The sequence below is a fragment of the Alteromonas sp. W12 genome (assembly GCF_001924945.1).
Classification (GTDB): Bacteria; Pseudomonadota; Gammaproteobacteria; order Enterobacterales; family Alteromonadaceae; genus Alteromonas; species Alteromonas macleodii.
This window is the reverse complement of sequence record NZ_LQXH01000007.1, coordinates 519,041-576,711: the sequence shown is the minus strand read 5'-3', so window position 1 is coordinate 576,711 and position 57,671 is coordinate 519,041. Positions and strand designations below refer to the sequence as shown.

Below are 57,671 nucleotides of genomic sequence, written 5' to 3'. Positions count from 1 at the left end.
CAAAGTAAAAGTGTTTCTTACTCCCAAAGAACTCACGGGTAGCTTGCTCTAGGGTGTCGTCTAAGGTTTCTGCATAAAACGGCGTTTGCGGTAGCCTTGGGCAATCTTTTACCATGCAGTTAAGCGCAAAGTGGGCTCTGGGCTCGTTAAGCGGTCTAATTACATCGTTTTCAAAATCATATAAATTTGTGACTTTACCGCCAATCACCACATCGCGAAACTTGAAAAAAGCTGCTCGTGAAAAGAAACTGGTAAAGCCATCGGGAATACCTTTTTCAATGACACCGTACATGGCTAACGCATTATAGCTATTGATGTAATAAGCCATTACGGATTGTGGTGAGTCAAACAATTCAGGGGTCATTTCAGGGCTAGCAAAACTAATAAAATTAATGACGTTTTCAAGGGGCGCTATATCTTTAGATAACCCTTTGAAATCGGTTCGCCCCTGCTCATCTACATAGTGTTGGAGTACATATTCCCAGTCTTGCGATGCTTTTCGATAGGCTAGCTTAAGCTCTTTTATCGCTGCGGTTTCAACACTGTAGTCAATTATCTGCTTATCAGACGCCTGGCTACTGTTGGCAGCTGGTAAAATATACAACAGCAGCATGGACAAGATAATGGCTAACACACTCCCGAATTGAGGAAATCGGCGAGGCTTCATGATTTTCTCCTTACACGCTTTTGGCTGGATGGTGACGCTTGCCATTTGTACTAAGCGCATTTGCTGACAGCGAACTAGGTGTTGCTGTATCTGGGATTTCGCGAATGGGTATTACATTATTTTGTTTGTAGCGTTCTCCCAATGGCTGGTACTGCTTTTTCTGCCCATGGCGGTCGGTATATGTCAGAGGTTTCAATATATGTTCATCGCGCTCGGCGTTGTGCTTGCACATAGAGATGGGGCCATCTGCGGTCATAACCATGAATGAACACGCATCAATTCTGTCTTGCTGAAGGGCGTTGGCATCCATAAAGTTCTGAACAAAAAACGACAATTTGTGCACACGTCCTTTGCTCTTGAAAAGGCTGCTACGCATTTCAAACAGCTTCAATGAGGTCGCTTTAGCCAGTGTCCAAATCCACTTTGGCCTAGCAAGCAGTGCTTTACTGTAATCCCATAAAATCTTTGCCATGCCGTGCTGTCGAGTTGTTTGTATGTGCTTAAAATCCTCAATGAACTGCGCAAATAAGTGTGCATCATCAACGACGGAATAAACCTGTTTATTAGCCACTAACGTTGGCATGTAGCTATGACAGTCGTTATGCCCAATACGTACTTTTTCCCACCGCAGCGCTTTGCTAATTGTTTTTTCTATAGCGGCTTTCACCGTTACGGGGTCAATTACATCAGCTCTTGCTCCCCATTCCCCTCGGCCTGTTTCTGCCTGTAGCTGAAATGAGGCGAAACTTACGGCGTCTGCATGCTGCACAAAAAAATCCACCAGCATGGGCAATTCTTTGAAATTATCGGTGTGCACGGTGGTGTTAAAAATAATCATAAGCCCCAAGCCTTTGGCCCGTTCTATGTATTCTTCGCGGATAGCATTTAGCGATGCTTCATCAGGGAAACCTTTACGTTCTTGGGTGGTATCAACGTGAAAAGCGACATCGTTTAAGCCAACTTTAGCTAAAGCCGTTAGCAGGTCACGGGAAGCCGCAATACCGTTGGTGAAAAGTGCGGTGTGCAAACCGAGCTTATTGGCATATTCGACAATTTCAATTAGCTCGCTGCGCTTTCTTAACGTAGGGTCACCACCGGTTATTTGTACACTGGTACCAGGGCCATAGTGACGAAGGACATTGTCTAATCGCTTAAACACTTCTTGAATGGGAATGTCGCGAACCGCTTGCGAATGCTCAGATAAATAGCATAAGGTGCAATCAAGATTACACTTTTGCGTGATTTCAACAGCAACACAACCTATGGTGTGCGTGCGGCCCAGCAACTGATTTGGGGTGAAATGTTCACCCATGCGTTTTTGGGTATGACGAAGTTGTTGATTTCTAGTGATACCAGGGGAGCACGCCATGTCAATGCGCCTTTTTCGAACTACACAGTATCAACAAAGACCTATTACATATAAAAATACTTTCACGGCGTGCCGTTTTTTTGCACTAGTTTTATTGTCATGCAACGCACTCGCTTCTTCTGATACAACTAAAAACCAATCGCTATTCACAACAACGTCGACTTCGTTCGAAGAAGTAAAAAGCCGTGTTTTTTCAGATCCCTATTCGGCGCTACCGCAATATGAAGTGTCGCGGAAACACTTCGATGCTGACGGTGAAAACCTGCTGCTAAGTCACGCTAAAAGAACCCTTTCTTCCAACGCAAATTTTATAGAATTAGGTACCAAGCATAAGCTACTTCAAGCTAATGGTATTTGCTTCGCTGGCACATGGAAAATTAATCACAGCAGCCCTTACTCCGGGCTTTTTCAAGCACGCACAAACGTGCAGGTTATCGTAAGAGCGTCAGTCAGCTTAAGCGGTACAAAGCAGCGAGATAAGCGTGCTTTTGGTATGGCAATCAAGCTTTTCCCCAATACCCAAAGTACGGTTACTGAAAACATATTTTTAATGCACTCGCTGGGTGGCACTAAAACCCAGCACGTGGCCAACTTACCTATGACCAACGAGCCCGCTCTGGGCGAATTGCCGCCTTTCAGTCAATTACTCACCGCTTATCGCTTGGAAAGCGATCTTGAAGAAGCAGATCAAGCGTTTAGCGGAAAAAATGCGAATGCGCGTTTCAGACCTGTTTCACATTTGGCAGAAGTATTGCTCCCCAACGACGAAATAGCGAATAACGTGAGGCAAGGTCCTTACTGGCTAAAAGCGTCGTTAAAACCTGATACACCGCTAGTGAATAAAGATGACTTTAGGGATGAATTGTCGTTGCAGCATTACCCAAATAAGACGCTATCTTGGGTTTTATCTGCTGCCAATTTTAACGATGCAGGGATAGATAAAGCCCAATGGCAAGAGATAGGTGAAATGACATTGACTGAATCTGTGACCTCCCTTACCTGCGACACGAAACTTCACTTTAATCACCCTGCAATCAAATGACGCTAAGCAATTCCGTTTAAACGGGTAAACCTCGCGTTAGAGTGTTTTTACTGCCTATTGAGATTACCGTATAGTGAGCAATGTTCTCATTGTTTTAGTATTAGTGTTGTTTCATGTCCGGTTCCTTTCGCAAGAACAGTCGCAAATACAGCCGCAGTATTCACTTGTGGCTGTCGCTGGTTATTTTTATTCCTGTGATCATTGTTATTGCGAGCGGTTTATTATTGCAGGTTAAAAAAGAATTCGACTGGATCCAACCACCAACACAAAAAGTGCAGAATACCCAAACCAACGGGCCTACGATTTCCTTCGACGAAGTGCTACACGCTGTAAAACAAGTGCCTGAGGTTAGTTTAAACAGCTGGGACGATATAGACCGATTAGACGTGCGCCCCACAAAAGGCATCATTAAAGTGCGAGGGAAGAACCATTGGGAAGTTCAACTGAATGCACAAAATGGTGATGTACTTCAGGTTGCGTACCGACGCACAGACACCATTGAAGCTATTCATGACGGTAGCTGGTTCTTTGAGGGCGCTAAGCTATGGCTGTTTTTGCCCGCTGCCCTATTGCTTTTTGTGCTGTGGGTAACTGGCCTTTTCATGCTGTACACCACCATGAAAAGTAAGTATCGAAAGAACAAATTTCGTCAGCCGTCAAACAACTCATAACAGATAAGTTATTGCCAGTTGAACACTTTCGCCCTGCGCAAATGCCGCTTTGTCATCAGCACTGGTGTAATACTGTTGATTGGTTAAGTTGCGCCAGCTAGCTTGAAGCTGAACCCGCTCGTTTAACTGCCAATCAGCGCCCATGTCCAGCGTAAATACCTCATCAAGAGCTCGCTCTCCGTCAGCAATATCCGTCTTACTTGCACGATAGGCAAATACCGTAAAAAACCGCACAGCTTGCCATTGAACGCCTAAATCAAGCCTCTGACTGTTTGCAGGTATATCTGCGATGCTATTACCCAAATCGTCTTCACCGCTAATCCACATTCCGCTAAGTCGAGCGTCTAATGCGTCATTGTGCGATTGCCAACTAAGTTGATAGCTCACCCCCTCTATCGTTGCACTGTCTAAATTAGAATATTGAAGCACATCTTCAGCAACCATAATGCGTTCAATATAGTTATCAATTTTCTGATTAAACACCTCTATCGAGCCTTGCAGTTGCTCACTGCTGTAAGCAACACTGGCTTGCATATTTAACGCTTGCTCTGTTTCAAGTTTGAGGCTGCCCAACACAGTACCGCGAGGCGTTTCGCCAGCGAAGAAACGTTCAGTTAAAGACGGATTTCGAAACGCGCTAGACACATACATACCGGCGGCCCAATGCTGAGAAAGCTGATAATTTGCGCCTAAATACCCGCTTAGATTAGTGTTAGTCTGAGCGGTGCTAGATTGGAATGTATTGGCATCTGAATCATCAGACTGGCGCTGCCAGTCAACCCGTGCGCCAAGGGCGAGCGACAAGCTTTGCCACTGACGTGAGGCATCAGCAACCGCTGCGGTAGTAATCTCCCTTGCATCCAGAGTACGCACTTCATAGGCAAGCTCTGCTTCAAATGCGTTTGTTATGAAACTGGGCGATGTGGTGTCAGATGAAGCGCTTTCCGCTGGTGTTAATGTGAATTCTCTCTCATCTGCCACTACGCCGTCTCGACCAGTAACTTGCAGCTGCCAGTTCAAATCCCAGTCTTTCAGCTGCGTATCTGTGCTTATGTTAAACCCATAGTCAAACGCCTTGTTTTCGCTGTCGTTGATGCGGCTTTCTGGTCGCAACACCGAGGTTTCTAGGCTAGATTTATGCCACCAGACATTTCCAGTAAATAGATGACTTTCAAACGCTATTTTGCCAAGCCAGTGCGTGTTGTCCGGGTAGGTGGTTATTCTGCTTTCTGGGAAGTCACTGCTCGACTTACCAATGTCGTTATTATCAGAATAAAGCGTCCACGCCTCTTTTATGACGCTATCTACCGGCCTGTGTCTAACAAATAGCCCTGATTGTTCGAATTGATCAAACAGCGAGCCCCCATTCGCATCTTCTCCATTGTCGGCGCTTCTGTATGAAATGTTCCAGTCTGTCTCGCTCTCTTCAGTTAGGCTGTTGCTATTGTCTGCACGGCGTGTGCTGCCAGCATAGCTCAGCGCCTTCATTTGTTGATTGCTGCTGTAGCCAACGCGTAGGTGAGGCTTTTGAATTTCCCCAAAATGCAAGTTCACCGCGCCACCTATCGCTCCCGAGCCTAGGTAAGTGGAAGCGGCGCCCGGTAAAACAGATACTGTTGAAATAAAGTCAGATGGAATAAAGCCTATGCTAGACCCTGCCCGCCTGTCGCTCACAATCGGTACGCCGTCTAGCAGGGTTTGAATTCGCCACCGCGAATACCCTCGGATACTGATGCTTTGTATTTGCCCGCCCTGCCCATTTAACGACACAGAAGGAGATTGAAGTAAGACATCATTGGTATGTAACGGCGCTACTAGGCCACTTTTATCAAACTCATATTGCGGAAAAATGCGCGAAAGCGTCTCGTCGTAATAGGGTCGTGCAGCCGTTACTGTGTAGCGCTCTACCTCTTTAAGCGGTGCACCTTGGGCAACGCTAAAAGATGATGTAAGCAGTAAAGGTAGTGCAGCAATAGATACCGATAAACCAGACGAGGATTTAGAAGACACTGAAAAACTTGAATCTAGCAAAAAAGAAAACAATGATGATCTCACTACGCGATACATACCTGTGAAAATAAGTGTGCACCGAAAAAGTTGGCAAAGAAAATGAAAAACGCGGCAGTAAAACTACCACCGCGTACTTAGCAAGATGATGCTCAATTACCGCTATTTGGCGATTACAGGAAGACCCGTAGTCCACGGTCCACCAGCATCAACCACCGCTTGTTGAAGTGATGGTACAGCACGCTGCTGCAATGTACCGATTCGTTTCACTACATCATCTAGACCATCGTTGGCGTAACCGAGCTGGTCTTTATGCTGCTGCGTTGGTCCGTAAGAAGACCCTAATGCAGAACGGGCATAGCCCAATCGGCTCAACACATTTGCAGGCTTAATACCCATCTTATCGCGAGATGAAAGGCCAAACAGAACTTTGTTTACCCCGTTAATTTCATCTTGAATAGCAGCGTATTGCGCTTCAAGACTTTTCACATCACTTGGCGTGCGATCAATCGCGGTACGCAAAAGGTCCATGGTTTCTTTTAATTGCTTCAGTACAGTCGTCGATGATAATGCACGTTTTTGCGCATCGTTCACCGCATTACCATATGCTTCAATTTCAGCATGCGTAGCACCTTTCAGCGCGCCGTCGTAGATAGATTCCAATACAAACGACGCTGGCTCAGAAAGCGCTGTTACCGTGGCACCTTCTCGCTTAAATAACGTCGCCGTATAGCTGCCTGGTAGCGCCATGAGTCCATTGTTCTTGCTGTCTTTGTCAGTAAGCGGAATAGTGAGTGAATATTTCATATCCCAGGTAATACGGTGTAAGCCTTTCTTTGTGTTACCTTCTACACGCTTCACTAAGTCACCATCACTGTCGCGTACTTCGACATACACAGCGGGGGCAGCTTCTTGGTTTTCAGCTTCAACCGCTTCCCAGCTTGGATACTTAGGGTACTTTTTGTCTTCTATAAGTTTCTTTTCTGCTTCTTGGCGCTTTTCTTTTGCCGTTAGCAAACTGTCTTTCAAGTAGTAGGTGAAAGTTGCACCGTGCTCGGGATTCTCGGCAACAAAGCGATCGTCACCATCAGAGTCTGTGTGATTATCATCTAACTGGAACCACTTAACCGGTCGACTTGGCGCAAACAAAATGGCGTCTTTTTGCATCGACTTCTCGGTTAATGAACGCAGCGGCGCATAATCATCAAGTATGTAAATACCGCGACCAAACGTACCTGCGACTAAGTCATTCTCGCGACGTTGAATTTTCACATCGCGGGTTGAGATGGTCGGCATACCACCGTCTAACTCAACCCAGTCTTTACCGCCATCTACCGAGAAAAACACACCGAATTCAGTACCGATAAACAATAAGTCCTTATTTACGTGGTCTTGTACAATACGCCACACTAAGTGCTTTTCAGGTAAATCATCAGCTAATGAAGTCCAGCTTTTCCCTAAATTAGTCGACTTGATTAAGTAAGGTTTGTAATCACCATATTTATGATTATCAAGGGCAACGTACACCGTATTGGGATCAAACAAATCTGCGCGAATATCGTTCACGTAAGAGTTGGCTGGAATGCCCTTAATGTCATCTAGCTCAATCTTTTTCCAAGATTTACCACCATTAGTGGTCACTTGGATAATACCGTCGTCGGTACCTGCCCACAGAATATTTTCATCTACCGGGCTCTCAGCAAAGTTGGCAATGGTATGAAACTCTGTCATGGCATACAGGTCCCAGCCGGCTTCTACTGACCACGTGCGCCCCATAAGTGGCGAATGCATGCGATTGCCGTTTTTAGTGAGATCACCCGACACTGCCGTCCAGCTGTCACCGCGATCATCACTTCGCCAAACCCGCTGTGAGGCAAAATAGATACGCGCAGGATCATGTGCAGACACATTAATCGGCGCATCCCAGTTAAACCGCTCTGCAGGGTCGCCTGGTAGTGGCTGAGGCTTAACATACACTCCTTCTCGGGTAGTCGTATCGACACGCACCAAATTTCCTTGCTGCCACTGCGAATACATAATGTCAGGGTTACCAGGCTCTACCGCTGGGCCGTGCCCATCACCGCCCAAGGTTAAGAACCAATCTTTGTTTTTTATCCCCTCTTCACGCATAGTGCGCGAAGGACCGCCTTGGGTGGAATTATCCTGTGCGCCAGCGTAGATCTTATAAAATGGTTTAGAGTCATCTGGCGCTACTTTATAGAACTGGGTTAATGGAAGGTTCGCCATAAAGCGCCAATTTGCCATTCTGTCGTGAGACATATAAATACCACCATCGGATCCCATCAATACGAAATCTGGGTCGGTAGGATGGAACGCCATGGCGTGGTCGTCTACGTGCTTGCGTTTAGTGTTGATGGGCGTCCACGTTTTGCCGCCGTCATCCGACACTTTGCTGTAGTTACTGGCAATATAAACACGGTCAAATTGATGTTGGTCAGCGAATATTTCCTGATAGTAGTGAGGACCTGTGCCACCGCCTACTTCATCTGACATTTTAGTCCAGCTAGCACCTTGGTCGGCTGAACGGTAGAAGCCACCACCGCGATTATCAGTTTCAATGGTGGCATAAATCACATCTGGGTTCATGGGTGATATAGCCATACCAATTTTACCCATATTGCCTTGTGGTAAACCTGTTTTAAGTTCAGTCCAGGTTTCGCCTCCGTCGCTGGAAGTATGGATACCTGCGCCTTCGTTCGTTCCCACATAGGCGCCAATAGAACGCTGACGCGCCCACGTTGCAGCATAAAGTTTGTCTGGGTTACGCGGGTCAATAAGTAGTGATGTTACCCCGGTCCATTCGTCAGCTGGCTTAAGCACTTGCTTCCACGTTTCACCGCCATCTGTCGTCTTATAAAGCCCTCGCTCGCCGCCGCCACTCCACAATGGTCCTTGGGCAGATACCCATACAATATCTGGATTTGTAGGGTGAATAATAATGTCAGAAACGTGCTCTGACTTCTTCAGACCCATATTCTTCCAGGTTTGACCGCCATCTAGCGATTTATATACACCGTCGCCAAAGCTAATGTGACGGCCACCATTATTTTCGCCCGTTCCCACCCAAATAATATTTGAGTTGCTTGGCGCAATGGTCACGTCACCAATGGAGTAAACTGGCTGGTCGTCGAAAATTGGCGTCCAGGTCGTACCCGCGTTGGTAGTTTTCCACACGCCACCCGAGCCCACCGCGGTGTACCATGTTGAGGGATTGTTCTGATCGACTGCGATATCAGCGATACGCCCAGACATGTACGCAGGCCCAATGTTTCTCAGCTCCATGGCTTTGAATGTTGAACTGCTGAAGACTTCATTCTTGTCGTTTTTGTCTGCAAAGGCGGGGGTGCACGCAAGTGCAACTGATACAGCAACTGCCGCTTTAAGAAGCTTTTTCATTATTGTTATCCAGTGTGTTTGATAGGGCTCAAAACCCTTTTTTAATTTGTAGTACTATCACTCTATAGCATTACTAATAAATGCTTAAAGTTACAATGTAACATACGACCAACTGCCCATTACAAAAGTTGAAAATATTGTGCACCGACTTAACATTACTTAATATCTTGATGGTCATTAGCCAGTGCATTTTTTCAAAAAGTAGTTTAGCCCTACCGACTCAATCTGTACATTTATTCAACAAATCGTATATTATCCAATCTGGATCTTTGTTTTACTATTCAGGGCGTCAGCCTAAGAATACTGATACTGATTCACAGGATTCAAATAGACACGAAAAAGCTTAAAGGCTCGAAGGGAATACATAAAAATAATATGCGGATTAGACATCTAACAATTTTACTCGTCGTTGCCAGCGTTCTACTTAGTGCCTGCACACCTTCACAACCTACAAACAAAATTCTGATCAGTGGTCCCTTTGAACCAGTCAATAACGATCCGGCAAGTACCGGCTACATGTTTACACGAATGCAAATTCTGGAAACTCTCATAGACGTGGATAACCAAGGTCAGCTTATCCCAGGACTTGCTAGCTCATGGTCAAATGATGAGGACTTTACTGTTTGGACATTTAATTTACGTCCTGATGTGTATTTTCATGACGGCACGTTAATGACCGCCGACGCCGTCTACAAAAGTCTTTCGGTCGCGTTTGGTAAACCAACGCCATTTTCAAAAGATATGATCGCCAACATGGAGGTGGTATCAGAATATTCTATCAAGTTCACCTTGAACCAAAGTTACCGTCCTTTCCCTTCCCTGTTAAGTAATTATGCAACTGCGATCGTGGCACCTGTTACCTTCGGTAAGTTCAATCGAATTAAAACCTTAATAGGTACAGGCCCCTATCAGATTACGCACTTTGAACCACCCCACAATATTACAACCACGCGCTTTGACAATTATTGGGGCGAGCCCGCTGTTATTGAAAACGTTGAGTACGTAACGGGTCACCGCTCTGAAACGCGGGCGCTTATGGTACGAACGGGGCAAGCAGATATTGTGTACAACCTCGACCCTGCCGCGGTTAGCATGTTGCGCACTGACTCTAACGTAAACGTGTTTAGCGACAGGATCCCTCGCACCACTCTAGTTAAGTTAAATAGCGGCCATCCTATCCTCTCAGATGTAAAAGTAAGGCGAGCATTGAGTTTAGCGATTGACAGAAAAGGCATTGCATCTGGCGTAATGCGTATATCGAATATCTCTGCTGATCAGCTATTTGGCCCAAATATTCGAGACTGGCATATTCGTTCTACTGCCACAGATAATGCTACCAATACTATTTCAATGGGTGACGCTGACAATAATCCAACAATTAAAAATAGCGTTGAAAATGGTGACTTATTATTAAATAGGAAAAAAGCGGCACAGCTGCTAACCGACGCGGGATGGTTAGTAGGTGAGAATGGCGTGCGCTACAAAAATGGCTCACCTTTAACGCTTGATATGATTACCTATGCCAATCGGCCAGAACTCATTACCATTGCCACGGCAATTCAAGATCAGTGGGCTAGCATTGGAGTGAAGCTCTCTGTCCATATGGAAAATGTAAGTGCCATTCCTTCAGGGCATGCTGATGGTACATTGCAAACTGCACTTATGGCGCGTAACTTTGCTAACATCCCAGACCCTCTCGGTATAATGCTGGCTGACTTTTCTTCAAAAGAAGGCGGCGATTGGGGGCCAATGAACTGGCAAAATGAAAAAGTGTTTAGCGATTTAAAGACCTTGAGTCACACCACGGATGAACACGCTTACAAATCATTGATATCATCAATTATGCAAGAAGTTCAGCAAGACGTTCCTCTTATCCCCGTTATGTACTATGTGCAGCAAACGGCGACATCTAGCCGACTAAGAAACTTCAGCTTCGACCCTTACGAGCGTTCTTTTCGCGTATCTCAAATGAGAATAGCCCCATAATAATGAGAAAAATCCTACTTCAACGGCTGCTTCAAGCTGTACTGATGGCGTGGAGTGTAGGCACACTCACATTTATTATAACCCGTTCACTACCTGGAGATATGGCTTACAAAATAGCGGCTGGCCGCTACGGTGACGATGCGGTAAGCACAAGTGCCGCTAACGCCGTAGCAGAAGAACTTGGTCTGCACAGAAGCGCTTTCGAACAGTACGTAAGCTGGATGACTGATTTAGCCTCACTGGATTTAGGCAATAGCTTGGTCACGGGGGCCCCCATTGTTGTTGAGCTACAAAATCAGCTTTCTTACACCCTTGTTCTCGCTGGACTCGCTATTCTGGTATCCGCATTAATTGCGTTTCCTCTGGGAATTTATAGCGGCATCAGAAGCGCTCGAAAAAGTGAAAATACTCCTAAAAGCCGTGCTTCTCTTTTTGATAAAGCAGTATTAGTGTTTTCCACGTTCGTGCGCTCTCAACCGGTCTTTTGCTTGGGGCTAATTCTCATCTTTATTTTTGCTCTAGAGCTCAACTGGCTTCCGGTTGCGGGCTCTTCAGGCTTTGTCTATACCATATTACCTGTAATGACCTTAGGGTTAAGCCTGGCGGCTATATCAAACCGCGTAATTCGCAATAGTACTGTTAATGCGGTTCAATCGGGTTACTTCCATTTCGCCAAGATAAAAGGGTTAAGCGCTCTAGAAGCGTTCAGGTGCCATGCGCTACCTAACATTGTAATACCTGCTCTAGCCTTCATGGGCATACAGCTTATCGGGTTAATTGAAGGCGTAATTATGATTGAAAGCCTTTTTGCTTGGCCCGGCATAGGACACGGACTTTCCCATGCTGTCTTTGCCCGCGACATCACTATGTTACAAGGCACAGCGTTGCTGATGGGCACGTTATTCGTATTGGTCAACACACTAGTCGATTTAAGTCAGTATGCACTCGACCCAAGGGTGAGAGAGAATCGAGGGTATAGCCAATGAAGACACCCGCCTTATCTGTTGAAAAATTGATTGGCTTTTCACTTTTGATGCTGCTCTTATTACTTGCGTTGGGCGAGCCTGTTCTATTGGGAACAAACGGTAATCAACAAAATTTAAAGCAAGTGCTCGAAGCCCCAAGTGCGCAACATTGGTTAGGTACAGATCAGTTCGGACGCGACATGTTAGCCAGAATCTCAGAGGGTCTGCGCATATCACTTTCTCTCGCTGCACTTTGTGTACTAAGTTCATCAATAATTGGTGTGCTAACGGGCGTAATTGCAGCGTGGTGTAGAGGTTGGGTAGATACGACGTTGAATTTCATTGCCAATACGATATTGGCGCTCCCCGGACTGGTACTTATTCTTCTTTTCGCGGCGCTAGTGCCAGGCTCTTTCATTATGCTGTATTTAGCCATTTCCTTAGTACTTGCCGTCGAGTACTTCAGGCTGGTACGTGCTATCACTCTACCAGTAGTGACAGGCCCTGCACTGGAAAACTCGGCGCTAATGGGTTTTCCAAAACGCTATTTATTTAGTAAGCATATATGGCCCGCCATTCGACAAGACGTGTTATCACTTGCTGCTTTTGGTGCCTCCTCCTCAATTATCGCCATGGCATCGGTGGGCTTCGTTTATGTTGGTTTAAAACCTCCCAGCCCTGAGCTCGGGCTGATGATAGTTGAGCTTTTTCCATACTATCACGAAGCACCTTGGCTGCTCGCACAACCTATTTTCACCCTATTCGTTCTCGTACTGGGCTTTCACTTACTTTCTGCGAAGAGTGACAATACACCTCGTTTAAATAAGTTCATTTTTGACAGCAGCAGTAGACTATCAAAGAGTGATGTATTGGAGCGCAAACTGTGAGCCAATACATTGCTATTGAACGCTTATCAATTTACGCGCAAGACACCATTATTGTAGAGGATCTATCCCTTAACCTCGAACAAGGCGAGACGCTTACTATATTGGGTGAAACCGGGGCAGGTAAAAGTCTGCTAGCGCAAGCAATTATGGGCGACTTACCACCTGCACTGAGGGTTACGGGAAATGTTCTGGTAAACGGTGTAGATATGCTTCGTGCGAACCGACGTGAATGTGAACAATTGTGGGGGCGAGACCTTGTTATGCTGCCGCAAGAGCCATGGCATTCTCTAAGCCCAATGATGAAAATTCGCCAGCAAGTCGCCGAAGTTTTTCGGTTTACATTGGGTAACGGTGCTCGCGAAGCACAAAAGAGTGCGAAGACACAGCTAGACAACCTGGCTCTTAAAGACGACAGTGATAAGGTCCCTTCTCAACTTTCCGGTGGAATGGCACAGCGTGTCGCTTTTGCCTGTGCATCAGCGACTAATGCACCTTTATTTCTAGCCGACGAACCCACAAAAGGGCTAGATGCCGGACGCAAACATCATATTATTGAGCAACTAAAGCAAAAAGCTAACGACGGTACGCTACTTACTATTACGCACGATGTTTCAGTGGCAGAGGCACTAGGTGGTAAATGTATGGTGCTTAAAAACGGGAAACTGGTAGAAACAGGTGATACCCGCAAGATACTGTCCTCCCCGTCTTCAAACTATACCAAAACCCTTATTGCGTCGGCTCCGCAACACTGGACGGCTACAACAAAAAAAACGCATAGGTTTGCACCGCTGGTATCGGTGAATGACCTCACAATTATGAGAGGTAACCGTACACTATTTACTGGCCTTAGTTTTTCTTTAGGGAAAGGCGAAATTGTCGGGCTTTGTGGTGATAGCGGCAGTGGAAAAACGTCTCTAGGTGATGCTCTACTTGGGCTTCTACCCTATCAAGGCAATATTGCGTTTCATACGCTTTTACACCGTTATCAAACCCTAAAGCTATATCAAGATCCCCCCAGTTCATTTGCCGATCACACTACGCTTAAATCATTGATTGATGACGTAATAAAGCTTCACAAGGTGTCTAAAAAGCGTGCTGATTTACTTTCATCTCAACTAGGCCTTAACCAGCGATTGTTTGAGCGCAGCGCCTCTGAGGTAAGTGGAGGTGAGCTTCAACGCATTGCATTGCTGCGCGCGCTGCTACTAAGACCCAAGCTACTTATAGCTGACGAGCCAACATCTAGGCTCGACCCCATTACAAGTAAGGCAATTACTCACTTACTTGTCGATCAATGCAGAGAAGAAAATTGTACGGTGCTCTTTATCAGTCACGATAGAACACAGCTAGAAAAAGTCTGTGACCGCGTCATTGACCTTCAGAGTCTCACAACATCAAAAGCCGTTATATAACGGCTTTTGGAAGACAAGATTCAGGGCACTTTCGTGTGTTTATACGCAAACCGTAGCCGCGAATGAACTAAAAAGTCACGATTTCATCATCAATAAGATGACCAACAACCTGACTCTGCTCAGCATCTACAAAGGCGCTATCAATAGCGCTAAAACGCGCCGTAGTAACTTTTCGATAATTCGGGTGTGTATAAATATAAGTTTGCTCTGACTGAAGCGCCTCTATCACGCGTTCAGCTAGCACAGAGGCATCGATTCCCGACTCTACTGCTTTAGTGGCTGCTTGGGCTCCGACTTTAAGCTTCTCTTTATCAATGCGTTTTTCAGCGGCTACTGCGTATTTTTGCTGCCTATTTCTATACGACTCGTGAATGCGGGTTTTCACGAATGCTGGACACAATACAGAAGTATGGATTCCAAAAGGTTTCAGTTCTGGTACCCAGCTTTCTGTCATAGAAACAACCGCAGCTTTTGATGCGCAATAGGCCGCCGCATATGGCATGCCCATCATTCCGGCCATCGACGCCACGTTTAGCACCCAACCTCCTTCGCCGTGCTCTTTAATAGCTGGCACGCAGGCTTGTGCGCCATAGAGTACGCCCATAACGTTGACGTCCATTACCCAGCGCCAAGTCTCATGCTCCGAATCTTCGACTTTCCCCGGCGTACCGCCAACGCCAGCATTATTGATGACCATATGAACCTTGCCAAACTTCTCTTTGGCGTTAGCTACAATATCTTCCCACTGAGCGTAATCGGTAACATCAAGGGCGCAAGTCAATACATCGAAACCTTTCTCTCGTAAATCATTGCCCGACTCGTCTAATGCAGTATTATCAATATCTCCCATGACGATATTCATACCCTGCCTTGCCAATGCCTCTGCCAGCGCTAGCCCTATGCCGCCAGCGGCGCCAGAAATAATAGCGGTCTTACCCGTAAATTCGTTAGACATCTTACTCTCCTGTTATTGTTCTTGCGCCGCGGGCCCTTTGGGAAAGCCATTTCAATGAGGAGTTTGCAATCGCCTATCTCACTCAACTAGCGCTTATCTACACACCTAGATTAGGGGTAACAGGATGGGGAAAATACTTTATTTGGCTAATTTGAATAGCTTCATGAAATTAATAAGTCAGGTTAAACGTACAGGCGGGGCAAATAAAAAAGGGCAGTGACTAACCCTGCCCTTTGCATTACCCCGCTACTATATTTCTATGTTGAAAACTGTCTCATCCGTTCTACATCAACCTAACCGACTGTTCGATTAAACCTGGTGCTACTAATCTAATTCTCAACAATGGCTTTTGACAGAGCGTACTTACAGGAGTCGATATCTTCACGCCTCAGTAAATACTTCCGCTTGTTTGTTAAGCCGCGAAATCAGTATATTTGATGATGTCAGCCATTTCGAAAGCTCCAGCGGGTTGACTGCCCTGTACTTTTAGTTCTGGATACCATGAAGGGTTAGATCCTAAGAACGAGTGAGGGTCACTTTCAATCAAACCTATAAGCACTTCAGCTACAATATAACCTCCAACAGGCCCCAAATGATTGCCTCCTGAGAGGCTACCCTCGCAAAGAATGTACAACCACAGCGGAGTCGCTTGAGCTAAGTTGCCCGGCAGTTCGAACATCGACATATCGGGAGAATCCAGGCTTACGCCTAAAACAGACTCCATGTATTTGTGCACAGACTGGCCTGATGGCAGTGAAAAGCTCTGACCACGTTGCAAATTTCTTACGGCAAGCGATGCCTCGGCATTTTTGATAAACGGCAACTCCAGTAATTCTGAAGGCAATTTTTCATCGACCGCCCCCGCTTTCTGAGCATCTTCTCCAAAAAACCAACTCCAGTTAATCGCTCCTGCCGTATTCTTCTGGAACCCTATACCTAACTCGCTGCCAAACATCGTTACACCTTTATGACTTTCGTTAAAGTCTAATGGGTTGGTAACCATTGTATGACCAAAGCGATAGGCGGCGACGGAAAATTCAACTGGAATAAATGGAGAGTTATCTTCAGTAAAAAATCGTCGACCGTTACACATAATATCATCGACGACCGTTTGACCTACTAGCTTGGGTAAAAAGTCATAAATAATGACCCATTGGTAGTGCCAGGTCACGATCTCTCGCGCCTTTTCGAAAAGAGCAGTTTTCGTCGTATAAGAGCCCTTCGTTAGTAACTCATTGACAACCGTGTTATGAAAATAGTGCATCAGTAATTGAAACTGAGAGACTATTCGGTTTTCATCGTTACGTGGATCGCCAATCAACGCCACTTGGTTTAAATGCCCCTGAGGAGTACTCTCTGCTCTAAGTAAATCATCACCGTTCGTCAGCAGGTGCAACTTGTCTATTTGTTTAGGTTTGCCGGAGGCGTTTGGTGGTGCGTGATAGTAGAGATGCGGTGTCCCTTCAACACCCGACCCATAGATACAATCCAAATCCAGGGTAGGCGTTCGGATATTATTGATGTCATCAGGGGTATTTCGTGAACTTAAACTCGATGTAACATCAAGGGTAATATCATGATCGATGAATTGGCCTAAGAATACGTAACCCAGGTCAATATCTGACAACTTGGCTTCTGCTCCGGAATCCATGGGTCCGTTCTTTTTACCGCATTCACGAAGATCATGCGAGTTACTGATAAGTCGAGGGAGTTGAGGAAATAGACGCCTGAATCGGCCTTGTAATTGATGATGGGTGCATTTAGGGGTCATACCGCTAGGTGTATTGATGCCATGATGTATCATATTCAGTCTCCATTTTAGTTATCACCTTTTCACTGATAAACACTAAAAATGGGGAAGTTATTGAAAATCTATTGCTCGGAAACATCGTGAGCATCCATACTCTGCTTTCCCTTTTTGAACAACAAGACCAGCTCAAGGCTTATATTAGACTATCTCAATGTGTTTATTTTTTCAACAATCAAGATAACCTTAAGCTGTTATAAAAAATGATCGTTGAGTAAACTCACCAGCGAATACCCCTTCGTTTGTCTCCGTTTCCTTGGCTCCAAACTCAAAAAAATATGGACGGTTTAAACTCAACCGTCCTCTGCATGAGGTTTTACATAGGCCAAAAGCTACATAAAATTCAGTTCTGACTTATTTGTTAACGCGCTAACGCCAATTAAGAACTGTAAAAACACGGTACATCATTATACTCAACTAGCCTTTTGCTTTACTTCGCCGGCATAACATAAACCTCGCGAACGCAGGCTGACTCTTCTGCGCTTAGGGCAAATAATACCGATTTTGCAATATCAGCTGGCTGAAGTTTGTCTTCCTTAGGTTCATCGAAAAATGGCGTATTCACCATACCAGGGCAAATAGTGGTACAGCGGCCGCCCCACTCGCGCATTTCTTCGGCGAGGTTCTGACCGAAACCATAAGCAAACCACTTGCTTGCCCCATATACAGAACCCTTGAGAGCTATTCGACCGGCGACCGAAGACGTAATAATGAAGTGGCCTTGCGTATCGCGCAGGTACGGCAATCCGGCTTTTGCAGTATAAAGCAGTCCATTTACGTTTGCGCCCAGCATGCCATCCCAGTCATCTACGTCCCCCTTTTCAATGCCGGCGGCTTTCGCGCCGCGCCCCGCATTGGCGAAAATGCCGTCAATGCGACCGAAATGTTTGCTCACCTTTTTAAATGCCGTATCGACATTTTTAAAGTCACTAACGTCAGCTTTTACAGCGAACGCAACATCATTGCCAAGCTCTTCGACTAAGGCACGCAATTTGTCCTCACTTCTTGCTAAAAGGGCAACATTAAAACCGTTATTTACCAGTTGCCTTGCCGTTTCTTTGCCAATGCCGCTGGAAGCTCCCGTTATAGCGATAACCTTTTTATTTGTAGCTGCGGTGGACATACACTTCCTCCTTTTTACTGGGCAACCATTTCACTAATTTTGTTTACGAAAGCTGGAATATCATCTGGGTTTCTACTGGTCACCAGTTTTGAATGGGTCACCACTTCCTCATCAACCCACGTCGCACCAGCATTTTTGAGATCTGTTTGGATACTAGGAAACGAAGTGAGTGTTGCACCTTTCGCTAACCCAGACTCCACCAGCAACCATGGACCATGACAGATAGCACCTATAGCTTTAATACTTGCCGCGCTGTTTGCACTTTCGATGAAGGCAACAGCATCTTCGTTGGTACGCAGCACATCGGGATTGATTTGACCGCCGGGTAGCACAAGGGCATCGTAATCTTCAGGGTTTACAGACGTAACTTGTTTATCAACGTTAATTTCTTTTCCCCAGTTGTCTTCGTCCCATGCTTTGATCGTCGATTGAGCATCAATAGATAGCACATCAACGTCAGCACCTTGCTCAATAAACTTGTCTCTTGGTTGAATCAACTCGCTTTGCTCAAAACCATTGGTTGCCAAAATAGCGATTTTTTTGCCTTTAAGGTTTTGGGTGTTGCTCATAATGTTCACTCCTTTTGAAAGACGAAATGTAAAGCTAGTAAAAACAGGGGTCACTGCACGACAGAAATAACTGTCCGCCTACCACCTTTAGCAAATCCCATCAGGTGAAAGCGTTAGTTTGTGCATGGCATAACCTAGCTCTTACTATCTAGCTACGATGCTATTGAAGGTGCAAATTACAAACCATCCAAACCAAGAAGCGCAAGCCATTGATTCAATTAAAATAAATGAAACACCAACAACTTCACCACCATTGATAGCCACGCACATATTCAGATCTTGTGAACGATTTACAGAGCTTGTTTCTCGCTTCTTTTTTCAAGGTGATGTAAGCCGACAGCGAAATTTTCATGTATCAAGCTTTAAGAGTTTTATTGTTTAGGCAAGGCATGAGGACACATGAGCAAGGAACGTTTTAACCACGCTAAATCTGCATTTGAGCTTTCTTTGAAAAGTTGGTGGAGTATTTCAAAGCGTATTTTCACTAGCCTGCAAAAAGACAACATTCCTCTTATCTCCGCTGGCGTTGCCTTTTACTGCTTGCTGGCTATCTTCCCCTTACTAGGGGCAACCATTGCCTTGTATGGCCTTGTTGTATCACCCGACGAACTACAAAGTCATATGGCATTGCTGGTAAATGTAGTACCAAATGACAGTCGCTACATCATTGAAGAACAGCTTAAAAATTTAACCGAGAAGTCGAATACTGCATTAGGCTGGAGTTTTTTATTTACTCTGCTCTTGTCACTGTGGAGCAGTAGCAAAGGCGCCAACGCACTGATAAAAGCATGCAACATTACCTATAGCGAGGCGGAAGGAAGAGGCTTTTTCAAAGGTATTCTAGCGCGCATTACGTGCACCATATTTATGATCCTTACTGTAATTGTATCCCTCGCCTGCATCACCATTTTACCCGAAGCAATAAGCTGGATGACGTCAAATGCCCTTAGTACCGAGCAAGCCATGTGGGTGACTTGGCCGGTGATGCTGGCCCTATTTAATATTGCGCTCTCTGCCTTATATCGTTATGCGCCTCACCGACGAGAAGCTCAGTGGCGCTGGGTGACGCCGGGGTCAGTTTTTGCCACGTTATTATGGGTAGTAGCCTCGTATGGCTTTTCGATATACCTCAATGAATTTGGAAGCTACAACAAAACCTACGGCTCCGTTGGGGGAATTATTATCCTGCTCATGTGGTTGTATTTAACCGCGTACATCATTCTAATTGGTGCAGAGGTGAACTCGTCGATAGAGCTCCAAACTACTGCAGACAGTACGGTGGGTGAAGACAGACCCATGGGCGAAAGAAACGCATTTGTGGCAGATCATACACCGGATGATTTAAGGCGCTAATGCTTAAGCTATCTGAGGCGCATGCACTATCTAGCAGCGCCTTCCTCACCATCAATTTTTAGCATCTTTACGAGCATTTCTTTTCATTTTACCTATATCAGAATTTGCCTCATAGTCGCGCCGCGAAATTATCTTCTCTTTCCTTTGATGTAAGGCATTACCTTGGACAACACCCTTATCCCGCCAGCCAAAGCGCGGGTTTCTGTTCCCGTTATTGCGCTGGGTATGTACGCAGTTGCGTCTGGCTATTTGATGAGTCTGATCCCACTAATGCTCAGCCATTACAACCTAGACACGGCTATCGCCAGTTGGCTTGCCAGTAGCTTTTATGCAGGATTACTTGTAGGTGCCCTTAGCATTGAACCGCTGGTCACCCGCATAGGGTACAAGCACGGTTTTGCACTGTGTTTAGGCATATTATTGCTAACTATTGTAGTAATGCCTTTGTTTGCTCACACCGCAGTTTGGCTTGTGGCTCGGTTAGTGGCTGGCGTTGCTGTAGCGGGTGTATTTGTTATCGTAGAGTCGTGGCTTTTACACGGCGACGAAGCTGATAGAGCCAAACGTTTAGGCTTATACATGGGCGCACTGTACGGGGGAAGCTCTTTAGGTCAGTTAGGTATTGGCGCTATTGGCGTAGGCGGCATGCTTCCTTTTGCTGCCATTTTCACCATGTTGATTTTAGCCATTGGCGTACTTTTGTTTGCAAAGAGCGAACAGCCTGAATCTTCCCAGAGTACGCCACTGTCGCTAAAGCAAATATCGAAACTAAATCATGCCGCAATTATTGGTTGCATAGTGTCAGGTTTAACCCTAGGTGCCATTTACGGCTTAATGCCCCTTGAACTATTAAACCGCGGCATTGCTCATGACGATTTGGGTAGCTTAATGGCCTTAATTATTTTAGGCGCTATGGCAGTTCAACCTCTAATTCCTGCGTTATCCAAGTACTTAGGCCGCACGTTACTCATGGCACTATTTTGTTTACTGGGTGTCGCCGCCATAACATTAACCGCAGCGGTTAGCGGTATATACGCTTTGGGAGCAGGTCTGTTTCTATTAGGGATGGCAATATTTGCCCTATACCCAGTGGCAATAAATCTCGCCTGTGACAAACTCGATGCTAGCTTCATTGTATGCGCCACACAGGTCATGCTTTTCAGCTACAGCGTGGGTTCAGTAGTAGGCCCACTCATTGCCGATAACTTTTTAGTAGGCCCTCAAGGATTGATGGGCTACTTATTTGCGTGCTTACTTGCTACCAGTATTTATATGTTGATAGCCAGTGTTAAAACGAAAGGTCGTGCTATGGCAGGCGAGTAACACACTCGCCTTGTCCATCTTACTGCCCCTATTGTGGGGCAGATTCAAAATACGACACCTTATCGCTTCCCTTTCGCGACACTTTCAGCCGCTTTTTACCGCTTACTGTTTCAAGAGAAAGTCGGTTTGGATAACCTTCCACACCAAATTCTCCGTCACCAAGGTAAACAAGTTCCCCACTTTCGATATGACTCCACAGCAACAGTCTTCCTTGGTAGAAAAGCTGGTTATTCTGCTTGCTGATTTCGATGGTTTCTCCAAAGCCTGCAAGATATTTACCTTCAAAGTCATTTAACAGTTCAAGGGGAACCTGTTGCTTTACCACGGGCAAGCTTTTCTTCCAGTCGAGCTTTTCCACAACCGTTGCAATAACTGTTTCAATAACCGGAATTCGAGCAGGGTTGCCGCCGTTACCGAATATAGCGATACCTCTACCATCGCGCATTGTGCCCATGATTTTCCCTCCTGTTCCCGTGTTTGAACCACCATGAGAGAACCACTCTAGGTTGCCTTTAGCCTCAAGACGCATCCAGCCAAGCCCCCAACCACCTACAACATCAAGGGTTTCAATTTGAGTAGTATTGCGCGCCACTGCTTGCGAGATTACCTTTGTATCATCGCCATTTAGTGCTCTTTGCATTTCGATAATCAATGTTGCCATATCAAGAGCATTACTCCACATTCCCGAAGGCGCGATTTGCGGGCAAATTGGATATCCAGATTGGATCACGCTCAAATCGTCGTGATGAACGCTTGCCACATTTTGCAAAAATAGCGGGCTGTCAGGTTGATACATTGTGGTGTTAACCATGTTAAGCGGCTTAAATAGCATTTCTTCTGCTAATTCAGGCAATGTCTTTCCAGTTAGATCTTCCAGCGCAATTTGCACAATAACGTAGCCTCCGCCGCTATACGACCAAGTTTCACCAGGCTTAAATGCTAAGCTAATGGGCGAGTCATAACGAGGTACGTTTACTCCGTTTAGGCTATCGATAGCCGTTGGCACAGCGTCTCCTTTATAAAAGTCAGCAAACCCACTTTGTGTGGTGCCCGCAGTGTGGCTGAGCAACCGACGAAAAGTAATTTCCTCTGGGTTGGGAAACTGCTCTTTTTGCAGTGTCCAACGGATGAGATACTTAGCTACAGAGTCGTCTAAACTAAGCTTGCCTTGCTCTTCGAGCATAGCCGCTAGTAGCGCGGTAACCGGCTTGGAAATAGAAGCGGTAGAAAAGGCCGTTGACTGGTTAATAGAATCGCCTGAACCGAACACCTTTTCCCCAGCTGTGGCGGAATAGACAACATTGAAGTCGTCGATTACCGCGACGCTTACGCCACTTAATTTGTATTCTTTTAAGAGCTCGTTGAGTTCTGCTTGAGACAACAGTTGGTTGTCATTTGCGTGGGCTATTTCAAGTGGCGCATACCACAATAGTAAAAGGGTAAAAGCTACTAGTTTATTAATGGGTGTCATAAATTACTCTCCGTATAAATTTCAGCCAAATGTAGCGTCAATTATTCGGTTTACGGCGACCTATTTCCTGAACTGCATCAGGCATTCCCCAAGTGCATTACTTCGACTTCATTAACAGTTAAAAACTGTGTACTGTGTTAACAATAACAACAAACAACACGCCCTAACTTCCCGTGCAAAAACTCAATTGGTTCTACTTAATGCTTATGACAATGCTCATTTGGGGCGTTGTACTTTTGCACGAACAGCCCACCCATTCACTGACGTTTCCTTCTCAGGTCAGCATCCTTTATTCTGGGCAAGAGGAAGTACCAGCGGAGAACGACCCTCGATGGCGGGCTCATTCCCAGTCGGATATCGAACTGTCTAATGAAGTAAGGTGGCTCAAGTTCACACTTGCGTTCAACGCAACATCAAATGGGTCACAAGGTGTACAACAAACCGAGAGTGCGCTTAAAGGCTTGTTTGTTTCTATACTTGGCGCGTTTTCTGTTTATTTGAACGGCTATCACATTGGTGATAACGGCATGCCTGCAACAGCCGAGAGCAAAGAATTGCCAGGTGAGATAGACAGTATATTCATACTACCTTCACAGTACCTGAATACTGGTGATAACACGGTGATGGTAAGGCTGAGCAGCGAATTTCGTCCAGATACCGCGCAAAGTAGTGGATTTTGGGTATTTGCAGACGTCTTCGAAACTCTTGCCGCCATTAATGAGTGGCGTATCCGATTGCCCTTAATGATGCTAAGTGGCTTGGTTCTTGTCGCCATGTATTCATTTGTGGTGTACTTTTCATCGCTCAAAGAGCCTGCATACCTGTGGTTTAGCTGCCTATGCACCATGTTAATTCTATTAATCTTGGCCGAGTCATGGCGAGGTCTATTCGGTTACAGCTACCAGTGGCATATCCTTAGAATGGAAATCGTCCTTGGATTAACCCTTGTTATCAGCCTGGTGCTACCGCTCTTTTTCCTGTCTTTCTTCCGCTATTCAAAAACATGGTTTATCAGTACCTTGCTTGTGTTGGTTATGGCTAGTTGTGGGGTGCTGTTATATTTCGATGGTTACGATTACCGCAGCTTTTTGTTGTTCAGTGTGTCTTTGCTCATTAGCTTTATTATTGGTGTGGCCAGTATTTATAAACGGAAGAAATACGCGTGGTTAATGACCATGGGAATAGTGGTATTTGTTTCACCCGTTCTCATTAACCGGTTTTCGTTTATGGACCAATATTTCTTTGTTTCGTTTAGTGGCTTAGCGCTTTTATTACTACTCGTGCTAAGCCAAACCCATGCTGAGAGACAGCGTGCATTTACGCAGTCAACGCTTACCACCCAGCGTCTGCAGCTTGAGCTTATAAAGAAACAGCTACAGCCTCACTTTATTCTCAATACCCTAACGGCAATTGAAGAGTGGATTGAAATAGCCCCTAAAGAAGCCATTGGGTTTATTCAGGCGTTAGCATCGGAGTTTCGCCAAATGGCCAGCCTAAGCGATAGAGCCTTAATTGCTTTACAGCAGGAAGTCGCCCTTTGTGAAAGTCACCTTAAAATTATGGGATACCGCTTCGACGCCCACTTTTCACTGCAAAAGCCGGTGATGTCAGAAAACAAAGGGCAGCAGCTTATTCCTCCCGGAGTATTACTCACCCTCATAGAAAATGCGTTTAGCCACAACAGATACGGCTCGGGAGAGTATCTATTTAGTCTCAGCTTTTCTGAACAACAAGAGGATGAAGCACAGGGTGTGTCCGTAGAGAATGCCAAGCATGATAAGAATAAAAGACATTCAACTACCTTGCTGTTTAAAGCTCAGCTTACTCAACACTATTCTTACCAGACATCAGCATTAGAGAATAAAGAAGGAACCGGTGTTGGCACCAAGTATATTAAAGCCCGGCTCACAGAAGCGTTTGGTAATAACTGGAAGCTAGTGGAATTTATTGAAGATAAGTATTGGGTAACTAAGCTCACATTTCCAACAACGTTCGTTTCGGGTGAGCAAAGTAACGCGCACGCCGAGCAGACCGAACAAATCACCTTACAAACGCTATGATGAATATTACCCTAGTAGAAGATGAACCCATGGTCGCCAAACGACTTGCTCGTTTTATCGACCAGTGTACCGACGATAAAACCACTATTCATCGCTTTTCCAACCTCGATGATGCAGAAGAACATTTGTCTAACCGCGACACAGACTTGCTTTTTCTAGATTTGAATTTGCATGGAAAAGACGGTTTTTCATTAATTCATCAACAGCTTGCCGCCCCTTATCACACCGTGGTGGTGTCAGCGAATACCGACAGGGCTTTAGAAGCGTTTGAGCTTGGCGTACTCGATTTTATTGGTAAGCCATTTACTCAAGAAAGAATAAGTAAAGCGATAGAACGCTTTTCTCTGCATCAATTTAAGGGCCAATGTCAGCGGTTGTCATATCGCAAAAACAATGTGCTCTGCTTTCTTCAAGTTGATGACATTCAATTCATTCAAGCCGCTGGGCACTACAGTGAAATAACCACTAAAGACAATCAAACCATATTGCATGACAAGCATTTAGACAGGTTAATGCAAATTCTACCTCAAGGATTTATGCGAGTTCATCGCTCTTATGCGATACCTCTTGATGAAGTTAAGCATATTGAACAACACTCAGGCGCGAAGTACATAGCACACCTGCACTCGGGCGCGAGTGTTCCAGTAGGAAGAACTAAATTCAGTACGCTGGTTGATGCTCTGGGCAGCTAAGACTTCTAAGCTGTGCGTAAACGTTGAATATCTTTTTGAGGCGGCATGCCAAACAATCTGCTGTATTCTCGGCTAAATTGAGATGCACTTTCATAGCCAACCAATGAGCTTGCTTGTGTTGCGTCCAAACCGTTCATCAGCATTTGATCCCTTGCTTCTTGTAATCTTAGTGTCTTTTGATATTGCAGAGGGCTGGTACCAGTAAGTGCTCGAAAGCGCTGCCTGAAAGTAGAGGCACTCATGTGGGCTTGGTCCGCCAATGCATCCACTCCCACTGACTGAGTAAAATTCTGTTTTAACCACGTCACCACTTTTAAAATATGTGCGTTTGGCGCGCCTGACGACACAAGGTGGCGAAGGTGCAATCCGTGTGGTCCATCAAGTAAGCGAATAACAATTTCTTTTTCAACCAATGGGTAAAGGCTATCCAAAAACTTTCCCTGGGCACACATTTTAATAAGGCGACCTAGAGCGTCGTACAAGCCCTCATCCACATCTTGTGTCGATATTGGTTGATATCGAATATCTCTTGGCGGTTTTGACAGGTTAAGCTCGGCGCAAACTTGCAGAATGAGGGTATAGTCTAACTTCAGAACCAGCGCTACAAAGGGGTTGTGCCTCGTCGCCTCTGACACATGAGAAATTACCGGCAAATCAAAGGTAGTTAGCATAGATTGGCCAGCAGTTGACTGATGGAGCTGGTCTTCATAAGAAAGGAGCTTTGCCCCTTGCAAAACGACCGCTAGGCTAAGCGTATAAATACAGTGTAAAGGCTCTGTCGGCGCATTTCTTACGTGAAGGGTAAGGCCTGATATCGGCGTTTCGTGGTCTCCCTCTTTTCGACTGTAGTCCAGCACCATTTCACTTAACGCTTTTTTCGCATCACTGATTGGAAAAAACACCGTTCGATCTCCCACAAGTATTACTTCGAAAAGAAAAGGATTAAACAATAATTACGCCCTTCGGCTGTATGCCTTGGGCGCAAGTTGTCATTACTTATTCTTAGTTAGTTACTAACCTACATGTTCTTTGAAGAAAGGTACAATTTGCGCCATGGCCAGCCCAACAGGTTCACTTTTATCATAAAGGTCGTAATGCGACCAATCTTCTAATTCAACCAATTGGCGATCTTTAGATGCCGCTGCGCGCCCGTAAATTTCCATGCCGTCACGGTAGGCACCAAATGCCCCAACCTTCTGACCAATAACTGCCATTACGGGTTGCGTCATAAGGGTCTCTGCAAAAGAAAATGCGTCCCACGCCAGTGTCTTTTGCGCATGAGAAAACAACATTCTTGTAGCGCCACCCGGCTGTTGGCCTCGCGGGGTTTTGTAGTATTCAGTTGCTTCATAAACATCGCGTTCCGTCATTCCATTGTCTTTGGCTTCAGCGAGACTTGCAGGGAGCAGTTCATTTACCAGTCGCTCACCGCCTCGGGCTTCTGCCGTTCGCTGTGCAGCCATACCCTCTAACGCACCAATGGGGTTATACATGCTAAAGCCTTCTCGAAAGAGTCGACCAATGTTGACAGGTGTGATCCCCACTACGGCTTTGATTCGCTTTTCAGTTAAAGCAGCATTTAAAACATAGCCACCACCGCCGCACACACCGATGCCTGCAATTTTTTCCGCGTCAACGTAAGGCAAGGTAACCGCATAATCAATGACTCGACTCACATCCTCTACCCGTTGGGTGGGATCTTCCACAAAGCGAGGTTCACCTCCAGACTCCCCTTGAAAACTTGCGTCAAACGCAATGACCACATAGCCTGCTTCTGCAAGTGCCTTCCCATAGGTAGCGCTTGATGTCTGCTCTTTACAACTACCAAATGGATGTACACTAATGACTGTCGGGTATTGTTTAGCCTCGTCAAAATCGGGTGGCGTTAGAATAAGGGCTGAAATATCCCATGCCATGTCTGAGTTTCTAAAACTGACCTTTTTCATTTTATGCTCCTTATCTCAAGCATTGTTTGCGCCGTCATCGCAAATGCAATGTCGGCAACAGAAGTTGTTTAGGAATAACTGCTTATAGCGTGCGATTAAAGAAGGTTTCTAACGCACTCATTGCGTTTGTAATTTCTGCTTCGCCGTCGTACAAATCCATGTGGTTTGCACCTTCGATGACATGCATGGTTTTATCCGATGTTGCAGCACGCGCCATCAAGTCGTCACTCATCCATTTGCTTCCCGCATTGCTTCCAACCACCGTCAACAAAGGTTGGGTAAGGAAAGCTTCTGCCTTAAAAAAGGCGTCATAACTAATAAGCTGCGTTAAACTTCTCGCAGTACCAAATCCTGGCGCTGTGCAGTATGCTGCGCGATCGGTATGGTAGTATTCCCACGCTTGGCGAAGTTCTTCATTCGGAGCATCTTCTTCTTTTAAAGGCGCCATTGGCATAGTCGCTGTATCGTTACCGCTGGCATCAGAGGTTCTAGATGCAGAGCCCGCTTCTAAGTAAGGTAATGCCTCACTGTCTTTTACATTGTTGTCCCAACCATTTCGGAACATTTGGCCAATGTTGACCATGCTTACCGTACCCACCGCTTTAATACGTCTATCGTTGATGGCAGCGTTTGCGGTATAGCCAGCGCCCGCACAAATACCCATTGCACCAATACGTTCATTGTCGACGTAATCTAAGGTTGTCAGGTAATCAATTGCTGCACTTACATCCTCAGTTCTAACATGAGGGTTTTCCAGTTGGCGTGGTTCACCACCACTCTCGCCCTGATACGATGCGTCATACGCAAGAGCGATATAGCCTTTTTCTGCTAGTTTTTTTGCGTAGGTTCCAGCAGTTTGCTCTTTAACGCCACCGCCTGGATGTGAAACCACAATGGCTGCGTAAGTTTTGGTTGAATCAAAATTCTCTGGAAAATTTATCAGACCAGACATAGTAATGTTTAAACCGTTGGTATTTGGAAATGATACTTTGTTCATAATGTCTACTCGTCGTTAGGTGAAAATGATGTTCTTGCCTGCTTAACGATTACCTCGTCAAACCATGAATTAAGTATAGGTGTTGGGAGATAGCGAACCTTGCCTAAAACGACGCATTAGTTGCCTGAACCGGTTACTTTGGAATTTAGCAATACAAGGCGTGTTACCTTCCACCTTTAAAAGCGCCGCCAATTCAACGAATAGCCTGATTAAATTAACAACGACACAATTCATCACAAACTTGCCCCATTGTTTCGCCTATGAACGCCCTATTTGTTTTTTTAAATAGAAGTTACCGTTCGTTAACTCAGTGCCACTACCATGCTATTTTCCAAAACACCCAAACGGGATTATTTAACGCCTGCCAATACTCACAAACCTTGGTTTAGGGAGCAGCAACGTGCAGCCAAGCCGCGTAATCACAGGTTGCTGATCCTTACTTCCTTCCTCTGCTTTTTGCTTGGTGTAGTAGTTAGCCCGCTAAGTCGCGCTGAGTCTGGCGAATTGATGCTGCAAAGCGTAGACGGTGAGTCTTCCCCCGCCCTATTGCATTCAACTGACGTGGATTTACAGGTGAATGGCATGATTGCGCACGTTACCTATTCTCAAAAATTCACTAACACCAGTAATGAATGGAAGCATGCCGTTTACACCTTTCCGCTTAATGAAAACGCGGCGATTAACAGTATGGAAATGCTTATAGGAGACAGAGTAATCCGGGGGCAAATTAAGCCGAAGGCAGAAGCGAAAGAAGCATTTAAAGCGGCCAAAAAAGCGGGAAAGAAAGCCAGTTTAACAGAGCAACAACGCCCAAATTTATTCACCCAGCAGGTCGCGAATATAGCGCCGGGTGAGGAAATAACGGTGACACTTCAGTATGTACAACAAGTAGACTACCGCGATGGTAAGTTTACTTTTCACTTGCCTACTACGCTCACTCCTCGCTATTCGCCCGGCATTCCGCTAAATCAGCTTAACGAGAATATAGAGGCTGAAATATCAGGTACAGGTTGGGGAGAACCCACAGATCAGGTACCCGATGCCAGAGCTATCACGCCTTATATGAGAGAAGGCAATGAAGGCCCGCAACTTACGTTCAACGCAACACTAAATACTGGTTTAACGCTTAATAGCGTCACTAGCAGAAATCATCGTGTGAATTGGTCAGAATCCACAGGTAATTATCTTGTCACCTTTAATCAAAGCAATATCATAATGGACCGAGACATTTGGCTAGAGTGGCAGCCCTCGCCCTCTAGTGCACCACAAGCAGCTATTTTCACTGAATCGAAAGGTCAACATGACTACGCCCTTGTTATGCTAATGCCGCCACAAGTTAAGAGCCAAGATTTACAGGATTTTGATCGCGATATCACCTTCGTTATCGACACGTCAGGCTCTATGGGAGGTCGCCCGATTGTCGACGCAAAAGAGAGTTTACAATTAGCGATAGACCGCTTGAGTGAGAAAGACCGATTTAATGTTGTTGCATTTAACAATGATACCACGCGTTTGTTTGAAACCTCTGTAGAGGGAACAACACGAAACAAGCAGTATGCGAGGGACTTTGTAAAGCACCTCAATGCAGGGGGCGGCACTGAAATGGCTCCAGCGCTTAATGCCGCACTTAAACGCACGACAGCTGAAAACTATATAAAACAAGTCGTCTTTATTACCGATGGTGCGGTAGGCAATGAAGCTGCATTGTTCTCGCAAATAAAGAACGAACTGGGTGATGCGCGCCTTTTTACAGTAGGCATAGGCAGCGCGCCTAATAGCTATTTTATGACCCGAGCCGCTCAGTTTGGTCGCGGAAGCTATGTATTTGTTAGCAATACGGCAGATATTAAACAGCAAATGGATAGCTTGCTTTATAAATTAGAAAGCCCTGTGTTGAGTGATTTAAGCCTCACTCTACCAGCTGGCTATGCACAGTCAGCAGAGATTTACCCTTCTAAGATCCCTGATTTATACGCGGGAGTTCCTTTACTTTTGAATGTAAAACTGCCTCATAACGCCGGTACAAGCGGAAAAATAGCCCTTCAAGGCGCACTTGTAGACAAGCAGGGCACTACTCGCGAGTGGACCCGTTCGGTAGCGATATCGCCAACGTCGACAGGTTCTACTCAAAACCTTGGCGTAGCGACTGCTTGGGCAAGAAAGAAAGTGGCGGCGTTAATGGATGAAAAAGCGTTGGGGCGAAATGTAGATGAAGTAAAACAGGACATTCTTGCTGTAGCCCTGCCCCATAAACTGATAACAGAGTTCACCAGCTTCGTTGCTATTGAAGAAAAAATAGCAAATACACAGCGCATACCGTCTTCCACCGAAAATGTAAGAAACCTAATGCCACAGGGAACGCAATTCAGACAAATCAGTTACCCCCAAACCGCAGCGGGTGTATCTGAACATGTCGTATTAGGCATGATTGCCATACTTTTATTGTCGCTTTTTCACAGCATCGCCTTTTTGCGAAACAAGGGGGGGACGAGGTTAGCACCTTAAATTCATTTCTTTATTTTTTGACTTAATATGGCTTGGACAAACAATGATTAAATACTCTTTTACCATCATCTTAGTCTTGATCGCCACAGCCAGTTTTGGCAAAGCTGGCTGGATATTATTGAAAGCTGAACTGGCGCAATATTTAATTCAATCTTCGTGGGAAGAAACGCTAGCCACTGGCGCTAACCAGAAGCCTTGGCGTTGGTCTGATACTTGGCCTGTGGGCAAGCTGGTTCATGCAAAAAGCGAGACGCAGCTGTATGTACTAGAAGGCGCACAGGGGAACGCCCTTGCATTTGGCCCTGGACACCACACCGACTCGCCCCCACTCGGACAGGGTGGTAGTGTGATTGGCGGGCATAGAGATACTCACTTCACGTTCTTAAAGAAGGTGAGAGCCAGAGATATTATGCAATTACAGTTGCCGAACTCACAGTGGGTAACCTATCGGGTTGTATCGAAGACGATAGTCGATGCTGCCTCGGCAATGAAAGTAGATGTAAATGGGCAGCAGCTCTATTTAGTTACCTGCTACCCATTTAATGCGGTATCAACACAAAGTAATTTACGCCTTGTTGTTGAGCTGGTCGAAACTGAAACCCAGCGAACCTGAATAGGTTCGCCTACAATTAATTAGCCGCTTGTTTCGGCGAAAATACGCTGTACAAGGCAGGTAACACAAAGAGTGTTAAAAGCGTTGCAGTAACCAGCCCACCCACGATAACACTTGCGAGCGGCCGCTGAATTTCAGCGCCGACGCCATTAGACATCAACATGGGCACCAACCCTAATGCAGACGTTACCGCCGTCATCAGAACCGGCCTTAGCCTGGATGTAGCACCAGTGAAAACAGCGCTTTCAACAGTCATCCCCCTTTTCATCCGTTGGTTAATACTTTCCACCATCACTACGCCATTCAATACGGCAACACCGAATAGTGTTATGAAACCGACTGAACTTGGTACTGACAGATATTGGCCGGATAAATACAAAGAGAACACGCCTCCGATGATGGCAAGTGGCACATTAATCAGTATGAGCATCGCTTGACCCAGGGAATTAAACGCGAGGTAAAGCAGCACCGCAATCAATACCAAAGAAAGCGGCACGATGAGCGACAATTTATTCTGAGCACGATGTTGGCTCTCAAACTGCCCGCCTATTTGAACCGTGTACCCCGCGGGCAAATCCACCCTTGAAGATATGGCGCTTTGTATCTCTTGAACCACGCTGCCCATATCTCTTCCTTGGACGTTAGCTTGCACCACTACGCGACGCTGAACGTCATCTCGGCGTATTTGCGGAGGCCCGGATTCATAAGATACCGATGCCACATCGCCAATACGAAGCCAGGCACCACTGGGCGATTGAAGTCGAATATCTGCTATGGTGTCGCTGCTTTTTCGAGCGCTTTCTTTTAACCTAACGTAAATATCGTAGCGTTCATTTCCGTTAATGATTTGACCTGCGGCGACACCTCCTACCCCGTCTTGTACCACTTCCATTATGTCACTCACCGATAAGCCATAGCGTGATAACGCTTGTCTGTCAGGAGCAATAACCAGCTGAGCTTCCCCCACAATTTGTTCCATCGCCACGTCTCTGGTTCCTTTTACGTTTTGAATAACGCTCTCTATTTCTCGTCCCTTAGCACTTAGAACAGCCAAGTCTGGCCCAAATAATTTAACGGCTAGCTGTGCTTTCACACCGGAAAGCAGTTCGTCTACACGGGTGGCAATAGGCTGAGAAAAGTTAAGTAGAAGGCCGGGGAACTGCGACAATTCAGCCTGCATTTTTTGCTGTAGCTCATCACGATTTCTCGCGCTTTCCCACTTTGAAACAGGTTTCAACCCGATGTAAATTTCGATGTTGTTGACCGGTTCTGGGTCGCCGCCTATTTCAGCGCGGCCTATACGACTTAGCGCATAAGTTACTTCGGGAAACGCCAACAGCTTTTCTTCTAACGTTGAGGCTACCGCTAATGAAGTCTCTAGGCTTGAAGACGGTGCCAAGGTAACACGCAAGTTTATTGTTCCTTCTTCTAGCTCAGGAACAAACTCGGTGCCAATTTTTGGCACAAGGGCAACAGCGGAAACCAGAAGCAAACCAACCACTAACACTAGCCACTTGGTATGCAGTAACGTAAAAGAAAGTGACCGTTGATAAGCGCGCTCAACAGGTATCAACATAGCGCTCGGCTTCACATTCCTAGTTCGCTTAAATAGAAATGTAGCTAAGGCAGGAACGAAGAACAACGCAACGACAGTGGCACAAAGTACAGCAAGCATAATACTGATAGCCATAGGCTGAAAAAGCTTGGCTTCTACTCCCTCAAAACTAAACAAAGGAGCAAAGACCACTAGAATTATCGATGCCGCGAAAAAGATAGGTCTGGCGACTTCCTTCCCCGCTAGTTTTACAGATGATTTGAAAGATTGGGCATCTTCATGCGAGCTCGAAGTGTTGGCATTTAATCGCTTAAAGATGTTTTCAACCATCACAACGGAACCGTCTACTAACATACCAATAGCCACAGCTATTCCGCCAAGCGACATCAAATTTGCAGACAGCCCCATGAAAGCCATGATGGCCAACGCCATTGCTATCGCGATTGGAATAGTGATGAGCACAAGAAACGTAGCGCCCACGTTCATTAAGAAAAGGGCGAGAACGATGGTGATAAAAACGAAGGCGATGGTCAATGCCTTCACTACGGTAGAAATTGCTTTTTCAATCAGGTTTGCCTGATCATAAAAAGGTGTGAAGCGTACCCCTTCAGGTAACGCCTGATTAATAAGCGCAACTCTTGAATTTATGCCATCAATGGTAGCTTTGGTGTTAGCCCCCATCCGTTTTAATACTATGCCTGTTACCACTTCACCAAACTGTTCTACCTTGCCATCAGACGCCCTTTGAGACAGTGTGACCGCGCCCTGTCGTATTTCAGGCCCGGTTTTAACATCAGCAAGATCAGACACAGTTACCACCACGCCATCTACCGTTTTTACCGGCACCTGCTCAATATCGTGAATTCCCTGCTCACCACTTGCGAACCACCCCGTTCCACGCACAACAAGTTGTTCTTGCCCTCGTTCAAGATACCACCCGCCAACATTAGTGTTATTGCGTTGCAACGCTGCAACAAGGTCCTGTTGAGATAACCCATAAGCAAGTAACTTTGACGGGTCTACGTTCACTTGGTACTGGCGAACTTCCCCACCAAACGACAGCACATCCGTTACGCCATCTACGGGCATAAGCAGTAGCTTTACTACCCAGTCGTTAAGGCTTCTCAGCGCCATTGCATCATATTTCGCACCGTCATCTGCAATGAGGGAGTATTGATAAATTTGACCTAGCCCAGACGTATTTGGCCCCATTTCTGGCGTTCCTACGTTTTCAGGAATGAAGGCTTTTGCTGTTTGCAACCGCTCGAAAACAAGCTGACGGGCAAAGTAAATATCGGTCCCCTCTTTAAACACAACGGTAACCGCTGAAAGCCCGGTTTTAGAGATGGAGCGCACTTCTTCAACATCAGGCAACGCATACATTACAGCTTCAATTGGGTAGGTAATAAGTTGCTCAATCTCTTCTGCGGCAAGCCCCGGCGCTTCGGTATTCACGCTTACCTGAACATTGGTTACATCAGGGAAAGCGTCCAAATTCAGCGATGGCAAAAGCATCGCCGACCCCGCAATTATGCCTAACAGCAGCCCAACCACTAAAATACTATTGTCTACCGACCAACCTATTATTCGATTAAACATAATTGGCCTCCTAATGGTTGTGCGGATCAAATCCGCTTTTCGCTAGTTCAGAGGCGACAAAGAATGCACCTTGGGTAACAATCCGCGTTCCAGTTTCTACGCCCTCTATACGTCGGTATTCGCCTAGCGCTTCCCCTCGCTCTACCTCAACAGGGGTAAATGCCCCCGACGCTTCGTTTTCAACATAGATAACCCAGTCTTCGTCGGTACTTCTCACCATTGCAGTTTCAGGTACTGCCATTACAGGAGATGGAGTGGGCACACTAAACAGTACGTCGACGAACATACCGGCATGAAGGCTATGGGTGGTATTGCGTATAGCTAAGCGGACAGTGCGAGTGCGGGTAAGTGGATCGATAATGTGCGACTGTTGAATAACCTGCGCGGTAAAATGTTCACCGTTAAATATGACTTGCGCCGTATCGCCTACCTGAACAGGAAACGCGCTGGTGGCTGGCAAGCTGGCCTCTATCCAAATATCGCTCTCGTCTGCCAGCAACATGACTGTTTCGCCAGCTAACACCCTTTGCCCTTGCATGAAGTTGTCTTGCAACACCACGCCATCACGCACGGCGACAAGCTCATACTGACCGAAAGCGTCAACGTCTAAAGCAGTGATGCTTGAAATCGCGTTAGGAGTAAGTCCAAATGCAATTAGCTCTCCGTAGCTCGCTTTGTAACGATTCTCAGCTTCAACTAACGCGCTTTCGCTTATGGTGTTTTTGTCTAGCTTTTTTGCCCGACTGTAATTGGATGAAGCAATAAGAAATTCGGCTTGAGACTGGGCAATGGTTTCACTGAACAAGGTGACAAGCACCTGCCCTTTTGCCACTTCATCCCCAAGAGCCGCGTGTCGACTAATCACTACCGAATCAGTCCGAGGAGACACCAATGAGCTTGAGTATCCATTTACTTTTACTTCACCCGGCGCGTAAACGAGTTGGTTATAAATACGAGGTTCTATTACGGAGGTTTGAACGCCTGCAAGTTGCCTTTGCTGCTCAGTAAGGACTACCTCCTCAGGCTGGTGATTTTCCTCAGGGTGCTGATTCACCTCAGATTGATGACTTACCTCAGGCTTATGATTTTCCTCAGGCTCGTGCGCTTTCTCATGCTGATGCGAGCCATTTTCATGTGCTAGGAAGTACTGAATAGGTGCATCAATATTCTTGTCGTTTTCTATCGCTGTAGTTGCGCGGCTGACAGGCACGCACAACAATGTCGTTAGGACTGCGCCTACGACCGTTTTAGAGTTATTCATAATGATCTCAACGTTTGTTTTAACTAAATTTTTTCCACGGCGCCATAGGGCCGATTAGTTCAAACGTTAAGCAATGGGAGGGCGGTAAATGAAACCACTTATTCGAAAGGGAGAAGCCCCTTCTTTGAGAATTTTTCCCGAGTTAACAAAAGCTATGTTTGGAGAATAGGCTTTTACTAAAACCCAAGAAAAATGACTGCCGCTGCAATGTCCACAGTGATGGCAATCGTTTATGTTGTGATCATCATCACCCACGTCAGTAACTTGATTTTCAGCAACACTTTTCGTGTCAGAGGCATGATCGTGAACCGTCTCAAGATGCTGTGCATCGACTTGGTGAGCGTCTAACAAAGCTGACACTGCATTAAACGATTGCAACACAATCGCTAGTATTAGCAGTATTTTGACAGCAAAGTTTCGGTTCACAATCTATATCTCTTAAGGGAGTCGTCAGTAAATTATCAAAAATACACAACCAATGCGAACAACCTATCGTGTTTAACCTGTTTTCTAGCGAGTAACAGATTCAATGTGCAGCGAAGAAAACGTGCCGTTCCAGATTTGCTCACCTATGGTGACATTTTCAAAGCTAATATCGTCGGCATTTTCTAGGATAAGAATTTCTTCTGCTTCCTTGATTTTAATGTCTTTAAACTTAACGTTATGCACAGGAGCTGCGTCTGGAGCGTGAATTTCCAAAACCGTTCCTACATTTTCTACCGTTAAATCTTCAATAATAATGTCGGTATAGGTAGCCGGAAAATTACCGTGTAAATTACTTGGGTAGTTTAGCTGGAACCAGAATAAGTGCTTAAACGAAGCCACTTTACTGCCTCTAATTCGAACCATTTCTACGCGCCCGCCTCTGTCTAAGTTGCTTTTAAAACGATATGCTGAGTCTCCCTCATGCAAGACATTGTTCTCGAAAAATACGCGCTTAATGCCGCCAGACATTTCCGAACCAAGACCAATGCCGTCTTCCCCGCCTAAATCATTGTTTCGTGCAACAATGTCTGTGCTAGGTATACCTATATTTCGACCGTCTGCGTCTCTGCCAGACTTAATAACGATACCGTCATCACCGGTTCTAAAGTGATTATCTTCAGCAAGCACAAACTGGCTCGACTCAATATCTAACCCGTCGTTGTTGTACAGGTGACTTTCTACCTTCACTCGTCTTACAGTAGCATGAGACGTATAAACCAGATGATTAACCCAAAACGGGGAATTCAGGGCAGTATAATCTTCAAGCAGCACTCGCTTGGCGTGGAAAAACTGAATAAGCGGAGGGCGCAAGTAATGCCCTTCTCCGAACTGACGCTTCTCTACTGGAACGCCATCAAACCCCATTTTACGAAGCGCATGCATATCTGTATTTTGTTTCTCATACCAGCCAATGAACGCCGATTGGGCATTTCCGTCGATAGTACCTTTACCTGTAATGGCCACATCTTCCACATTTAGCGCATAAATTAGCGGTGAATAGGTAAATACCTCAGTACCCTCCCAACGGGTTTTAACCACCGGTAGGTAGTGCGAAGGGTCGCCGGAAAACAGCAGAGTAGCGCCCTCCTCTAGGTGCAAATTCACTTTGCTTTTAAGACGAATAGGACCGTCTACTTGCCATGTTCCTTTGGGCACAACAACAATACCGCCGCCGCTGGCAGAAGCCATGTCAATTACACGTTGAATTGGCGCTCGCGCTGCGCTTTGTGAAGTATCACTCACATCAACCACAAATTTTTCATTTGGAATATTCGGCAGCTGAATCTGATTTACAATCTGTTCAGCAATTTTCCAGTCTTCGTCAGTAGATGCCGACACATAGGAACAAGTTAGAAGGGTCACAATAAACGCCACCCATCCCAAAGCCCGGCGGTGTGTGAAACGGCTGGGGTAGCTACTCATAGAACGGTCAACATCAGGTATAAAGCGCAGCATAAAAGCTCCATTATTTATGGTCGTAACTGATTACGTTTAAGAAACAAAATATTCACATCACGACAATAATGCCACCGGTGGCATTATTAATCAAAATAATGTTACTGCCCGTTTAACCACGGCACGATTTTTATCTTTCGGATTAATTTACTTTGCGCTTAAGTGCGGCTTTTTCGCTTTCACTTAAAAAAGCAATTGCAAGCGCATTCTCTTGCGCTTGTTTAATATGAGAAGGCATAAGGCCAGCTTGCTTAGCTGCAACGGAAAATTCGTGATCTAGCTCTACACCTTGAACTGCCGGATCGTCGGTATTCAGACAGGCGAGTATGCCGTGATCCAAAAAGGTTGTTAACGGGTGCTCAGTTAATGATGTGACCGTGTTCGTCAATACGTTGCTGGTTAAACAGCTTTCAATACCAATACGGTTGTCGCGCAAATAGTCCATTAGCTTAGCATCATTAATAGCATTAACGCCGTGCCCTATTCGCACAGCACCTAAGTCGTTAATGGCTTGCCAAATACTCTGCGGGCCTACTGCTTCACCTGCATGAATTGTGATAGGCAGCCCTTCGCGGCGCACTTTTGTAAAGTGCTCTATGAACATGTTGCCAGGAAAGCCTTTTTCATCACCCGCCAAATCAATTGCAGTTATATGCGCTTTACAGGCCAAGATTGAATCTAGCTCATGCTGACATACTTTTGCGCCATAAGAACGCGACAAAATACCGATGAGATTAACTTTAACATCGTGATTTTTAACTGCGCTTTTTACACCGTCTATCACGGCCTCAACCACACCTTGAGTTGGTAGCCCGTGACTTTCACCCATAAAATAAGGACTAAAACGCAGCTCTGTGTAGTCAATACCCTGCTTAGCCGCATCTTCTACATTCTCTATCGCCACCCGTTTGCAGGCGTCGAGACTGCCTAACACCTTAACGCCCCAAGTAAGCTTATCTAAAAATGACACCAAATCGGGGGCGATCTCCATTACTTGAACATGCGGTCGCAAGCCCTCTAACGAATAAGCTGGCAAACAAATGTTAAATTGCTGACCAAGCTCCAGAATCGTCTGCAGACGCACATTGCCATCTAAATGACGATGTAAATCAAGTAATGGAAAGTTTTTATTTATCATGGAAATACGATGAGTTAAGGCGTAAGCCCTACTATACCACTTGGCGCTGTAAACCTCGCACTCTTGCAGAAAATAACTTTTTTATAGCGGGACAAAACAGTGCTTTTTTTGAAGCAAAATTTGTTTTAAGTTCGATCTTGGCATCTAACTTTACTCTATCGATGCTTTTCTTGATTACTTTTCATAATTTTTAGTAGCAACGAGCCAGTTGCTCGTTGGCGTGCGCCTTGTCAACAGGCTAAAAACCACCAAAGAGCAACAGGCCTCTTCATTATCACCAAAAAACACTAACAGGAGCACAGTCATGTGCGGAAAATGTATAGAAGGCTGCTATTTAGCAGGCTGGCGTAATGGCGTGTATTCATTCGAACATATGCAAGAAGAACCCGATTTTATGGGGAAAGATGTAAAGGCAGCCCATGGCTTGGTGGAAGCGGTATGCTCATTAGGTTCTTCGCTCAATGAGCTCCACGCACTCGGATTAGCGGACTCGCCAATGATAGCTTGGGCAGGATGGATTTATTCGAGAAACGAATTGCACACCCAAATCGATTTAACACGGCATGACGACGTTCTCAAATATCAGAGGGCCTTACGTCATTCAAAACAAAGTAAATGGGCTGAAATTAATGCCCTCTACCCGAACATTGAGAAGTTTTTAGATAACTTAACGCTTCAAGACATTGCTAATACCCTCGATGAAACGCTTCTCGATGAAATTGAGACATGCCTTCTTGCTCTTCATGGTAACGGGTATTACACCTTTGAATTCGTAGAGTCTATGTTCGCCGCCGAAGGGCTATTCCCCATTATTGAGCTTACTGATACTGCAAAGCCGTCACTGTTTGTTGACCATGCACTTGAAATATTCTTACTAACCGAACATCTTTTACACTTTCGCCCATTGTCTTGGGCGCTTCATGTGGCGTTAACTGTTGACTTAACGTGCGATTTCGACAGCTTTCATATGGCGTGGCGTCGATACACCGCTAACCGCGTTTTAAACGCGCTTCTAATAAATCGCAATTTGAAAGATGTGTACGCGTTAGCAAGTACACTTGAACTCAATACCGTTCACGCTATATGTCAGCGGAACGTAGCGAATAAACACTTACTTACTCAGCTATTAAGCGTCGTGAACAACTGTAAAGGCGACACTTATATTGAACCTAAACGTCTAGCCGCGCACATCACTTCATTGATCTCAGTGTAAATGCTTACACCTTACACTTTGATATTTTGAGATAGGGTGACTTGGTGAATGGTTAAGTACAGCTCGTTATGACAGTCAAATACGTGCGAATCTAACTTAATCAATATTAGACACGATGAAATGTAGTGCTCGATATCATAAAGTTCTTTTGGCATGCCTTACCAAGAACAACGCCTTGGTAAGGCTATTCGCATTACATTTCTTTTTTAAGGGTTTTCGCAACCGCTAACACTAAGTCTGCCGACGGGCGAACTTTGAAGTCTGGGTTAACATAACTAAACAAAACCTGCCCTTTTTTATTGAGCATGAAGATGCTGGGTGCTGGTAAAACACTATTACCACTTTCATCTTTTGTTAAGTTAATGCCATAGGTTTTGTACTTTAACTCAGTCACAGTATCTAGGTAGAATCCAACGCCGAACTCACGAATAGTGTCTAGTTTGTCGTCGGATAAAAGCGTAACCAAGAATTCTGTTTCAAGCTTTTGCTCTTGCAAGCGATCTGGTGATTCAGGTGAAATGGCCAAAATCTGATAGCCCATATCCACCAAGTCTTTTTCAATATCTTTAAGCTGGGCAAGCTGCTCATTACAATACGGGCACCACCCGCCGCGATAAAAAAGTACAATGCTGGGCTTTTGCATGGTAAGCGCTTGTAAGCTTACTGGCGAACCATCTGCCATTTTAAGCGTTGTTTTAGGCGCCACTTGACCATTAAGCAACGGCGTTACTGAATCTGCATCTTCTGCAATAGTGCCGCGCTCCAAAGCATACGCATTTGATGCGCCTGCTATACAGCCGAACATTAACATCGCCATAGCCACTAGTCTCTTCATCAACCCTCTCCGTTATCATTTTTGTTTGTTTAGTTTTTGGTTATCCGCGCTTTGCGCGATGTCCAATATGACCGAGAAGCTTCACTAGAAATTTCGCACTCCAATAAATAAACCGACAAATACTTGTAATGGGCGCTACTCACCTACAGCGAAATTTGCTTTTTACTGCTACTATAGCGCCAAAACTTGCTATGCCACTTTTTTACATAGCACACGGGGTTAACTTCAAGCCTCCTAAGAACAAAGCAGGAACACCATGGCTCTTAAAGCGACCATTTTTAAAGCTGACATATCCATAACGGATATGGATCGCAATTACTATAACGACCACAACCTTACTATTGCCCGTCACCCTTCTGAAAATGACGAGCGAATGATGCTGCGCGTGGTTGCGTTTATTGTTAATGCTCATGAACGCCTACAGTTTACCAAAGGACTGTCTGACGACGACGTTCCAGATTTATGGCAAAAGAGTTTTAGCGATGAAATAGAACTGTGGATTGAGTTAGGCCAACCCTCTGAACAGCGCATCAAAAAAGGCTGCAATCAAAGCCAACAAATGATGATTTATTCCTACGCCGACAACAGCTTCGACGCGTGGTGGAAGAAAGAACATAACAAGCTACAAACCAAAAAGAACTTATCAGTTTTTACTTTGCCAGAGTCGCTTGCCGCTACTTTGGCCAATGCTGTTCATCGCTCTATGCAAATACAGGTTACTATTCAAGATGGGCAAATGTGGCTAACCATTGAAGGTGCAGATGTCACCGAGAGCGTTGAAGTGTCTATAGAGAAGCAGTTGTAATGAAAAAACTCTCTGCCGTTCAACTCAAACAGCAAGCACTGGTTTTTAGTGTAGCCGATAGCCTTGAAGCACAAGCGCTTGAAGAGTTAAATGGTATGCAACAGTGTTGGTTTGACGTTCAGTATCACCAATTCCCCGGCTCGTTACTGCTTCGCTTTCAATTCGAAAATGAAGAAGCGGTGTCAAACGCGGAGCCCGAGCTAAAGAAGTGGCAGCGAAAATTAAGCGCAGCGCTGCTTAAAAAAGGCGTTGTGTTAAAAGATATGCGTCGACATCTTATATTCACCACACAAGGCCCAGAAGAGTAACCCACATCACGCTTTGCAGAACAGGATATCCAACTTCTTTGTTCAATCTTAGCTAGGTTTGTTTTTGGTTATAAACCTTTCATTTTTCCTCATAAAGTCTACTTACACTTTACCTGGTAAGTAGGCTAGACTGGATTCGTCGAATATGCAGCTTGCCGAATATGGCCAAAAAAATGGCACGTAGCAAGTGGTTTCACAATGCCTATTCGGCCACACCATGTTGACTGGCTTAGAAATAAGCCACTATCCCAGCAAAAGGAGCTTCACAATGAAAACTAAAGCAATGGCGTTAGCACTGTTACTGTCTTTAATGGGCTGTACTGAGTCTAGCGAAGAGACAAAAAGCGAAGTAAAAAAAGAGATGGAAAAAGCGGGCGAAGCAACAGCTGATGCCTATGACAGTGCAAAAGAAAGTGCTGCAGATTCTTGGGATAAAACCAAAGACGCGACCTCTGAGGCGTATGAAGACGGTAAAGAAATGGCTTCTGATGCCTTTGATGACGGCAAAGAGATGGCTTCAGACGCATATGAAGATGGCAAGAAAATGGCCTCTGACGCGTATGACGCAACGGCTGAGAAAGCAGGCGAATTTAAAGACGCCGCAGCGAAGAAAGCTTATGAAGCTTGCGTAAAAATGAAAGAGCAAATGGGCGGCGACGTTAGCGAGTGCGACGATTAATTTAATCTTCCAGCGAAAAGCAAATTTGAAAGCGAACCTTCGGGTTCGCTTTTTTGTTGGTGTTTAATCAAACAAAAGTGAGTCATACACGCTATTCACACCCGGCTAAAATCACAGCGTCTGGTGTTATAGTTAAAGGTGCGACCCTAAGCAACGTATTAATACCTAAAATATTGTTCCCTTTGGGAAGCACAGCCACTTCCACTGGCCCCACTTCGCACGTATTTCCTATACGAACCGAGTTTAATTGATACTGAGATATTTTAACGATCTTTCCATTTGCCATTCTGGCAGCAGAGGTTCTGGTGGTAAGAAGCTTTTGATTTTTTGTTAGCGCGTCGAACGTAGCTTGATTGAGGGTTAATAAGCTTGACCCCGTATCTAATAGAAACGAAGCCTTTATGTTCGATTCTAGGGTCGCTTCTAGGTACAGTGTTCCGCCTTTGCTTTGTGAAAGAGGAATATTTTGCTCTATCGCTGACACGGCAGATGTGCACGCTAACCAAAAAGTTAGCAGAAAAAATAAGGGGATTTTAAATTTTACACTCACCGCACATACACCCTTTGTCGACACTTTACATAGGTGTTGATTAACAGCAAGATAAAGACCAAAGGGTAAATGATTGATTTTACCGAAACTCTACAACACCAGACGGTGCCACAGCACCATAATAGTGCACAAAACCATTTACTCCGCACCAACGTTAAACACTCCGTTTTCAACGCAGTAGCTTCTCTTTCAACTGCTCTCCATTCTCTTGATTACTCAAATTCTTTATATCCAATCAGGTGATAGGAATCACCTATCACCAATCGTCATTGTTTAGAACTTTTTCGCTCATACAATGTAGAAAGGTAAGTATGTCAACGAGAGGACACGACATGAAATTACGCTATGTATTGGGTTCATTAATTACGGCTGTTTCACTTGGTTTTTCTGCAAACGCAGCGCAAGCTATGACATCATCAACTGATGAAACGGTTGATGTACAAGTAGTTGATTATTCAGGAAAGCCGCCATTTAAACGCAAGATCGTAAGCTTATCGGTTAACGATGTAGCGCAATTGGAATCAGTAGGGCAAGAAGCTATTGAATACGTAGAAGTGAAAGAAGTCATCATGCGCGGTAAGCCACCGTATCGCAGAGTGACAACAATGATGCCTGTGTATGACGTTGCCCAACTTGAAATGCTAGAAGAGCAAACTGACACGCAAAAACGCGGCACTCGTCCGCCGTTCAAACGCCACTAACAGCATTTTCTACTACCAACAAATTGCACCAAAGCGATTCACTTTTGCCTGAGTGAGTCGCTTTTTTATTGTGCATACTTGTTTACGCTATTTTTTATTTCGATGTAAATAACACGCTCTAGTTAGCGCGTTTTTATTTTTAATAACCCGTCACTAACGATAGAGTAGTAAAAAAGCAGAAAAACGAGATTATAAATGCAGCCTCACGACCATTCTCCGCTCAGTGATTTCATTGAGTACCCTGAAGAGCAAATGCTTTCCCGAAGCGAAGATTTTTTGAAAACCATGCAGCGCCGCCACAGTATTCGTCACTTTAGTGACAAGCACGTTGATAAAGCGGTAATCGAAAACTGTATTTTGACTGCTGGCACGGCACCCAGTGGAGCGAATCATCAGCCTTGGCATTTCGCCGCCATTCAGTCGCCCGAAGTAAAACAACAAATACGCGAACAGGCTGAAGCGCATGAGCGCGGTTTTTATAATGGGCGTGCGGGGCAACAGTGGCTAGATGACCTAAAGCCGTTAGGCACTGACGCAAGTAAACCCTATCTGGAAACCGCGCCTTGGCTTATTGCCGTATTCAGTCAAAAGTTTGGAGAGACAGAAACGGGCGAAAAAAGCCAAAACTACTATGTGCACGAATCGGTGGGTATCGCAGTGGGTATGCTTATTACTTCACTCCACAACGCAGGTTTGGCAACCTTGACCCACACACCAAAGCCAATGAACTTTTTAACCGAAGTCTGTCAACGGCCTGATAACGAGCGTGCTTATATGCTTATTATTGCGGGCTATCCGGCGAATAACGCCACAATTCCTGCACACGCCATGCAAAAAAAGTCGCTTAGCGAAATTGCGAGCTTTCTTTAAATCTATAACGCGCTATGGGCCTAGGCGCATGAAGTAAACTAAGTATTTAAAACGGCATAACTAATAAAAGCTTTGTCATAGACATGAGATACGCAGCACTTATAATGCGCCCTCGTTATTAAGGGCTGCGACCTTTTCTTTACGAATTTCGGTCAACCACGTTTAACAGTCCCTCGGAGCTCGTATCCTCATGTCATCGCGTCACGCATTTTCTCCACAACTTCCTTTTTTACTGTTAAGTCTATTAACTGGCCTAACATCGTCGTTTGTTACGCCACTGATGAGCTATTTCCTCATTGATGAGATCAACGTTGAGCCTATTTATATAAGTATTTATATGGTGTCCGTTACGCTATCAGGGTTGGTGATCAGTCAGTACCTCGGGCACTTGGCAGACAAAGGTTTTAACGCAAATCGTCTTTACGGGCTAACCATGATTTGCGTGGGCATTGCCATGGTCGCCTTTATCTTTAGCAAACAGTTTTGGCATGTATTTCTTGCAGGCGTCTTATTTATGTCGGTGGGCGCTGGAGCCGTGTCTCAAATGTTGACCGTTTCGGGATTATGGGCAAAAAACCAAGACATCGACTTAGCCGCATTTAACTCAAAAGTTCGCGCTGCCATTTCTCTCGCTTGGGTAGTAGGTCCGCCGCTGGCATTTACGCTGGTTGCCAATTTTGGCTTCGCAGCGTCCTTCTCGGTGGCCATCGCATGCGTGATTGTTGCAACGCTGTTTGTGGTGAACGTTGTGCCGCCTCAAAAAGCCAATCAACAGTCTCTCAATACAACGCTTAAAGGCTCGCTATCACTGCCGTTTTGGCTTGTGGGGTTAGCCATACTTGCCGGAATGGCAGGCAATGTCATGTATTTATCATCCATGCCTTTGTACGTAATGAATGAACTGGGGTTGCCGGAAAATTTGCCTGGGCTAATGATGGGGGTTGTGGCCGCACTTGAAATACCTACTATGCTGCTAGCAGCAAAATTAGCCCGACGCTTCCCACCTGCGGGTATCATGGCTGTAGCATTTATTTTCGGCTGTTGCTTTTACGTTGGCGTGTACTTTTCTCAGTCAAGTTGGGAGTTATTGACCCTTCAAATATTAAACGCGCTGTTCTACGGTTTATATGCCGGTATTGGATTGACTTTGCTGCAACAACAAGCGCCTGATTTGACAGGTTTTACTTCAGCGTTTTATTCAAACGCCACTCGGGTGGGTATGATGCTAGGCACCATTGGCGCAGGCACCGTGGCTCAATTTTTTAGCTTCAGAGATGCCACTATTGGGTCGTTGTGCATTGCCATATTTGGTTTAAACGTAATGTTAGTGTTCATGTTTATAAAACGAGAAGCACGTTAAGTTTTATTCAAAGAAAACTAGCAGATCGCTAGTTAAGGCGTACCCCAGCAGCACTTCTATCGCTTCCTTTAATTTCTTCGCACTTTCTCACAATTGACAATTGTTACAATATAACATTACACTCACAAACAGTTAATTACCCTAAAAATTTAGGAACCGTATGAAAAAGCTCCTTATTTCAGCCACGATATCTTCTATACTTTTGACAACAGGCTGCACCGAACAGGCGTCAACAATGAATAAGACTGCTACAACGCAGACTGACTCAGTAAAAGCAGAGCAGACGAACCCTTTATTTATGACAAGTTCACTGACTTACGGCGCGCCGCAATTTGATTTGATAAAGGACGAGCATTTCATTCCTGCATTTAAAAAAGGAATGGAACAGCACTTACAAGAAGTAGAAAAAATAGCGTCTAACCCTGACGCCCCCACCTTTGATAATACGCTGCTAGCGCTTGAAAAAAGCGGAAGTTTACTCACCAGAACTAGCCGAGTATTTTTCAACTTAGTAGGAACAGATAGCTCGCCTGAACGCAGAGAAATCCAAAAAATTCTAGCGCCAAAGCTGGCGGCTCACAGCGATACCATTAATTTAAATAGTGCGCTTTTTAAGCGTATTGAAACGCTATACAACCAGCGCGACGCGTTGGAGTTAGATACTGAATCAACCAGACTACTCGAAGAGTATTACTCTGATTTTGTTCGCGCTGGCGCTAAACTCAATGAATCAGATAAACAGAAGATACGTGAAATAAACGAAGAACATTCAACGTTAACCACGCAGTTTTCTCAAAACCTATTGGCAGAGTCATCTGAAATTGCGGTGGTAGTAGATGACGTAGAGCAGCTGTCAGGGATGTCAGAGCGCCAAATAAAGGCCGCATCAGATGCTGCTAAAGCTGCTGATAAAGAAGGCAAGTATCTTCTAAGTATCACGAACACTACTCGTCAACCTATCCTTACTTCACTAGAAAATAGAGCACTTCGCCAGCAAGTGTGGGAAGCATCAGCATACCGAAACCAATCTGGGGAATACGACAACACCAAAATTATTAGCCGATTGGCAGGACTGCGCGCACAAAAAGCAGCATTGCTTGGATTTGATAGCTGGGCGGCCTACAGCCTAGACAAACAAATGGCCGGTTCGCCAAGTGCTGTATACGACATGCTAGGCAGTATGGTGCCCGCTGTGCTTAAAAACGTTGAAAAAGAAGCCGCTGACATTAAAGCAATGATTGAAGCGGAAGGTAATAACTTCGAACTAAAACCTTGGGATTGGGCTTTCTACGCAGAAAAGGTAAGACAAGCTAAATACGAGCTAGATGAAAACGAAGTAAAACAATACTTCGAATTTAATCGCGTGCTTGAAGATGGCGTATTTTTCACTATGAATAAATTGTACGGAGTGCGCTTCAAGCCCCGTCCAGATTTGCCGGTTTACCACCCTGATGTAAAGGCTTACGAGCTGTTTGATGTAAATGGTGACAGTTTAGCGATTTTTTATGCCGACTACTTTTCTCGCAAAGGTAAACGCGGTGGAGCTTGGATGAGTTCGTTCGTAGGACAGTCGAAATTGCTCTCGCAAAAGCCTGTTGTGGTTAATGTAATGAACATAAACAAAGCGCCTGATGGCGAGCCTACATTAGTCAGTTACGATCATGTTACTACCATGTTCCATGAAATGGGCCACGGACTTCACGGCATGCTGTCAGACGTAAATTACCCAACGTTGGCCGGCACATCTGTCTCGCGAGACTATGTAGAGTTCCCCTCTACCTTCGAAGAAGACTGGGCAGCCCACCCTGACGTTATTGCAAACTATGCCAAACATTACGAAACTGGCGAGCCTATTCCAGAGGCTCTGCTGGAAAAGGTGATTCGTTCACGTACATTCAATATGGGTTATGACACATTGGAATATATGTCTGCGGCACTGCTTGATATGGAGTGGCATTCTATCTCTGCCGAGCAGACGCCTGAAGATGTCCAAGACTTTGAAGCCCAAGCTCTCGATAAACATAATGTTGGCTTGTCTTATGTACCACCTCGTTATAAATCAGCATTCTTTGCACATTCAATGGGTGGCGGCTATTCCGCTGGCTACTATGCCTATATGTGGAGTGAAATTTTAGCCGCTGATGCCTTTGCTTATATGCAAGAACTCGGCGGATTAAAGTTAGAAAACGGTATGAAATATAGAAAGGAAATCTTATCTACCGGCAATTCTCGTCCCCCGATGGAGTCTTATAAAGCATTCCGAGGAAAAGCGCCAACAACAGATGCTCTGCTTATTCGCAGAGGGCTTAAAACCAAACTCGACTAACAGGAGGCCTCATGAATTCACCGGTAATACCGTCTAACTTCGTTGAATGGCAAAACTGTATTGTCCGCGATTGTGGCATAACGTTAGACAAAGCGTTTTTAGAATCACGGATAGCGGCGCTTTCGAACATGAAGGATCAGCATACAAAGCAATTTCTACGTTTGTATGGCGAGGCACACTATAAGCATGTTTTAGGCTGGTTTCATCAAGCCTTAGTGGAGCTGAAATGAGTAAAACGTTGACTAAAGAATCGCTTCTTGCCGCCAGTGAAGACGACTACATGAACGATGAGCAGCTTGAATTTTTTCAGGCATTGCTCAACGATTTAAAACAGCAAACCATGGCTCATATTGAAGAGATGAAGGCATCGTTAAGCCAACCTCCTGAGATAAACGATGAAGTTGATCGGGCGCAGTATGAAGAAGAATCCAGGCTTTCTCTTCGAATTTTGGACAGGGAGCGAAAGCTACTTCCTAAAATCGATAAGTCGTTGCGACGAATAAAAGACAAGTCTTTTGGATACTGCTTGGAGACCGGAGAACCCATTGGCATTCCTAGGTTACTGATAAGGCCGGTCTCTGAATACTGCGCCGATGTGAAAATGGTAAACGAAGGCAGAGAGCAGCATTATTACTCACAAAGAAAGTAATGATACTTTCTGTGCCTGAGAGTTTTTGAGTGAATATTTAAGTGAAAATTTGAGTGTGCGGTTAACAAGGCGCACACTCGTCTATTGGCAAGAATGGACTGAATGCGTCTCAGCTTTTTATCATTTTATATTGAAAGCTGAGAGTTATCCGTTTTGGCAACGGTGGTATTGAACCTTCAGTTAAACCAAAACAGCGACCGCTGATTTGCGTGGCTTTACTTATAGCTGCGCTTCACGATAACTATTATTTATTTGAATAAAAGCTCCATCTGCACATCACATCTCGCGTAAGGCGATGACGCCCCCTTAATATGCTTAAACCCTATCTTTTCGTACAAACGTATTGCGGGCTTAAGTACCGAATTGCTCTCTAAATAAAGCCGCTTCAACCCCATCAGTTTCGCTCTTTCGACAATACTTTTACCTAACAGCAGCCCTACCCCTTTGCCTTGAGCTTTGGGAGACACCGCCATTTTGGCAAGTTCAAACGTATCGTCAGTTTGTTTGATAAGTGCACAGCAGCCTATGGGTTCGCCCTTATCTAACGCGATCAATATCACACCCGACTGATTCAAAATGTAGCCTTCAGGGTCGTCGAGCGCTTTAAAGTCGGGCTCTTCCAATTCCCAATATTTGCTTATCCATTCTACATTGAGCGATTTAAATGCCTCGCGATACTTTGGCGCATAATCGACTACCTTAATATCAGGCGAGTCACCGTTCACTCTTGCACTAATTGGGCGATATCGAAGGTGCCGTTCAACTACGCTCACCGCTTCCCATAAATCGATACCCGTTTCATCTTTTAGCTCGCGCATGGCAGCGTCTATGGCATCGCATTGCTTTTCCATTTGGGGCACCATCGCTTTCGCTTTGCTGTTTAAAGCCACCAGCGTAACCCGCGAGTCGTCGCTCGATTTATAACTTTCAATAAGGTCGCGTGCTTTCATTTCTTTTACGATTTTACTCACCGACACGTGAGAATGATTTATCTCTTTAGCGATATTCACGACAGAATCAGCACCTTTTGACGCGAGCACGTAAAATACGGGGAACCACTTTGGCTCTATCGCAAATCCAAATTTCGCATAAGTATTTTCTGCATCCTTTGACACCTGCGCGGCTAACTGACGTAAAGCAGTACCTAATGCAATATGCCCCAATTCATTAAATGACTTCACTCTATAATACTCCGTAACCAGTTACGGATATAATTAATCGTAATTGGAAACAAGTCAAACAGATTATTATTTGATTATCAAAAAACGGGGGGGGGTGGTTCACTTCGCCTGGCACTGGCTACACCAATAAAGTCGCCGCCCGTTATACGTTTGGCGTTTTATTAGAGTGGCGCAGACTCTACAAGGCTGCTCTTCCCTGTCGAACACCATAAACCGCGTACCTTCAAAGTTAACGCCTTTTGCTTCAAGCACTTCACGTAGTTCTGTGTACACGGTATAGCCACCGGTTTCATAACTGCGTTTGCATATTGCTAAGGTGTGATGTGCCAAGCTGCGTAGCTGATCATCACCTATCTGTGAAGGTTTAAGTGAAGGATGAACACCTGCTGCAAACAATATTTCGCTGCGAAGATAGTTACCTAGCCCCGCCATAAAGCGCTGATCCAAATATAAGCCGCTTAGTGCGCGGTTATAAAAAGCTTTTGAACGTAAACGTTCTAATACCATTTCTTCTGACACCGAATTGTTGAGTACGTCGGGTCCAACTCTTTGTAAAAAAGGGTGTTCATGAATAGTTTGTGTTGGCCAAATGCTAACGTCAGACGCACTATATAAAATAGCACTGTGTGTTTCGGTATGAAGCCCTACCCTTAGCTGGCGGGTAGTACCCGGTATTTCGTTGCGTTTACAGGTATGCCACACGCCATAGAGTTGGTTGTGCGAATACATAGAGAGCCCATTGCTAAAATGGGTAATTAGCGCCTTGCCACGGGTTTCCATGCGCAAGACTTTTTCGCCTTCTAGCTGCTTAGCGTAGGGTTTAAGTTGAGCTAATCCAAACTCTACTTTTTCTAGGGGGATATCTTTTATCACCGCTTCGACTTTATCTGCAGCGCGACGAATCTCTGGGCCTTCAGGCATGTTGTCTCAAATACCTTTTATCTCGGTTACTGTTTACTGGTTACTTCGCAGCATTTTCAGCTTCTTTGCAGCTGAATGATAACGAATACAAAAAAGGTCTGTAGCCCTTTGATGTACTTTAAACCGAAGTTTGTACATCAAAGATCAACAGACCCTTTTATTAATCAAAGTTTAGCTGAAAATGCCGTATTTAAACGTTCTTCTGATTAGCCCTTGTTTGGCACAATCAGGTATTTTTCACCGGTCTTTTTAGCGTTATAAAGCGCTACATTCTCAGGCTGTAGTGCCTCCTCAAGACTCAGTTCTTTGGTGTAAGACGACGCAAAGGTAGTGTTAATTTCCGTCGCCACTTTTTGATATAGCTCGCCTACACGCTTCTTATCAAGCTTGCCCAGGAAGCGCATTAATAGCCAACCACCAATGCTCCACGTCATGCCGTAAGCGCGATTCAAAATAGTAGGCGAGAAATCTAAGCCGCCGTAGATATACACTTGTTTATTGCTGTCAGAGCCGTAAGTGTTAAAGCCTTTTGCATCTTTACTGCCCGACGCTTCCATCATAGTGAGGATATCGCTAACTAGCTCACCGCCGCCAATGGCGTCAAACGCTAGTGTTGCACCCGTGCTGTCGATGGCTTGATAAAGTTCGGCTTTAAAATTCTCACTACTTGAGTCGAGCACAATTTTCGCGCCGATCTCTTTAAGCATATCTACCTGCTTTTGGCTGCGAACAATATTTACAAGCTCTACGCCCTGCTCTAAACAAATCTTGTTCAGCATTTGCCCAAGGTTCGATGCCGCTGCGGTGTGTACAAGTGCTTTGTGACCTTCCATACGCATGGTTTCAACCATACCTAGCGCGGTCAGTGGGTTAACGAATGACGACGCTGCTTGTTGTGGCGTTGTGCTTTCTAGGTGAGGCAAGCATGCCTGCATAGGCACACAGGCATACTCGGTATACGCTGCACCAGTAAGAATAGATACGGTTTTGCCCATTAGCGCCTGTGCTTCTGGGCTATCACCCGCCTTGACCACGGTGCCAGCCCCTTCGTTTCCGATAGGCAGGGTCTGGTCTAAACGCGATTTAATTCGATTAAGCAAAGGCTTGTGTACAGGTGCAATCAATGCTTTTTTGTCTGCGTCGAAGGTCGCTTTATCCAAGCTTGCCGGGCCAAACATCGGCCACATGTCTGAAGGGTTAATAGGAGATGCTTCCATACGCACTATCACTTCATGCGGCTTCGGCTCTGGAACATCAACTTCTTTTAACGATACCTGAAGTTCACCTTCTGAGGTAATTAGCGTAAACAATTGTTTTGATTTATTCATGTGATTATTTCGCCCTGAAAATTAAACGCTGAATGTAGTGCTAAACTAACACGCCGCAACTATCAGCAATATTTATATTGCGAATACATATGCGTTTCGACCACTTATACACCCAAAAAATGGGGTCAGAATACATTTCTCGCACGCTGAAAAATGGGGTCAGAGTACATTTTTTCCGAGTGTTTCTGCTTAGCAACCCAACGGCTACACCAAGTGATACCACCGCTCTCCTAATCACACATCACGCCATGAGCTTTATCAATAAAGTACTCTGACCCCATTACTTCAAGTATTGAACTGCCCCTTCAGAAAAAAGTGGGGTCAGAGTACATTTTTTACGAGTGTTTCTGCTTAGCAACCCAACGGCTACACCAAGTGATACCGCCGCTCTCCTATCGCACAATACGCCACAGTCTTTATTAATAAAGTACTCTGACCCCATTACTTCAAGTATTGAACTGCCCCTTCAGAAAAAAGTGGGGTCAGAGTACATTTTTTACGAGTGTTTCTGCTTAGCAACCTAACGGCTTCACCAAGTGATACCGCCTCTCTCCTGAACACACATCACGCCATGAGCTTTATCAATAAAGTACTCTGACCCCATTACTTAGATGGGTTACACTGCTAAGCCTGTATCAAATTGCTATGATGAATTAAGAAATGAAAAAGTATTGTGCGTACGTCTTACTTGGGCTTGCTGTAATAAGCAATGCTGCGCTTGCTAAAGAGGCACCGTTGGTCTCGATTCCTACTCACGATGCATTTTTTAATGCGATAAAAGCCCACTGTGGTAAAGCATTTCAGGGCAAAGTTAGCAAAGACAATGTGGGTAATACGTTCGGTAATGCGAAGCTTGTTATGCACGTACGAAAGTGTACAGACTCGGAAATTCAAATTCCATTTCACGTGGGTGAAGATGCATCCCGCACTTGGATTCTAACGAAAACCGGCGCGGGTCTTATGCTGAAGCACGATCATAGAAATGAAGATGGCAGCTTTCATTCTTCAACCATGTATGGCGGCCACACCGTAGATGAAGGGTTCCCCCAAGTGCAGTCGTTTCCTGCAGATGTATATTCAAAAGCGTTATTTATAGAATCGGGAATTGCAGCATCAACAGATAACGTCTGGCAAATGATGATCTACCCTAGCCGCTTTAGCTACCGACTAATTCGCCCTGCCCGCGAAGTACAGGTAGATTTTGATCTCAAAAACCCTATAGCAACGCCAAGCGCCCCCTGGGGATATGAATAATGGGGTCAGAGTACATTTTCTAATTTAAGAGAGTCAAACAAGCCATTCATTTCATTCTTCCAGCTTGCCCGTTAGACCAGTTTTGATAGGTACAGGGTTGTAGCCTTTACTCAATTCACTCATTTTAGTAGAGAGAATATAGAAAGGAATTTGGTGAAATTATGGCAAGGAAACCTCGTTTGGCTCCCGCAGGCTATCCTCAACACGTCATCCAAAGAGGTAACAATCGCTCAATATGCTTTAAGTGTGAAAGCGACTACATCGCCTATATTAGCTGGCTTAAAAAGTTCTCTGCAAAATTTGATGTAGGCATACATGCTTGGGTATTGATGACCAATCATGTTCATTTACTTTGCACTCCTAAGCTTGATAACCTTGGCGTAAGCAAAATGATGCAAGCGCTTGGCCGCATGTATGTGAGGTACTTTAACCACAAATATGAGCGCTCTGGGACGTTGTGGGAAGGAAGGTTTCATTCCAGTCTGGTCTCTAACGACGAATATCTTCTCACGGTTTATAGATATATCGAGCTAAACCCTGTAAGAGCGAACATGGTCGAAAAGCCGGTTGAATATAAATGGTCAAGCTACAGGATAAATGCGTTAGGCACACCTTCGTCACTGCACAGTCCTCATCCTGTATACCTAAATTTAGGAGCTTCAGAAAGCCAGCGTCTTGCCGCTTACCGCGCTCTGTTCGATGATGAACTGCCTCAAACTGACATTGATAAAATTCAAAGCGGTACTCGAAGAGGACTAGTGCTGGGAAGCGATACATTTAAACAGCAAATTGAAAGCCTGACTGGGCACCGCTTAAAACACGAAGCGTTGGGTAGGCCACCGCAAATCAGTGAGCAGTTAACCGCTGATTGCTCGGAAATAGCTTAATGTACTCTGACCCCTTTATTTTTAAAAACATCGCGATGGCTCAACTAGCTCAAACCTGCGAACACTTAACCACAAACTGTTTGGAAATAAGTTAATGTACTCTGACCCCATTTTTTATATCGCGACTTGGAAGCTTATTAATGTACTCTGACCCCAATATTTTGCAGCAGCTGTTTGGTTTTTCGGCGTTTCGCGAGGGACAGAAGGAGGCAGTGGAATCACTGCTTGGTGGAAATTCAACGCTAGCGATTTTTCCCACTGGCTCGGGCAAATCATTGTGCTATCAGTTTGTTGCTACGCAATTGCCACACTTGACCTTGGTTGTGTCGCCACTATTAGCGCTGATGAAAGACCAGCTGGAGTTTCTTCATAGCAAAGGCATTGTAGCAGCCAGTATCGACTCCACGCTAACGCCCGAGCAAAACAAGCAAGTGATGAACGACGTGCGGTCAGGCCAGTGTAAAATTCTGATGGTGTCGGTGGAGCGCTTTAAGAACGAACGCTTTCGGCAGTTCATTGAGTCTGTTCAAGTAAGTATGCTAGTTGTCGATGAAGCACACTGTATCTCTGAGTGGGGCCACAACTTTCGCCCTGACTACTTAAAACTTCCCGCATATCAGAAAGAGCTTAATATTCCGTTGGTACTTCTGCTCACAGCTACTGCCACTAAAAAAGTAAAAGAAGATATGGCAGCGCGCTTTGATATTGCGCCAGCCAATATTATTCAAACAGGGTTTTATCGACCCAACTTGAATTTGCATGTTCGCCCTGTACATGAACCATATAAAAACCAAGCCTTACTTGAAGAAATTCAAAAGCAGCAAGGTGCGGGTATCGTTTATGTCACGCTTCAAAATAGTGCAGAAGAAGTAGCCCGGTTCTTACAGCAACAAGGGTTTGCTGCAAAGGCTTATCACGCTGGTCTCGACAGTGATATAAGACAAGGTATCCAGCAAGATTTTATGCACAATAAGCTTCAAGTTGTTGTGGCTACCATTGCATTTGGTATGGGCATTGATAAGTCGGATATTCGCTTTGTTGTTCATTACGACTTACCAAAGTCTATTGAAAACTACAGCCAAGAAATTGGCCGGGGTGGACGAGACGGTAAAGCGGCAAACTGCACTGTATTAGCAAACCTTGACGGGTTAGTCACTATAGAGAACTTCGTTTATGGCGATACACCAGATAAAAGCGCCATTCAACGCGTAATAGATGATATCAGCGCACAGGCCCCCGCTCACATAAATTCAGCGGCGCAAAATGATTCACCTACCAACGGCGAAAACAATGTTTACCAGTGGGAAACGCAAATAAATAGCTTATCGAGTGCCAGCAACATACGACAGCTTCCGCTTAAAACTCTGCTGGTTCAGCTTGAACTCGCCAACGTTATTCGCCCTTTGTATGCCTATTTTGCTGAACATAAATTTCGTTTTATTTCAGAGAAAACCACCATACTTGGCCTTTTCTCAGAAGAACGGGCTCGCTTTCTAGACGCCGTATTCACTCATTCAAATATGAAAAAGGTGTGGGGCATTGTAGATTTCGACAGTATTTATCAGCATTACGGCGCAGAGCGTGCAAGAGTGGTTGCCGCACTAGAGTATTTACATGAACACAATCATATTGAGCTTGCCTCGCGCTTAATAACTGACGTATACCGCGTGGACTACGAAAAACTGCAAAATGCCGACTTAGCTAATAATCTGGCTCACTATTTCGCTGAAAACGAGCGCAAAGAAATAGAACGTATCGCCGCGCTGGTAGGCTTCTTCGAACTTAATACTTGCTTAAGCTATAACTTATCGGCGTATTTTGACGATTCCCAAGCGCCCAATGAATGCGGGCACTGCAGTGTATGTCAGGGAAATGTGGCTAAGCTCAGCTATTCAAACCCAATTCCCACACCGAACCCAGACCAAATATCAGAGGCCATAGCAGCACTAAAAGCGCATTTGAGCGGAAAATTTGATGGCCCAATCACATCATCTATTTGCTGTCGTTTTCTAACTGGCATGACCATGCCTTTGTTCACTCGATTTAAAGTAAGACAAGTAAAGGGCTTTGGTTCTTGTGAAAACTGCCGATACGCTGATGTGAAAGCAATGGTAGATGCTATAAATCAGTGAACGTAGCAAATACCCTAAATCTAATTTATAGTGTTGAGTGAATCACAATTAGCAAGTGGTAAAGGAAAATATGACGCTAATTCAGGGACAAGAACATACTCCTAAGGGATCGCTAGTTGTAGTTGGCACCGGAATCAGTGTTGCGGGTCAAATGACGATAGCGACCAAAAGCCACATCGAAAATGCTGACATTGTGTACATGGGGATTATGAACAAAATTGGTGAACACGTGGTCACCAATATTAACCCGAACAGTGTGTCTTTAGACGACCTTTATCAGGAAGGAAAGTCTCGCGCTGTCACCTATGACCAAATGGCCGACCGCATCGTGCAATCAGTTG

The 57,671-nt window shown here is 45.1% G+C and carries 48 protein-coding genes (2 of these 48 running past the window's edge); 26 read left to right on the top strand and 22 right to left on the bottom strand.

The window, feature by feature from the left end; translation table 11 throughout:
- Both AWH61_RS10065 and AWH61_RS10060 read right to left on the bottom strand, forming a co-directional pair.
- Positions 1–667: the 5' end (the start) of a DUF1223 domain-containing protein gene (locus tag AWH61_RS10065; protein ID WP_075176974.1), read on the bottom strand. It extends 1,127 nt beyond the left edge of the window; 667 of the gene's 1,794 nt are visible here — the first part of the coding sequence; it begins with the start codon at positions 665–667; its stop codon lies off the left edge, out of view.
- 10 nt (positions 668–677) lie between these two features.
- Positions 678–2,036: a radical SAM protein gene (locus tag AWH61_RS10060; RefSeq protein ID WP_075176973.1), complete on the bottom strand. Its 1,359-nt coding sequence runs from the start codon at positions 2,034–2,036 to the stop codon at positions 678–680.
- On the opposite strand from AWH61_RS10060, the gene AWH61_RS10055 reads away from it, so the two are divergent.
- Together AWH61_RS10055 and AWH61_RS10050 are read left to right on the top strand one after the other, a co-directional pair.
- Positions 2,035–3,078: a hypothetical protein gene (locus tag AWH61_RS10055; RefSeq protein WP_075176972.1), complete on the top strand. Its 1,044-nt coding sequence runs from the start codon at positions 2,035–2,037 to the stop codon at positions 3,076–3,078. The two genes, AWH61_RS10060 and AWH61_RS10055, sit on opposite strands and share 2 nt — an antisense overlap.
- Positions 3,079–3,191: 113 nt before the next feature.
- Positions 3,192–3,749: a PepSY domain-containing protein gene (locus tag AWH61_RS10050; RefSeq protein ID WP_075176971.1), complete on the top strand. Its 558-nt coding sequence runs from the start codon at positions 3,192–3,194 to the stop codon at positions 3,747–3,749.
- On the opposite strand, the gene AWH61_RS10045 is transcribed toward AWH61_RS10050, so the two are convergent.
- Entirely contained in the window at positions 3,744–5,759 is a 2,016-nt protein-coding gene (locus AWH61_RS10045) for a TonB-dependent receptor (RefSeq protein WP_249922632.1), read from the bottom strand. The two genes, AWH61_RS10050 and AWH61_RS10045, sit on opposite strands and share 6 nt — an antisense overlap.
- Positions 5,760–5,918: 159 nt before the next feature.
- Positions 5,919–9,173 carry a VPS10 domain-containing protein gene (locus AWH61_RS10040; RefSeq protein ID WP_075176970.1) on the bottom strand — a complete coding sequence of 1,085 codons (3,255 nt, stop codon included), beginning with the start codon at positions 9,171–9,173 and terminating at the stop codon, positions 5,919–5,921.
- A 516-nt stretch (positions 9,174–9,689) separates the two neighbouring features.
- On the opposite strand from AWH61_RS10040, the gene AWH61_RS10035 reads away from it, so the two are divergent.
- Genes AWH61_RS10035 through AWH61_RS10020 form a run of 4 tightly spaced genes read left to right on the top strand, consistent with a single transcriptional unit; the run spans position 9,690 to position 14,423 of the window.
- Entirely contained in the window at positions 9,690–11,159 is a 1,470-nt protein-coding gene (locus AWH61_RS10035) for an ABC transporter substrate-binding protein (RefSeq protein ID WP_249922631.1), read from the top strand.
- Positions 11,160–11,161: 2 nt separating this feature from the next.
- Positions 11,162–12,145: an ABC transporter permease gene (locus tag AWH61_RS10030; protein ID WP_075176968.1), complete on the top strand. Its 984-nt coding sequence runs from the start codon at positions 11,162–11,164 to the stop codon at positions 12,143–12,145.
- Positions 12,142–13,011, top strand: coding sequence for an ABC transporter permease (locus tag AWH61_RS10025; protein WP_075176967.1), 870 nt, complete (start codon positions 12,142–12,144; stop codon positions 13,009–13,011). Before AWH61_RS10030 ends, AWH61_RS10025 begins: the two co-directional genes overlap by 4 nt.
- Entirely contained in the window at positions 13,008–14,423 is a 1,416-nt protein-coding gene (locus AWH61_RS10020; RefSeq protein ID WP_075176966.1) for an ABC transporter ATP-binding protein, read from the top strand. The genes AWH61_RS10025 and AWH61_RS10020 overlap by 4 nt, the downstream gene beginning before the upstream one ends.
- A 67-nt stretch (positions 14,424–14,490) precedes the next feature.
- Here the strand turns inward: AWH61_RS10020 and AWH61_RS10015 are convergent, their stop codons facing one another.
- The 4 genes from AWH61_RS10015 to AWH61_RS10000 form a co-directional block, all read right to left on the bottom strand.
- Positions 14,491–15,378, bottom strand: a complete 888-nt coding sequence (locus AWH61_RS10015) for an SDR family NAD(P)-dependent oxidoreductase (RefSeq protein WP_075176965.1) — start codon at positions 15,376–15,378, stop codon at positions 14,491–14,493.
- Positions 15,379–15,790: 412 nt separating this feature from the next.
- Positions 15,791–17,029: a peroxidase family protein gene (locus AWH61_RS10010; RefSeq protein WP_075176964.1), complete on the bottom strand. Its 1,239-nt coding sequence runs from the start codon at positions 17,027–17,029 to the stop codon at positions 15,791–15,793.
- 586 nt (positions 17,030–17,615) lie between these two features.
- Positions 17,616–18,308, bottom strand: coding sequence for an SDR family oxidoreductase (locus AWH61_RS10005; RefSeq protein ID WP_075176963.1), 693 nt, complete (start codon positions 18,306–18,308; stop codon positions 17,616–17,618).
- Between the two features lie 14 nt (positions 18,309–18,322).
- The gene (locus AWH61_RS10000; protein ID WP_075176962.1) at positions 18,323–18,877 is read right to left on the bottom strand and encodes a type 1 glutamine amidotransferase domain-containing protein; all 555 of its coding nucleotides are present in this window, start codon (positions 18,875–18,877) and stop codon (positions 18,323–18,325) included.
- A gap of 399 nt (positions 18,878–19,276) precedes the next feature.
- On the opposite strand from AWH61_RS10000, the gene AWH61_RS09990 reads away from it, so the two are divergent.
- Positions 19,277–20,230, top strand: coding sequence for a YihY/virulence factor BrkB family protein (locus AWH61_RS09990; protein ID WP_075176960.1), 954 nt, complete (start codon positions 19,277–19,279; stop codon positions 20,228–20,230).
- A 162-nt stretch (positions 20,231–20,392) separates the two neighbouring features.
- Entirely contained in the window at positions 20,393–21,553 is a 1,161-nt protein-coding gene (locus tag AWH61_RS09985; RefSeq protein WP_075176959.1) for an MFS transporter, read from the top strand.
- 28 nt (positions 21,554–21,581) lie between these two features.
- On the opposite strand, the gene AWH61_RS09980 is transcribed toward AWH61_RS09985, so the two are convergent.
- Complete coding sequence (locus AWH61_RS09980; RefSeq protein ID WP_075176958.1) at positions 21,582–23,024, bottom strand: serine hydrolase domain-containing protein; 1,443 nt, start codon at positions 23,022–23,024, stop codon at positions 21,582–21,584.
- Between the two features lie 200 nt (positions 23,025–23,224).
- Here AWH61_RS09980 and AWH61_RS09975 point away from each other — a divergent pair, with 200 nt between their 5' ends.
- On the top strand, positions 23,225–25,084 hold the full coding sequence (locus AWH61_RS09975; protein WP_075176957.1) for a sensor histidine kinase: 1,860 nt from the start codon (positions 23,225–23,227) through the stop codon (positions 25,082–25,084).
- The gene (locus tag AWH61_RS09970) at positions 25,081–25,776 is read left to right on the top strand and encodes a LytR/AlgR family response regulator transcription factor (protein WP_249922630.1); all 696 of its coding nucleotides are present in this window, start codon (positions 25,081–25,083) and stop codon (positions 25,774–25,776) included. The genes AWH61_RS09975 and AWH61_RS09970 overlap by 4 nt, the downstream gene beginning before the upstream one ends.
- Positions 25,777–25,781: 5 nt before the next feature.
- Here AWH61_RS09970 and AWH61_RS09965 read toward each other — a convergent pair whose 3' ends face one another.
- From AWH61_RS09965 to AWH61_RS09955, 3 genes are all read right to left on the bottom strand, one after another.
- A complete protein-coding gene (locus AWH61_RS09965; RefSeq protein WP_249922629.1) occupies positions 25,782–26,678 on the bottom strand; it encodes an AraC family transcriptional regulator in 897 nt (298 codons plus the stop codon).
- A 111-nt stretch (positions 26,679–26,789) separates the two neighbouring features.
- A complete protein-coding gene (locus AWH61_RS09960; protein WP_075176955.1) occupies positions 26,790–27,722 on the bottom strand; it encodes an alpha/beta hydrolase in 933 nt (310 codons plus the stop codon).
- 82 nt (positions 27,723–27,804) lie between these two features.
- Positions 27,805–28,719: an alpha/beta hydrolase gene (locus AWH61_RS09955; RefSeq protein ID WP_075176954.1), complete on the bottom strand. Its 915-nt coding sequence runs from the start codon at positions 28,717–28,719 to the stop codon at positions 27,805–27,807.
- Positions 28,720–29,040: 321 nt separating this feature from the next.
- On the opposite strand from AWH61_RS09955, the gene AWH61_RS09950 reads away from it, so the two are divergent.
- On the top strand, positions 29,041–31,224 hold the full coding sequence (locus AWH61_RS09950; RefSeq protein WP_075176953.1) for a marine proteobacterial sortase target protein: 2,184 nt from the start codon (positions 29,041–29,043) through the stop codon (positions 31,222–31,224).
- A gap of 43 nt (positions 31,225–31,267) precedes the next feature.
- Entirely contained in the window at positions 31,268–31,837 is a 570-nt protein-coding gene (locus AWH61_RS09945) for a class GN sortase (protein WP_014950323.1), read from the top strand.
- 16 nt (positions 31,838–31,853) lie between these two features.
- Here AWH61_RS09945 and AWH61_RS09940 read toward each other — a convergent pair whose 3' ends face one another.
- From AWH61_RS09940 to add, 5 genes are all read right to left on the bottom strand, one after another.
- Positions 31,854–34,991 (bottom strand): efflux RND transporter permease subunit, encoded by a 3,138-nt coding sequence (locus AWH61_RS09940; RefSeq protein ID WP_075176952.1) that lies wholly within the window; start codon positions 34,989–34,991, stop codon positions 31,854–31,856.
- 10 nt (positions 34,992–35,001) lie between these two features.
- A complete protein-coding gene (locus AWH61_RS09935; protein ID WP_075176951.1) occupies positions 35,002–36,252 on the bottom strand; it encodes an efflux RND transporter periplasmic adaptor subunit in 1,251 nt (416 codons plus the stop codon).
- 66 nt (positions 36,253–36,318) lie between these two features.
- Positions 36,319–36,678: a hypothetical protein gene (locus AWH61_RS09930; protein WP_039232334.1), complete on the bottom strand. Its 360-nt coding sequence runs from the start codon at positions 36,676–36,678 to the stop codon at positions 36,319–36,321.
- Between the two features lie 84 nt (positions 36,679–36,762).
- Positions 36,763–38,193: a glycoside hydrolase family 28 protein gene (locus tag AWH61_RS09925; RefSeq protein ID WP_075176950.1), complete on the bottom strand. Its 1,431-nt coding sequence runs from the start codon at positions 38,191–38,193 to the stop codon at positions 36,763–36,765.
- 142 nt (positions 38,194–38,335) lie between these two features.
- On the bottom strand, positions 38,336–39,331 hold the full coding sequence (add, locus tag AWH61_RS09920) for an adenosine deaminase (RefSeq protein WP_075176949.1): 996 nt from the start codon (positions 39,329–39,331) through the stop codon (positions 38,336–38,338).
- A 304-nt stretch (positions 39,332–39,635) separates the two neighbouring features.
- Here add and AWH61_RS09910 point away from each other — a divergent pair, with 304 nt between their 5' ends.
- Positions 39,636–40,544 (top strand): hypothetical protein, encoded by a 909-nt coding sequence (locus AWH61_RS09910; protein WP_049587912.1) that lies wholly within the window; start codon positions 39,636–39,638, stop codon positions 40,542–40,544.
- A gap of 193 nt (positions 40,545–40,737) precedes the next feature.
- Here AWH61_RS09910 and AWH61_RS09905 read toward each other — a convergent pair whose 3' ends face one another.
- On the bottom strand, positions 40,738–41,379 hold the full coding sequence (locus AWH61_RS09905) for a peroxiredoxin-like family protein (RefSeq protein ID WP_049587913.1): 642 nt from the start codon (positions 41,377–41,379) through the stop codon (positions 40,738–40,740).
- Between the two features lie 256 nt (positions 41,380–41,635).
- Between AWH61_RS09905 and AWH61_RS09900 the strand changes: the two genes are divergently transcribed.
- The 3 genes from AWH61_RS09900 to AWH61_RS09890 all read left to right on the top strand — a co-directional run bounded on the left by AWH61_RS09900 (position 41,636) and on the right by AWH61_RS09890 (position 43,171).
- Positions 41,636–42,184, top strand: a complete 549-nt coding sequence (locus tag AWH61_RS09900; RefSeq protein WP_039232321.1) for a YaeQ family protein — start codon at positions 41,636–41,638, stop codon at positions 42,182–42,184.
- A complete protein-coding gene (locus AWH61_RS09895) occupies positions 42,184–42,492 on the top strand; it encodes a hypothetical protein (protein WP_075176947.1) in 309 nt (102 codons plus the stop codon). The genes AWH61_RS09900 and AWH61_RS09895 overlap by 1 nt, the downstream gene beginning before the upstream one ends.
- 268 nt (positions 42,493–42,760) lie before the next feature.
- Positions 42,761–43,171, top strand: coding sequence for a hypothetical protein (locus tag AWH61_RS09890; RefSeq protein ID WP_014950334.1), 411 nt, complete (start codon positions 42,761–42,763; stop codon positions 43,169–43,171).
- A 91-nt stretch (positions 43,172–43,262) separates the two neighbouring features.
- On the opposite strand, the gene AWH61_RS09885 is transcribed toward AWH61_RS09890, so the two are convergent.
- Positions 43,263–43,721, bottom strand: a complete 459-nt coding sequence (locus AWH61_RS09885) for a retropepsin-like aspartic protease (protein WP_039228099.1) — start codon at positions 43,719–43,721, stop codon at positions 43,263–43,265.
- 332 nt (positions 43,722–44,053) lie between these two features.
- On the opposite strand from AWH61_RS09885, the gene AWH61_RS09880 reads away from it, so the two are divergent.
- The 6 genes from AWH61_RS09880 (at position 44,054) to AWH61_RS09855 (ending at position 49,627) form a co-directional block, all read left to right on the top strand.
- Positions 44,054–44,422, top strand: a complete 369-nt coding sequence (locus tag AWH61_RS09880; protein WP_014977175.1) for a hypothetical protein — start codon at positions 44,054–44,056, stop codon at positions 44,420–44,422.
- A gap of 195 nt (positions 44,423–44,617) precedes the next feature.
- Positions 44,618–45,292: a nitroreductase family protein gene (locus tag AWH61_RS09875; protein WP_075176946.1), complete on the top strand. Its 675-nt coding sequence runs from the start codon at positions 44,618–44,620 to the stop codon at positions 45,290–45,292.
- 190 nt (positions 45,293–45,482) lie between these two features.
- A complete protein-coding gene (locus tag AWH61_RS09870; RefSeq protein WP_075176945.1) occupies positions 45,483–46,652 on the top strand; it encodes a sugar efflux transporter in 1,170 nt (389 codons plus the stop codon).
- A 160-nt stretch (positions 46,653–46,812) separates the two neighbouring features.
- A complete protein-coding gene (locus AWH61_RS09865) occupies positions 46,813–48,978 on the top strand; it encodes a M3 family metallopeptidase (protein ID WP_075176944.1) in 2,166 nt (721 codons plus the stop codon).
- Between the two features lie 11 nt (positions 48,979–48,989).
- Positions 48,990–49,208 (top strand): hypothetical protein, encoded by a 219-nt coding sequence (locus AWH61_RS09860; protein ID WP_075176943.1) that lies wholly within the window; start codon positions 48,990–48,992, stop codon positions 49,206–49,208.
- Positions 49,205–49,627 (top strand): TraR/DksA C4-type zinc finger protein, encoded by a 423-nt coding sequence (locus tag AWH61_RS09855; protein WP_014979966.1) that lies wholly within the window; start codon positions 49,205–49,207, stop codon positions 49,625–49,627. Before AWH61_RS09860 ends, AWH61_RS09855 begins: the two co-directional genes overlap by 4 nt.
- Positions 49,628–49,875: 248 nt before the next feature.
- Here the strand turns inward: AWH61_RS09855 and AWH61_RS09850 are convergent, their stop codons facing one another.
- From AWH61_RS09850 to AWH61_RS09840, 3 genes are all read right to left on the bottom strand, one after another.
- Positions 49,876–50,808 (bottom strand): bifunctional helix-turn-helix transcriptional regulator/GNAT family N-acetyltransferase, encoded by a 933-nt coding sequence (locus tag AWH61_RS09850; protein ID WP_075176942.1) that lies wholly within the window; start codon positions 50,806–50,808, stop codon positions 49,876–49,878.
- Positions 50,809–50,907: 99 nt separating this feature from the next.
- Positions 50,908–51,729, bottom strand: a complete 822-nt coding sequence (gene nei, locus AWH61_RS09845; RefSeq protein WP_075176941.1) for an endonuclease VIII — start codon at positions 51,727–51,729, stop codon at positions 50,908–50,910.
- Between the two features lie 206 nt (positions 51,730–51,935).
- Positions 51,936–53,057 carry a zinc-binding dehydrogenase gene (locus tag AWH61_RS09840; RefSeq protein WP_075176940.1) on the bottom strand — a complete coding sequence of 374 codons (1,122 nt, stop codon included), beginning with the start codon at positions 53,055–53,057 and terminating at the stop codon, positions 51,936–51,938.
- Between the two features lie 660 nt (positions 53,058–53,717).
- Here AWH61_RS09840 and AWH61_RS09835 point away from each other — a divergent pair.
- The 4 genes from AWH61_RS09835 to AWH61_RS09820 form a co-directional block, all read left to right on the top strand.
- On the top strand, positions 53,718–54,311 hold the full coding sequence (locus tag AWH61_RS09835) for a hypothetical protein (RefSeq protein ID WP_075176939.1): 594 nt from the start codon (positions 53,718–53,720) through the stop codon (positions 54,309–54,311).
- Positions 54,312–54,472: 161 nt separating this feature from the next.
- Positions 54,473–55,198 carry a transposase gene (locus tag AWH61_RS09830; RefSeq protein WP_075176938.1) on the top strand — a complete coding sequence of 242 codons (726 nt, stop codon included), beginning with the start codon at positions 54,473–54,475 and terminating at the stop codon, positions 55,196–55,198.
- 140 nt (positions 55,199–55,338) lie between these two features.
- Positions 55,339–57,330 carry a RecQ family ATP-dependent DNA helicase gene (locus tag AWH61_RS09825; protein WP_075176937.1) on the top strand — a complete coding sequence of 664 codons (1,992 nt, stop codon included), beginning with the start codon at positions 55,339–55,341 and terminating at the stop codon, positions 57,328–57,330.
- 70 nt (positions 57,331–57,400) lie between these two features.
- Positions 57,401–57,671, top strand: partial view of an SAM-dependent methyltransferase gene (locus AWH61_RS09820; protein ID WP_049587937.1) — the 5' portion only. It continues 575 nt past the right edge of the window; only the first 271 of its 846 coding nucleotides appear in the window; its start codon is at positions 57,401–57,403; its stop codon lies beyond the right edge, outside the window.

Bases quoted from the DNA above. Each gene is read 5' to 3' on its own strand.
- AWH61_RS10055 (WP_075176972.1), top strand. From the start codon at position 2,035: ATGTCAATGCGCCTTTTTCGAACTACACAGTATCAACAAAGACCTATT.
- AWH61_RS10060 (WP_075176973.1), bottom strand. From the start codon at position 2,036: ATGGCGTGCTCCCCTGGTATCACTAGAAATCAACAACTTCGTCATACC.
- AWH61_RS10050 (WP_075176971.1), top strand. From the start codon at position 3,192: ATGTCCGGTTCCTTTCGCAAGAACAGTCGCAAATACAGCCGCAGTATT.
- AWH61_RS10040 (WP_075176970.1), bottom strand. From the start codon at position 9,173: ATGAAAAAGCTTCTTAAAGCGGCAGTTGCTGTATCAGTTGCACTTGCG.
- AWH61_RS10035 (WP_249922631.1), top strand. From the start codon at position 9,690: ATGTTTACACGAATGCAAATTCTGGAAACTCTCATAGACGTGGATAAC.
- AWH61_RS10030 (WP_075176968.1), top strand. From the start codon at position 11,162: ATGAGAAAAATCCTACTTCAACGGCTGCTTCAAGCTGTACTGATGGCG.
- AWH61_RS10025 (WP_075176967.1), top strand. From the start codon at position 12,142: ATGAAGACACCCGCCTTATCTGTTGAAAAATTGATTGGCTTTTCACTT.
- AWH61_RS10015 (WP_075176965.1), bottom strand. From the start codon at position 15,378: ATGTCTAACGAATTTACGGGTAAGACCGCTATTATTTCTGGCGCCGCT.
- AWH61_RS10010 (WP_075176964.1), bottom strand. From the start codon at position 17,029: ATGGATTCCGGAGCAGAAGCCAAGTTGTCAGATATTGACCTGGGTTAC.
- AWH61_RS10005 (WP_075176963.1), bottom strand. From the start codon at position 18,308: ATGTCCACCGCAGCTACAAATAAAAAGGTTATCGCTATAACGGGAGCT.
- AWH61_RS10000 (WP_075176962.1), bottom strand. From the start codon at position 18,877: ATGAGCAACACCCAAAACCTTAAAGGCAAAAAAATCGCTATTTTGGCA.
- AWH61_RS09990 (WP_075176960.1), top strand. From the start codon at position 19,277: ATGAGCAAGGAACGTTTTAACCACGCTAAATCTGCATTTGAGCTTTCT.
- AWH61_RS09980 (WP_075176958.1), bottom strand. From the start codon at position 23,024: ATGACACCCATTAATAAACTAGTAGCTTTTACCCTTTTACTATTGTGG.
- AWH61_RS09975 (WP_075176957.1), top strand. From the start codon at position 23,225: ATGCTTATGACAATGCTCATTTGGGGCGTTGTACTTTTGCACGAACAG.
- AWH61_RS09970 (WP_249922630.1), top strand. From the start codon at position 25,081: ATGATGAATATTACCCTAGTAGAAGATGAACCCATGGTCGCCAAACGA.
- AWH61_RS09960 (WP_075176955.1), bottom strand. From the start codon at position 27,722: ATGAAAAAGGTCAGTTTTAGAAACTCAGACATGGCATGGGATATTTCA.
- AWH61_RS09955 (WP_075176954.1), bottom strand. From the start codon at position 28,719: ATGAACAAAGTATCATTTCCAAATACCAACGGTTTAAACATTACTATG.
- AWH61_RS09950 (WP_075176953.1), top strand. From the start codon at position 29,041: ATGCTATTTTCCAAAACACCCAAACGGGATTATTTAACGCCTGCCAAT.
- AWH61_RS09945 (WP_014950323.1), top strand. From the start codon at position 31,268: ATGATTAAATACTCTTTTACCATCATCTTAGTCTTGATCGCCACAGCC.
- AWH61_RS09940 (WP_075176952.1), bottom strand. From the start codon at position 34,991: ATGTTTAATCGAATAATAGGTTGGTCGGTAGACAATAGTATTTTAGTG.
- AWH61_RS09935 (WP_075176951.1), bottom strand. From the start codon at position 36,252: ATGAATAACTCTAAAACGGTCGTAGGCGCAGTCCTAACGACATTGTTG.
- AWH61_RS09925 (WP_075176950.1), bottom strand. From the start codon at position 38,193: ATGCTGCGCTTTATACCTGATGTTGACCGTTCTATGAGTAGCTACCCC.
- add (WP_075176949.1), bottom strand. From the start codon at position 39,331: ATGATAAATAAAAACTTTCCATTACTTGATTTACATCGTCATTTAGAT.
- AWH61_RS09910 (WP_049587912.1), top strand. From the start codon at position 39,636: ATGTGCGGAAAATGTATAGAAGGCTGCTATTTAGCAGGCTGGCGTAAT.
- AWH61_RS09905 (WP_049587913.1), bottom strand. From the start codon at position 41,379: ATGAAGAGACTAGTGGCTATGGCGATGTTAATGTTCGGCTGTATAGCA.
- AWH61_RS09900 (WP_039232321.1), top strand. From the start codon at position 41,636: ATGGCTCTTAAAGCGACCATTTTTAAAGCTGACATATCCATAACGGAT.
- AWH61_RS09895 (WP_075176947.1), top strand. From the start codon at position 42,184: ATGAAAAAACTCTCTGCCGTTCAACTCAAACAGCAAGCACTGGTTTTT.
- AWH61_RS09890 (WP_014950334.1), top strand. From the start codon at position 42,761: ATGAAAACTAAAGCAATGGCGTTAGCACTGTTACTGTCTTTAATGGGC.
- AWH61_RS09880 (WP_014977175.1), top strand. From the start codon at position 44,054: ATGAAATTACGCTATGTATTGGGTTCATTAATTACGGCTGTTTCACTT.
- AWH61_RS09875 (WP_075176946.1), top strand. From the start codon at position 44,618: ATGCAGCCTCACGACCATTCTCCGCTCAGTGATTTCATTGAGTACCCT.
- AWH61_RS09870 (WP_075176945.1), top strand. From the start codon at position 45,483: ATGTCATCGCGTCACGCATTTTCTCCACAACTTCCTTTTTTACTGTTA.
- AWH61_RS09865 (WP_075176944.1), top strand. From the start codon at position 46,813: ATGAAAAAGCTCCTTATTTCAGCCACGATATCTTCTATACTTTTGACA.
- AWH61_RS09860 (WP_075176943.1), top strand. From the start codon at position 48,990: ATGAATTCACCGGTAATACCGTCTAACTTCGTTGAATGGCAAAACTGT.
- AWH61_RS09855 (WP_014979966.1), top strand. From the start codon at position 49,205: ATGAGTAAAACGTTGACTAAAGAATCGCTTCTTGCCGCCAGTGAAGAC.
- nei (WP_075176941.1), bottom strand. From the start codon at position 51,729: ATGCCTGAAGGCCCAGAGATTCGTCGCGCTGCAGATAAAGTCGAAGCG.
- AWH61_RS09840 (WP_075176940.1), bottom strand. From the start codon at position 53,057: ATGAATAAATCAAAACAATTGTTTACGCTAATTACCTCAGAAGGTGAA.
- AWH61_RS09835 (WP_075176939.1), top strand. From the start codon at position 53,718: ATGAAAAAGTATTGTGCGTACGTCTTACTTGGGCTTGCTGTAATAAGC.
- AWH61_RS09830 (WP_075176938.1), top strand. From the start codon at position 54,473: ATGGCAAGGAAACCTCGTTTGGCTCCCGCAGGCTATCCTCAACACGTC.
- AWH61_RS09825 (WP_075176937.1), top strand. From the start codon at position 55,339: ATGTACTCTGACCCCAATATTTTGCAGCAGCTGTTTGGTTTTTCGGCG.